This is a genomic window from Amycolatopsis sp. WAC 01416, from assembly GCF_003947485.1.
In the GTDB taxonomy this organism is placed as follows: Bacteria; Actinomycetota; Actinomycetes; order Mycobacteriales; family Pseudonocardiaceae; genus Amycolatopsis.
On record NZ_QHHX01000003.1, the window covers coordinates 682,121 to 739,791 of the forward strand.

General features: G+C 71.3%; 28 protein-coding genes and 1 pseudogene (2 of these 29 running past the window's edge). 13 read left to right on the forward strand and 16 right to left on the reverse strand.

Translation table 11 applies throughout. The annotated features are described in order from the left end of the window. From DL990_RS13065 to DL990_RS13100, 7 genes are all read left to right on the forward strand, one after another. On the forward strand, positions 1-3,980 hold the 3' portion of the coding sequence (locus DL990_RS13065) for a type I polyketide synthase (protein ID WP_125798801.1). It extends 1,354 nt beyond the left edge of the window; the window shows 3,980 of its 5,334 coding nt (coding positions 1,355-5,334); its start codon lies beyond the left edge, outside the window; it ends in the stop codon at positions 3,978-3,980. A 110-nt stretch (positions 3,981-4,090) separates the two neighbouring features. Further along, positions 4,091-7,123, forward strand: coding sequence for a non-ribosomal peptide synthetase (locus DL990_RS13070; RefSeq protein ID WP_125798802.1), 3,033 nt, complete (start codon positions 4,091-4,093; stop codon positions 7,121-7,123). Beyond that, complete coding sequence (locus DL990_RS13075) at positions 7,120-12,552, forward strand: non-ribosomal peptide synthetase/MFS transporter (protein ID WP_125798803.1); 5,433 nt, start codon at positions 7,120-7,122, stop codon at positions 12,550-12,552. The genes DL990_RS13070 and DL990_RS13075 overlap by 4 nt, the downstream gene beginning before the upstream one ends. Further along, positions 12,549-13,820, forward strand: a complete 1,272-nt coding sequence (locus DL990_RS13080) for an ATP-grasp domain-containing protein (protein ID WP_125798804.1) — start codon at positions 12,549-12,551, stop codon at positions 13,818-13,820. The genes DL990_RS13075 and DL990_RS13080 overlap by 4 nt, the downstream gene beginning before the upstream one ends. Next, positions 13,817-15,094 carry an ATP-grasp domain-containing protein gene (locus tag DL990_RS13085; protein ID WP_125798805.1) on the forward strand — a complete coding sequence of 426 codons (1,278 nt, stop codon included), beginning with the start codon at positions 13,817-13,819 and terminating at the stop codon, positions 15,092-15,094. The genes DL990_RS13080 and DL990_RS13085 overlap by 4 nt, the downstream gene beginning before the upstream one ends. Continuing rightward, a complete protein-coding gene (locus DL990_RS13090) occupies positions 15,091-16,026 on the forward strand; it encodes a TauD/TfdA family dioxygenase (RefSeq protein ID WP_125798806.1) in 936 nt (311 codons plus the stop codon). Before DL990_RS13085 ends, DL990_RS13090 begins: the two co-directional genes overlap by 4 nt. An 813-nt stretch (positions 16,027-16,839) precedes the next feature. Continuing rightward, a complete protein-coding gene (locus DL990_RS13100) occupies positions 16,840-18,057 on the forward strand; it encodes a hypothetical protein (RefSeq protein WP_125798808.1) in 1,218 nt (405 codons plus the stop codon). A gap of 354 nt (positions 18,058-18,411) precedes the next feature. Here the strand turns inward: DL990_RS13100 and DL990_RS41750 are convergent. Continuing rightward, a pseudogene (locus tag DL990_RS41750) lies at positions 18,412-18,534 on the reverse strand (transcriptional regulator); the annotation flags it as partial. Positions 18,535-18,614: 80 nt separating this feature from the next. Here DL990_RS41750 and DL990_RS13110 point away from each other — a divergent pair. Together DL990_RS13110 and DL990_RS13115 are read left to right on the forward strand one after the other, a co-directional pair. Then, complete coding sequence (locus DL990_RS13110; RefSeq protein ID WP_125798809.1) at positions 18,615-19,010, forward strand: hypothetical protein; 396 nt, start codon at positions 18,615-18,617, stop codon at positions 19,008-19,010. A gap of 185 nt (positions 19,011-19,195) precedes the next feature. After that, complete coding sequence (locus DL990_RS13115) at positions 19,196-19,783, forward strand: suppressor of fused domain protein (protein WP_125798810.1); 588 nt, start codon at positions 19,196-19,198, stop codon at positions 19,781-19,783. A 158-nt stretch (positions 19,784-19,941) separates the two neighbouring features. Here DL990_RS13115 and DL990_RS13120 read toward each other — a convergent pair whose 3' ends face one another. Further along, positions 19,942-21,183: a GNAT family N-acetyltransferase gene (locus DL990_RS13120; RefSeq protein ID WP_199746328.1), complete on the reverse strand. Its 1,242-nt coding sequence runs from the start codon at positions 21,181-21,183 to the stop codon at positions 19,942-19,944. 257 nt (positions 21,184-21,440) lie between these two features. Between DL990_RS13120 and DL990_RS13125 the strand changes: the two genes are divergently transcribed. Genes DL990_RS13125 through DL990_RS13135 form a run of 3 tightly spaced genes read left to right on the forward strand, consistent with a single transcriptional unit; the run spans position 21,441 to position 22,688 of the window. Then, a complete protein-coding gene (locus tag DL990_RS13125) occupies positions 21,441-22,016 on the forward strand; it encodes a hypothetical protein (RefSeq protein WP_125798811.1) in 576 nt (191 codons plus the stop codon). Positions 22,017-22,021: 5 nt separating this feature from the next. Further along, entirely contained in the window at positions 22,022-22,327 is a 306-nt protein-coding gene (locus tag DL990_RS13130; RefSeq protein WP_125798812.1) for a hypothetical protein, read from the forward strand. 55 nt (positions 22,328-22,382) lie between these two features. Next, positions 22,383-22,688: a hypothetical protein gene (locus tag DL990_RS13135; protein ID WP_125781298.1), complete on the forward strand. Its 306-nt coding sequence runs from the start codon at positions 22,383-22,385 to the stop codon at positions 22,686-22,688. Between the two features lie 22 nt (positions 22,689-22,710). On the opposite strand, the gene DL990_RS13140 is transcribed toward DL990_RS13135, so the two are convergent. After that, positions 22,711-25,245, reverse strand: coding sequence for a tetratricopeptide repeat protein (locus tag DL990_RS13140; protein WP_125798813.1), 2,535 nt, complete (start codon positions 25,243-25,245; stop codon positions 22,711-22,713). 302 nt (positions 25,246-25,547) lie between these two features. Here DL990_RS13140 and DL990_RS13145 point away from each other — a divergent pair, with 302 nt between their 5' ends. Further along, positions 25,548-28,034, forward strand: a complete 2,487-nt coding sequence (locus DL990_RS13145) for a tetratricopeptide repeat protein (RefSeq protein ID WP_158632606.1) — start codon at positions 25,548-25,550, stop codon at positions 28,032-28,034. Positions 28,035-28,125: 91 nt separating this feature from the next. Here the strand turns inward: DL990_RS13145 and DL990_RS13150 are convergent, their stop codons facing one another. The 13 genes from DL990_RS13150 to DL990_RS13210 all read right to left on the reverse strand — a co-directional run. Beyond that, positions 28,126-28,647, reverse strand: a complete 522-nt coding sequence (locus tag DL990_RS13150) for a hypothetical protein (RefSeq protein WP_125781293.1) — start codon at positions 28,645-28,647, stop codon at positions 28,126-28,128. 250 nt (positions 28,648-28,897) lie between these two features. Beyond that, positions 28,898-29,944: an ornithine cyclodeaminase family protein gene (locus DL990_RS13155; protein ID WP_125798815.1), complete on the reverse strand. Its 1,047-nt coding sequence runs from the start codon at positions 29,942-29,944 to the stop codon at positions 28,898-28,900. Continuing rightward, entirely contained in the window at positions 29,941-30,864 is a 924-nt protein-coding gene (locus tag DL990_RS13160; RefSeq protein ID WP_125781289.1) for an ornithine carbamoyltransferase, read from the reverse strand. The genes DL990_RS13155 and DL990_RS13160 overlap by 4 nt, the downstream gene beginning before the upstream one ends. 9 nt (positions 30,865-30,873) lie before the next feature. Next, positions 30,874-31,878, reverse strand: coding sequence for a 2,3-diaminopropionate biosynthesis protein SbnA (gene sbnA, locus DL990_RS13165; RefSeq protein ID WP_233598665.1), 1,005 nt, complete (start codon positions 31,876-31,878; stop codon positions 30,874-30,876). After that, positions 31,865-32,803, reverse strand: coding sequence for a threonine/serine dehydratase (locus tag DL990_RS13170; RefSeq protein ID WP_125781287.1), 939 nt, complete (start codon positions 32,801-32,803; stop codon positions 31,865-31,867). Before DL990_RS13170 ends, sbnA begins: the two co-directional genes overlap by 14 nt. Before the next feature lie 5 nt (positions 32,804-32,808). Continuing rightward, positions 32,809-39,723: a non-ribosomal peptide synthetase/MFS transporter gene (locus tag DL990_RS13175; protein ID WP_125798816.1), complete on the reverse strand. Its 6,915-nt coding sequence runs from the start codon at positions 39,721-39,723 to the stop codon at positions 32,809-32,811. Continuing rightward, positions 39,720-47,672, reverse strand: a complete 7,953-nt coding sequence (locus DL990_RS13180) for a non-ribosomal peptide synthetase (protein ID WP_158632607.1) — start codon at positions 47,670-47,672, stop codon at positions 39,720-39,722. The genes DL990_RS13175 and DL990_RS13180 overlap by 4 nt, the downstream gene beginning before the upstream one ends. A gap of 115 nt (positions 47,673-47,787) precedes the next feature. Continuing rightward, the gene (locus DL990_RS13185; protein ID WP_125798818.1) at positions 47,788-50,235 is read right to left on the reverse strand and encodes a tetratricopeptide repeat protein; all 2,448 of its coding nucleotides are present in this window, start codon (positions 50,233-50,235) and stop codon (positions 47,788-47,790) included. 133 nt (positions 50,236-50,368) lie between these two features. Beyond that, a complete protein-coding gene (locus DL990_RS13190; RefSeq protein ID WP_125798819.1) occupies positions 50,369-53,761 on the reverse strand; it encodes an ALF repeat-containing protein in 3,393 nt (1,130 codons plus the stop codon). A 49-nt stretch (positions 53,762-53,810) separates the two neighbouring features. Beyond that, positions 53,811-55,670: a S1 family peptidase gene (locus DL990_RS13195; protein WP_125798820.1), complete on the reverse strand. Its 1,860-nt coding sequence runs from the start codon at positions 55,668-55,670 to the stop codon at positions 53,811-53,813. A gap of 38 nt (positions 55,671-55,708) precedes the next feature. Beyond that, positions 55,709-56,221 (reverse strand): hypothetical protein, encoded by a 513-nt coding sequence (locus DL990_RS13200; RefSeq protein ID WP_125781273.1) that lies wholly within the window; start codon positions 56,219-56,221, stop codon positions 55,709-55,711. Further along, on the reverse strand, positions 56,218-56,676 hold the full coding sequence (locus tag DL990_RS13205) for a helix-turn-helix transcriptional regulator (RefSeq protein ID WP_233598664.1): 459 nt from the start codon (positions 56,674-56,676) through the stop codon (positions 56,218-56,220). The genes DL990_RS13200 and DL990_RS13205 overlap by 4 nt, the downstream gene beginning before the upstream one ends. Positions 56,677-56,841: 165 nt before the next feature. Next, positions 56,842-57,671, reverse strand: the 3' portion of a protein-coding gene (locus DL990_RS13210) for a peptidoglycan DD-metalloendopeptidase family protein (protein ID WP_233598663.1). Its footprint extends 43 nt past the window's final position; 830 of the gene's 873 nt are visible here — the last part of the coding sequence; its start codon lies beyond the right edge, outside the window; its stop codon occupies positions 56,842-56,844.

Consider the following 57,671-nt stretch of genomic DNA (forward strand, 5'->3'; position numbering starts at 1 on the left):
ATCCGGCGCACCTGCTGCGGGTGTCGGCCAATACCGCCGAAGCGCTCTCGGCCGCTGTCGACCGGCTGGCTGAGCGGCTGGCCGGAGACGTCGACCTCGACCTCGCCGACGTGGCCCACACCCTGGCCGCCGGGCGCACCGAGTACCCGCACCGCGCGGTCGTCGTCGCCCGTGACTCCGAGGACGCGGTCGACGGGCTGCGGGACTCCCGGCGGCTCGTGTCCGCACTGGCCGGGGAGACGAACGTGGCGTTCTTGTTCCCTGGCCAGGGTTCCCAGTACGCCGGGATGGGCGCAGAGCTGTACGAGGCCGAGCCGGTGTTCGCCGCGGCCGTCGACGAGTGCCTGCGGCTGCTCGAATCCGAGCTGCCGGAGTTGCGCGACCTGATCTTCGGGCGCGGTGGCGAGCAGGCGCTGCGGGAAACCCGCGTGACCCAGCCCGCGCTGTTCGTCGTCGAGTACGCGCTGGCGAAGCTGTGGCAGAGCTGGGGCGTGCGGCCCTCGGCGATGATCGGTCACTCGGTCGGCGAGTACGTCGCCGCCACCGTCGCCGGGGTCTTCACCCTGCCGGACGCGCTGAACCTGGTCGCCACGCGCGGCCGCCTGATGCAGTCGATGCCCGCCGGGGCGATGCTGGCCGTCCAGCTCGACGAGGAGAGCGTCAGCACGCGGCTGCCGGGCGCCCTCGCGGTCGCCGGGCTGAACGGTCCCGGCACGTGTGTCGTGGCCGGGCCATCCGACGCGATCGCGGACTTCGCGGCGACACTCAAGGCCAGCGGCGTCCAGTGCCGCGAGCTGGTGACCTCGCATGCCTTCCACTCGCCGATGATGGACCCGATCCTCGCCGAGTTCACCGCCGCCGGCGCCGGCGTCGCCCGCACCGCGCCCGCGCTGCCGTTCCTGTCGAACGTCACCGGCGACTGGATCACCGACGCCCAGGCCACCGACCCCGCCTACTGGGCCTCCCACCTGCGTCAGGCCGTCCGGTTCGGCGACTGCGTCAAGAATCTGTTCGCGCGCGGCGGGCGCTGGGCGCTCGTCGAATGCGGCCCGGGTCATCAGCTGTCCGGGCTGGCCCGCGGCCAAGTGCCGAAGGGGATGCCCGCACCGCAGCCGAGCCTGCCGGGCCGCACCGAGCGGATCGGTGACGTCGAAACCCTGTATGGCGCGGCCGGTCTCTTGTGGACGAACGGGGTTTCCCTCGAACCGCGCATGTTCGGCGCGCCCGGCCACCGGGTACCGCTGCCCGGCTACCCGTACGCGCGCAAGCGGTACTGGGTCGATCCGGACCCGGCCACGGCCACCCAGCCCGTGCGGCGAAGCGGTCCGCTGCCCCTGTCCGAGTGGTTCGCGGTCCCGGCGTGGCGGCAGGCGGAACCGGACCTGAGACGCGAGCCCTTCGCGAACGCGCTCGTCTTCGCCGCCGACGACGTCCTGCCCGGTCTGCTGCGCGACGAGGGTGTGACGGTCACCGAGGTGCGACCCGGCGACGGTTTCGCCGCGACGGAGACCGGTTTCACCGTCCGGCCCGGGGTGCGCGAGGACTACGACGCGCTCGTGGCCGCGCTGCCCGCCCGGCCCGAGCGGATCGTGCACGCCTGGACGCTGGCCGGGGACGAGCGCGGCATGGCCGCACAGGACCACGGGTTCTTCAGCCTGCTCAACCTCGTCCAGGCTTGGGGCGAGCCGGTGCGGATCGACGTGCTGAGCACCGGAACCGCCGACGTCACCGGCACCGACCTGACCCGCCCCGAGCACGCGACCCTCGCCGGCATCGCCCGGGTGGTGCCGCTGGAGGTCGCGGGCACGGTGGTGCGCCGGATCGACGTCATCGACGTGGTCGATGCCGTCGCCGAGCTGTTCCGCCCGGCTGACGCGGCGGCCGAGGTCGCGCTGCGCTCCGGCCGCCGCTGGGTCCTGGACTACACCCAGCTCGAACTGCCCGCGACCGCCGAGCCGGTGTTGCGGGACGGTGGCCGGTACCTGATCACGGGCGGGACCGGCGGTATCGGCATCACGCTCGCCGAGGACCTCGCCCGCCGGGTGCGGGCGAAGCTCGTGCTCCTCTCCCGCGCCGGGCTGCCGCCGCGGGCGGAGTGGGACGCGCACCTCGCCGCGCACGGCGGCTCCGACCGTGCCGGGCGCACGATGCTCGCCGTCCGGCGGATGGAGGCCGCGGGCGCGGTGGTGCACGTCGCCGCCGTCGACGTCACCGACGCGGCGCGCCTGCGCGAGGTCCGTGAGCTGGCCGAGCGCGAGTTCGGCGGCCTCGACGGGATCGTGCACGCCGCCGGGTTGCCCGGCGGCGGCGTCGCCGAGGTGAAGGAGCGAGCCGCGGCCGAGGCCGTGCTGGCCCCGAAGATCGCCGGGACGCTGGCTCTGGCCGAGGCGTTCGCCGACCTGCCGATGGACTTCGTCGCGCTGTGCTCGTCGATCACCGCGGTGGCGGGCGGCATCGGGCAGGTCGATTACTGCGCCGCCAACAACTTCCTCGACGCCTACGCGCGGGGAAATCACGGCTGGCGCGCGCGGCTCGTGTCGCACGCCTGGGGTGGCTGGGACGAGGTCGGCATGGCCGCGGAAGTGGCCGCTCCGACCACGATCCGCACCGCCCGGTCGCGGTCGCTCGGCCCGGTCGAGCACCCCGTGCTCACCACGCGCACCGAGGACGGCGCGCACGGGCTCGTCTCGGCGGCCACGCACTGGCTGCTCGACGAGCACCGGATCGCCGGGGTGCCGGTGGTACCGGGCACGGGACACCTGGAGACCGTCCGCGCGGCGGTGGCCGCGGCGCTGCCGAAGCCCGGTGACGGGCACGTCGTCGAGCTGCGAGATGTCGCGTTCCTGGAGCCGTTCGGCGTCCCGGACGGTGCCACCGCGGAGTACCGCGTGGAGTTCGACGGCGACGACTTCACCGTGACCAGCCACGTCGCCGGCGCGAGCCGGACCCACGTGCGCGGTTCCGCCGGATGGGTCGCGGCCGAGACGACGTCCACTGTGGACATCGAAGCGGTGACCGCGCGGACCGAGCCGATCGACGACGGGCACGGTTTCGGCACCGGCCGCACCAGCATGGTGACCTTCGGCTCGCGCTGGGCGGCGCTGCGCGAACACCGCATCGGCGCACAGGAGGAGCTGGCCACGATCACGGCTCCCGACGCGGCGGCGGGCGACACCGGCGCGTGGGGGCTGCACCCGGCGCTGCTCGACGTCGCAACCGCGTTCGGCCGAGGCCGGGGGAGCGGCACCTATCTGCCGATGAGCTACGGCCGGATCGTCGTGCACGACGCGCTCCCGGCGAGTTTCCGCAGCCACCTGCGCTACCGCGACTCCGGCGGCGACCAGGTGGTGGCGGCCGACCTCTCGCTGTGCGACGAGACCGGCCGCGTGCTCGTCACGATCGAGGACTTCGTGCTGCGGCAGGTGGATCAGGAGGCCGTCGGCGGCGGCCTGACTTCGGCGGCGCCAGAGTCCGCAGTGTCCACCGTGTCCACTGTGGACAAGGCGTCGACCGGGATCCGGCCGGTGGACGGCGCCGAGGCGTTCGTCCGGGCGCTGGCCCCCGGCCTCGGCGGGCAGGTGGTGATCACCACCCTCCCGGTGCGGGAGCTGATCGAGCACCAGGTCGGTGTCGAGGAGCTTGACGAACCCGACGAAGCATCGGTGAAGGTGTCGGAGGACGACTACGTCGCCCCGCGCACCGACCTGGAGGCCGAGATCGCCCGCCAGTGGACCGAGCTGCTCGGCGTGGAGAAGATCGGCGTCCACGACGACTTCTTCGCCCTCGGCGGCAACTCGCTGGTCGCCATCCAGCTCATCGCCCAGGTGCGCAAGGCCACCGGCACGCGGCTGGCGATGAAGACGCTGTTCGAAGCGTCCACAGTGGCCACTCTGGTCGAGCGGATCGAGGAACTGCGCGCCGACAAGGCCGAGGCGCCGGCCGAATCCACTCGGACCACCATCCCCAAGCTCGAGCGCTGAAGCGGTGACGGGGTCGTGAGTGGCGTTTCGGGTTAGAACCCGAAACGCCACTCACGACCACCTGGACCCACGACGCCACTTTCGCTTGACCTCTCACTGAACAGGAAATCATGAGCGACACGAAGGAATGGACGTTCCCGGCCTCGTTCGGGCAGGAGCGGATCTGGCTGTCCGGCCAGCTCGACCCGGCGTCCCCGGTGTACAACCTGCACTGCCAGGCCCGGCTGGACCGCCCGCTGACCGCGGAGCAGTGGCGCGCCGCGCTCGGTGTCATCGTCGGGCGGCACGAGGCGCTGCGCACGTCGTTCCGGATGGACGGCGGCGCGCTCGTGCAGGTGGTGCACGCCGAGGTGCCGATCGAGCCCGAGGTGCACGACCTGCGGGACCTGCCCGCCGACGCCCGCGGTGTCCGGCTCGCCGAACTCGTCGGTGATGTTTCGCGCGAGGCCATCCCGCTCGACTCGCCGCCGCCGTGGCGGGCCCAGGTGTGCCGTACGGCCGACGACGAGTGGGTGCTCACGTTCGTCGTGCACCACACCGTGTTCGACGCCGCCTCGGTGCTGGTGCTGGGATCCGAGCTCGGCGAGGCGTGCGACGCCGTGTTCGAGGGCCGCGAGCCGAAGCTGCCCGAGCTGTCCATCCAGTACCCGGACTACTCGGCCTGGCAGCGCGGGCAGCTCGAAACCTCCAGCGAACAGCTGGACTACTGGCGGAGGCAGCTCGCCGGGCTGCCGCCGGTGCACGGCCTGCCCACCGACCGGCCGCGACCGGCGGAGCTGACGTTCGCCGGGGACCAGGTGTACTTCGACCTTCCGGACGGACTGATCGACCGGGTCGGCGAGCTGGGCCGGGAGCTCTCGGCGTCGCCGTTCATGGTGCTGCTGGCGGGGTACGCGGCACTCTTGTCGCGACTGTCCAGAGTGGACGACGTCGTCGTCGGCGTGCCGGTCGCCGGCCGCGACCTGCCCGAGCTGGCCGACCTGATCGGCATGTTCGTCAATCAGATGGCCGTGCGGGTGGACTGCTCTGGCGCGCCCGCGTTCACCGAGCTGGTCGGCCGGGTCCGGACCACGCTGCTGGAGGCGATCGACCACAGCCAGGTGCCGTTCCAGGCGGTCGCCGAGGCGGCCGTGGCCGAGCGCGATCCCGGTGTGCAGCCGGTGTATCAGCTCGGGTTCAACTTCCTGCCCGACTCGGGGCTGGAGCCGATCCGCTCGGCCACCGCGAAGGACGACATCGCGATCGACCTGACCTCCGTGGACGGCAGGCTCGTCTATCGCACCGACCTGTTCGACCGCGAGACCGCCGAAGCCGTGGCCGAGCGCTACGTGCGGCTGCTGACCGCGGCGGTCGCCGATCCGGCACAGTCGGTCGCGGATCTGCCGCTGCTGTCGGACGCCGAGCGTGAACTGGTCCTGAACAGCTGGAACCCAGTGTCCACTTCAGACACCGAGACGGTGCACGCCAGGTTCGAGGACCAGGCCCGGCGGACCCCGGACGCGCCCGCCGTCGATTTCGGCGGAGTTCGCCTGACGTACGCCGAGCTGAACGTGCGAGCCAACCGCGTCGCACACCGGCTGCGTGAGCTGGGCGCCGGTCCCGGCACCGCCGTCGGCGTATGCGTGCCGAACTCGGCGGACCTGCTGACCGGCGTGCTCGGGGTACTGAAGAGCGGCGCGGCCTACGTCCCGCTCGACCCGGACAACCCGGCCCCGCGACAAGCACTGATCCTCGCCGACGCGGGTGTCCCGTTCGCGCTGGTCACCGGAGAGTCCACTTTGGACACCAAGACGCTGGCCCTCGACGACCCGGGCGAGTGGTCCGCCGCGGCCACCGAGGACCCGGAACCGGCGGCCGGGCCGGGCGACGTCGCCTATGTGATCTACACGTCGGGTTCGACCGGGCGGCCCAAGGGCGTCGAGGTCGAGCACCGGGCGGTGGACACGTACCTGGCGTGGGCGCGTGAGGCATATCCCGGCCTGGCCGGACGGGCGTTGCTGCACACGTCGCCGTCGTTCGACCTCACCGTGACGACGCTGCTCGGCACGCTCACCGCCGGGGGTGCGGTGGTCGACGGCGGCCGCCCGACGTTCGTCAAGGCGACCCCGACGCACCTCGCCGTCCTCGCCGAGGAGCTGTTCCCGACGGGTGAACTGGTGCTCGGTGGCGAAGCGCTGACCGCCGAGACCGTCCAGCCGTGGCGGGACCGCCACCCCGGCACGCTCGTCGTCAACGAGTACGGCCCGACCGAGGCCACGGTCGGCTGCGTCGTGCACCGGATCGAACCCGGGGGCGCGCTGCCGTCCGGACCCGTCTCGATCGGCCGCCCGGTGCCCGGCACCCGGGTGTACGTCCTCGACGAGCGGCGGCAGCCGGTACCGCCGGGCGTCCCGGGAGAGCTGTACGTCGCCGGGCCGCAGCTCGCCCGCGGCTACCTCGGGCTACCGGAGCTGACCACCGAAAAGTTCTCCGAAGGTCCCTACGGCCGGATGTACGCCACCGGCGACCTCGCCCGCTGGCGCCGTGACGGCACGCTCGATTACCTCGGCCGCGTCGACGAGCAGGTGAAGCTGCGTGGCTACCGCATCGAGCCCGGCGAGGTCGAAGCGGCGCTGCGCGAGCTGCCGGAGGTGCGGGACGCGGCCGTGGCGGTCCGCGGCGACACGCTCGTCGGCTATGTCGTCGGCAGCACCGAGGGGGCGGCCGACGCCCTGCGGAAGACGTTGCCGGACTACCTGGTGCCGACCCGGTTCGTGACGCTCGAGGCGCTGCCGATGGCGGCCAGCGGCAAGCTCGACCGGGCCGCGCTGCCGGATCCCGAACCCGGCGAGGCGCCGGCGTACGTCGCACCACGGACCGCGGCCGAAGAACTCGTCGCCGAGGTGCTCGTCGAGCTGCTCGGCGTCGACGACCTCGGCGCGCACGACGACTTCTTCGCCCGCGGCGGCAACTCGCTGCTGGCGATCCGCGCGATGTCCCGGATCCGCAAGCAGGTCGAAGTCGACATCCCGGTGCGGGGGCTGTTCACCCTCACCACCGTCGCCGGGCTCGCCGCCGAGATCGAGCGGCGCCTCGCCGAAGACCTCGACCAGCTCAGCGACGAAGAGGTCCAGCGTCAGCTGGCCGAAGGCGAGATCTCATGACCGCGATCGACGAAACCAGTAGCGCGGCCGCGCGCCGAGCCCTGCTCGAACAGCGGCTGCGACGGCGCACGGAGCGGGCCGCGACCATCACGCCGCGCCCCGCCGATGCCGTCGTCCCGCTGTCCTATCAGCAGGAACGTGTCTGGTTCATGGAGCAGTTCGCGCCGGGCACCGGGTCGTACCACATCCCGGTGCCGATCCGGCTGACCGGCAGGCTTGACGTCGCCGCGCTCCAGTCCGCTTTGGACACTCTGCCGACGCGGCACGAGGCGCTGCGGATGCGGTTCCCGGCAGGGGACGACGGGCAGCCGACCGTCCACATCGAACCAGCGGTCACCGTCACCGTGTCCATTGTGGACGCTGGAACCGAGGAAGCGGCCCGTGCCGCCGTCGACGCCGCCGCGGCCGAGACGTTCGACCTGGCCACGGGCCCGCTGCTGCGCGCGACCCTGGCCAAGGTGTCCGACGAGGAGCACCTGCTCGTCCTGTGCACGCACCACATCGTGGGCGACGGCTGGTCGGTCGACCTGCTGCTGCGTGACCTCGCCGCGCAGTACCACGCCCTGAGCACCGGCGGCGCGGCCGAGCTGCCCGCGCTGAGCATCGGGTACGGCGACTTCGCGCACTGGCAGCGCCGCACGCTCACCGGTGGCGAACTCGACCGGCAACTGGAGCACTGGAAGGCACAGCTCACCGGGGTCGAGCCCTTGGAGCTGCCCACCGACCGGCCCCGGCCAGCCAAGCAGAGCTTCGACGGCGCGATCCATGAGTTCTTCGTCGAGCGCGACCTCGCCCGTGCCCTCGGCGAGCTGAGCCGCGGGCACGGAGTCACGCTCTTCATGACTCTGCTGGCCGCCTACCAGGTGCTGCTGGCGCGGTACTCGGGCCAGGAGGACTTCGCGATCGGCTCGTCGTCGGCCGGGCGCGGCCTGCCCGAGCTGGAGGGCGTGGCGGGCATGTTCATCAACATGCTGCCCCTGCGTGCCCAGCTCGCGGACGACCCGACGTTCGCCGAGCTGCTCGAACGCACCCGGCGGCACGTGCTGGACGCGTTCGACCACTCCGACGTCCCGTTCGAGCGGCTGGTGAACGCGCTCGGCGTGCCCCGCGACGTCAGCCGCTCGCCGGTGTTCCAGGCGATGTTCGTACTGCAGAACTACGAGATGGGCCGGATGGGCGCGGCCGGGGAGTCCGCTGTGGACTTTCGCTGGTTGCCGATGGACCTGCCCGCGACCCGGTTCGACTTCGAGTTCCACGCGATCGAGGTCGAACGCGGGCTGATCGGCAAGTTCGTGCACAACACCGCGCTGTTCACCGCGGACACGGTCGCCGGGATGGCCGGGCGGCTGGTCACGCTGTTGCGCTCGATCGTCGCCGACCCGGACCGGCGACTGTCCGAACTGGACATCCTCGACGGCGGGCAGCGCGAACTCGTCCTGGAGCGCTGGAACGCCACGACGGCCGACTTCCCGCAGACCACGCTGCACACGCTCGTCGAGGAGCAGGCCGCCCGGACGCCGGACGCGCCCGCGGTGACCTTCCGCGGCGCGTCGCTGACCTACCGCGAGCTGGACGAGCGGGCCAACCGGCTCGCACACCGGCTGCGTGGGCTCGGTGTCGGGCCGGGCGTGCTCACGGGTGTATTCGCGGAGCGGTCGTTCGAGCTGGTCGTCGCGCTCCTCGGCGTGCTGAAAGCCGGTGGCGCGTACGTCCCGCTCGACCCGGAGTATCCGGCCGAACGGCTGGCGTTCATGCTGCGGGACGCGGCCGCGCCCGTCGTGCTGACACAGGCGGCGTTGCGCGAAACGCTGCCGCCGGGTGATGCGACCGTCGTTGTCCTGGACGACCTTGCCGAAACGGCCGGGCAGCCGGACACCCCGCCCGAGCCGCTCGCCGGACCGGAAGACCCGGCGTACGTCATCTACACCTCGGGCTCCACGGGCCAGCCGAAGGGCGTGCCCAACGGTCACCGCGGCATCGTCAACCGGCTCGACTGGATGCAGCGCGCGTACCGCCTCGACGGCACCGATTCGGTGCTGCAGAAGACCCCGGCCGGTTTCGACGTGTCGGTCTGGGAGTTCTTCTGGCCGCTGATCACCGGCGCGCGGCTCGTGCTCGCCGAACCCGGCGGCCACAAGGACGCCGCGTACCTGCGTGAGCTGCTCGCGTCCGAAGGCATCACCACCGCGCACTTCGTGCCGTCGATGCTCACGCTTTTCCTTGCCGAGCAAGGCGTCGAGACCTGCACGGCGCTGCGGCGGGTCGTGTGCAGCGGCGAGGAACTGCCGCTCGACGCCGCCCGCGAGTTCGTCCGGCGGCTGCCGGACTGCGAGCTGCACAACCTCTACGGCCCGACCGAAGCCGCCATCGACGTCACCGCCTGGCACTGCACGCCCGCCGCGCTCGCCGAGGTCGCGTCGGTGCCGATCGGGGCGCCGATCCAGAACATCCGGATCTACGTTCTCGATCCCGCCGGGCGGCCATGCCCGGTCGGTGTACCCGGGGAACTGCACATCGCCGGTGTCGGCCTCGCCCTCGGGTACCACAACCGCCCGGAACTGACGGCCGAGCGGTTCGTGCCCGATCCGTTCCACAGTGGACGGATGTACCGCACCGGCGACCTGGCCCATTGGCGCCCGGACGGGACGATCGCGTTCCTCGGCCGGATCGACCACCAGGTCAAGCTGCGCGGCCTCCGCATCGAACTGGGGGAGATCGAGACGACCTTGCGCGCCCAGCCGGGTGTGCGCGACGCCGCCGTGATCGTCCGCGAGGACACGCCGGGGGACAAGCGGCTGGTCGGGTACGTCGTCGGCGACGCCGAGCCCGGCGAGTTGCGGACGGCGCTCAAGCAGAGCCTCCCGGACTACATGGTCCCGCCGTCGTTCGTCGCGCTCGACGAGCTGCCGCTCACCCCGAACGGCAAGCTCGACCGCAAGGCGCTGCCCGCTCCGGTCGCCTCCCGGGACGCGACCAAGGAACTGGTCGCGCCGTCGACCCCGGTCGAGATCCTGCTGGCCGAAATCTGGCGAGACGTGCTCAAGGTGGACGAACTGGGCGTCGACGACGACTTCTTCGACCTCGGCGGCCACTCGATGCTGGCCACCCAGGTGGTGGCGCGGATCGGCAAGGCGGGCGCCGGGCAGGTCGGCGTCATGGACCTGTTCCAGCACCGCACGATCCGCGAACTGGCGTCCTTCATGGACGGTGACGCCACCGACCGGCCGCGGCACCTGCTGTACGAGCTGACCAAACCGACGACGCAGCGGACGCTGACCTACGTCTGCTTCCCTTACGGCGGCGGCAGCGCGATCGTCTACCAGCCGCTGGCCGACGCGCTCCCGGAGGGCTACTCGCTCTACTCGGTCGCCATCCCCGGCCACGACGTCGGACTGTCCGAAGAGGCCCTGCCCTTCGACGACCTGGTCGAGCGGCTGGCCGACGAGATCCTCGACCGCGTCGACGGCCCCCTGGCGATCTACGGCCACTGCGGTGTCGGCAACGCACTCGCCGTCGCCGTCGCCCGGCTGCTCGAAGAGCGCGGCCGGGAGCTGGAAGTCGTCTACATCGGCGCGATCTTCCCGTTCGCCCGCATGAAGGGTCCGGTGGGCACGCTGCGTGCCAGGCTGGAGAAGCTGCGCAGCAACCGGTACTACTCGAACTGGCTCAAGGGCATGGGCGTCGACACCGACGACCTCGACCCGGCGCAGGCCGACCGGATCATCACGAACATGCGCGCCGACAGCCGTGCCGCCGAGGAGTACTTCAGCGGCCTGCTCGACGCCCGTGTGGCCAAGCTGCGCGCGCCGATCGTGTCGGTGGTCGGCTCAGAGGACCCGGTCACCGACTACTACGCCGAGCGGTACCGGGAATGGGAGTTCCTCACCGACACCACCGGGCTCGTGGTGCTCGACCAGGCCGGGCACTTCTTCCTGCGCTACCGGGCCGAAGAACTCGCGGAGATCGTCACGCGCGTGCACCCGGCGCTGGACGATCCCGGCGAACTCGACGTCCGGGTCCGCGGCGAAGACGCGGCCTGGGCGGTGCACGAGACCCACCGGGCAGAAGTGGACGAGAAACCCGCGGTGCGGCCGAGCATGGCCCGGTTCGTCACGATCACGATCGGGCAATTGGTGTCCTCGACCGGCTCGGCGCTGACGTCGTTCGCGGTGCCGATCTGGCTCTACACCCGCACGGGCTCGGTCGCCGACCTCGGCCTGCTGTGGGCGCTCGCGCTGCTGTTCGGCGTGCTCGTCCTGCCGGTGGCGGGCGCACTGGTCGACCGCGGCGACCGGCGGCGGATCATGATCGCGGCCAGCAGCGTCGCCGGCGGGATCCAGCTGATACTGGCGTTGCTGTTGATCACCGGGCACGTCCAGCTGTGGTTGTTCTACGTGCTGATCCCGCTCGGGTCGGTGGCGGCTTCGTTCCAGCGCATCGCCTATCAGTCGTCGGTGGCGCAGCTGGTGCCGAAGCAGTACCTCGGGCACGCGATGGGTCTCGCGCAGCTGTCCACCGGTTTCGCCCAGCTGCTGATGCCGGTGCTCGCGGCCGGGTTGCTGGCGACGATCCAGCTGTCCGGCATCCTCATCCTGGACATGGCGAGTTACGCGTTCGCGATCGTGGGCCTGCTGCTGGTGCGGTTCCCGGACATGATGGGCTGGCGTCCGCGCGAACCGCTGCTGACGGCGATCGCGGGCGGGCTGCGGTATTCGTGGAACCACCGCGGCTTCCGCACGATGCTGCTGTACTTCGCGCTGGCGAACGTCTTCCTCGCACCCGCGCTGGTGCTGCTCTCGCCGCTCGTGCTGTCGTTCGGTTCGGTCACCGACGTCGCGCAGGTGGCGCTCGCCGAGGCCGTCGGCGCGGTCGTGGGCGGGATCGGGATGGCGCTGTGGGGCGGCCCGCGGCACCGGCGGATGGTCGGCGTGCTCGTCGGCAACGTCGGGATCGCGCTCGGCTGCCTGGTGATGGGCCTCCGGCCGTCGCTGATCGTCGTCGCGGCGGGCGTGTTCCTCCTGGCCGCCGCGATGTCCGTGTCACAGGGCATCTACGCGACGCTGGTGCAGGTCAAGGTGCCGCAGCGGTTCCACGGCCGGGTGTTCGCGATCAACCAGACGATCACGTGGTCGACGCTGCCGATCGGGTTCGCCGTGCTGGCGCCGCTGGCCGTCGGCTGGTTCTCGCCGCTGCTCGCGCCCGGCGGCGCGCTGACCGGGTCGGTCGGCGCCGTGCTCGGCACCGGCGAGACCCGGGGCATCGGGCTCGCCTACGTCGTCTTCGCGCTGCTCCTGCTGCTGATCAACGTCGGCGGGTTCTCGATGCGGCGGCTGCGCCGCTTCGACACCGAGGTGCCCGATTCGCTGCCCGACGATCTGGTGGGGGCGCAGGAACGGGAGCGCAAGCTCGCGGGGAAGGAAGCCGCATGAGTACGGCAGTGCTGGTCAGGGAGGCCCGCGGGCACTGGGTCGGCGAAGTCGCGCCTGCCATGCGGGCGGCCGGGCACCGCGTGGTGCTGCTGGCCCCGCCGATGGACGCGGCCGAACGGGCGGCGCTGGACGGTGTGGTGGACGACGTCGTCGCACTCGAAGACATCCACGATCCGGAAGCCGTCTCGGCGAAGGTCCGGGAGATCGCAGGCGACGCGTTGGCCGGCATCTTCACCGGCTCGGACGGCGCCATCGCGAGCACCGCCCGCGCCGCGGAGCTGCTCGGGGTGGCACGCTGCCCGGCGTCGGTGTTCGCCTTGTGCGCGAACAAGTTCGCCGTCCGGGAGGCCCTCGCCGCGGCCGGGCTGCCCGGACCCGCCCACGCCCTGATCTCGTCGGCCGCCGAGGCCGCGTCGGTCGCTTCGGCGGTCGGGCTCCCGGCGATCGTCAAACCGGTCAACGGGGCGGGCAGTAATCTTGTCCGCACCGTGTCCACTGTGGACGAACTGGCGGCCGCGTACGAGCTGCTGGCCGCGCGACTGCCCGAGTCCGCGGATCCGCGCTACCACCGTCCATTGGGGACAGTGGACCCGTCGGCGACGTTCCTGGTCGAAGGGTTGCTGTCCGGCCCGGAGTACGCGGTGGACGTACTGATCCGCGACGGCGCGGCCGAGCCGGTCGAGATCCTCGACAAGCCGCTGATCGACGAGCGGAAGTTCGAGCTGGCGCTGTCGTGCCCGCCCGCCGGGCTCACCGCCGACCGGGCCGAGCTGGTCACCGCGGCGGCGGTCGCCGCCGTCCGCGCGCTGGGTCTCGACAACACCTGCGCTCACGTCGAGCTGATCGACGACGTCGACCGCGGCCCGACGATCGTCGAGGTCAACGCGGGCAGGCCCGCCGGGTCGATCATGCCGCTGCTGGCGAAACTGCGCACCGGCATCGACGTGTTCGCCGAGCTCGCGGCACTCGCGGTGGGCGCTCCGCCGCCGGTGCGGGAACCCGCGAAACTGCCGATCCCGCTGGGCATGCTGATCCTCTACGCGGCCGGTTCGGGCCGGTTGACCGGCATCGGCGGGCTCGACGAGATCGCCGAGCTGCCCGAGGTGATCGACGTCGTCACCACCGTCTCGCCGGGGGAGGTGCTCACCGACGAACAGGAGACCTACGCGGTCAACCTCGTCGTGGCCGGGTTCGCCGATCACGACGACCTCGCCGCCCTGCACGCGGAGGCGAGCAAGCTCGTCCGGCTCGAACTGGAGGTAGTGTGAGCACCGCGTTCGTGGTCTGCGAGACCACAGGACAGTGGATCGCCGACTTCGTGGCCGCCGTGCGCGCGACCGGGCTGGGGGCCGAGCTGGTCACCCAGCCCCTGGAACCGGCCGAGCAGGCACAACTGGCGGAACTGGTGGACGGCTTCGTTTTCGTCGACGACGTTCGTGACGCCGAAGCCGTCGCCGAGCGCATCCGGGCGCGGACCGCGCGTCCGGCCGGGGTGGTGACGGCCGCCGAGGGGATCATCGCGAGCGTCGCCCGCGCGGCCGAGCTGCTCGGCGTCGCGCGGTGCCCGGCGTCGGTGTTCACCGTGACGCACAACAAGTTCGCGGTTCGGCAGGTGCTGGCCGCGGCCGGATTGCCGGGGCCGCGCTGCGCGTTGATCTCGTCGGCTGCCGAGGCGGCGTCGGTGGCATCGGCGGTCGGGCTCCCGGCGATCATCAAGCCGGTGAACGGCGCCGCGAGCAATCTCGTGCGCATGGTGTCCACTATGGACGAACTGGCCGCGGCGTATCGGCTGCTGGCCGAGCGGTTGCCGCTGTCGGAGGACGCCCGGTACCACCGGCTCGTCGGTGGCGGGCCGTCGCCGATCGATCCGCTGCGGGTGTTCCTCGTGGAAGGCCTGCTGCGCGGCCCGGAGTACGCGGTCGACGTCCTGGTGCGTGACGGCGTCGCGGAACCGGTGGCCGTGGTGGAGAAGCCGCTGATCGACGAGCGCAAGTTCGAGCTGGGCATGGTCTGCCCGCCACTCGAACTGTCCGAAGAGGACACCGAACGGCTGTTCGCGGCGGCGACGGCCGCCGCGCTCGCGCTGGGCCTGGACAACACCTGCGCTCACCTGGAGCTGATCGACGACGCCGAGCTGGGCCCGACGATCGTCGAGGTGAACGCGGGCCGCCCGGCAGGCGGCGCCCAGCCGGTGCTGCTGAAGCTCGCGACCGGCATCGACGTCATCGCCGAAGCCGTGTCGCTGGCACTCGGCACACCACCGCCCGCGCGAGGTGCGGGCTTGCCAGTGCCGGTGGGCTACCTGATCTTCTACGCCGAGGGCACCGGGAGGCTGGTCCGCGTCGAGGGCACCGACGAGGTCGCCGACCTGCCCGAGGTCCTGGAGGTCGTCACGATCGTGCGCCCCGGCCAGCTGCTCACCGACGACCAGGAGATCTACGCGGTGAACGTGCTCGCCGCGGGATTCGCCGACACCGAAGACCTCGCCGCGCTGCACGCCGAGGCCGCCAAGCTGATCCGATTCGAACTGGAGGAGTCATGACCGCCGAACTCGCGGCGAACCTCGGTCACATCGAGGGCAACGAACACACGAAACTCACCGTGTACGCGGCCACGGGCCTGGACTGGGTGCGCGCGCATCGCGAAGCGCTGCAAGACCGGTTGCGCGAGCACGGCGCGATCCTGCTGCGCGGGATGCCCGCCGACCTGGCGGTGTTCAACCAGGTCACCGAGGAGATCGGTGGCTCGCTGCTGACGTACACGGAACGCTCGACGCCCCGGTCGGCGGTCTCGGGCAACATCTACACCTCGACCGAGTACCCGGCGGCCGAGTCGATCCCGATGCACAACGAGAACTCGTACTCGGCGCACTGGCCGGACCGCCTGTTCTTCCTGTGCGACACGGCGGCCGAAACCGGCGGCGCGACGCCGATCGCCGACAGCCGCGCGATGTACCGCCTGCTGCCGTCGGACCTGCGCGAGCGGTTCGCGGGCGGCGTCACCTACGCACGGGCGTTCCGTGAAGGCCTCGGGCTGACCTGGCAGGAGGCGTTCCAGACCGACGACCGCCAGGCGGTGGAGGACTACTGCGCCGGCAACGGGCAGACGTACGAGTGGACCGACGAGGGCCTGCGCACGCGGCACGTGCGTCCGTCCTTTGTCGAGGAACCGCACACCGGCGCGACGGTGTGGTTCAACCAGGCCAACCTGTTCCACGTCTCGAGCCTGGGGGAGGAGGTCAGCGAGGCGCTGCTGGAGCTGTACCCCGAAGAGGACCTGCCCCGCCACGCGTTCTTCGCCGACGGCTCGCCGATCCCGCAAGCGGACCTGGACACGATCAAGACGGCGTACGACGAGGTCAGCTACGCGTTCCCGTGGCAGCCGGGCGACATCATGGTGATCAACAACATGCTGATGGCGCACGGACGCGAGCCGTTCACGGGCAAGCGGCGGACCCTGGTCGCGATGACCTGACCCGGCTGTTCCGCGGACGCACCCCCGGACTGTCTGCAAGGGACGTTTCGGTCGGGGTCGTGAGTGGCGATTCGTGTTCTAACCCGAATCGCCACTCACGACCACCCCGTAGCGCGTGCGCCGGAAGCCGCGAGCCGGGAAAGCTCGCGAAGGCCTCCTTTCCTGCCCTGAGAACAGGAAAGGAGGCCTTCACGGACGCGCCACATTTGCCTCGCCTCTCAATAGCCGCCTTTGTCACTCCGTCGGTGTCCGTTGACCCCGAAGAAGGCGGCTCCGCCAACGACTACGACTACGTCGCCGACGACCCCACCAACAGTGTCGACCTCGACGGCCACGGGTTTTGGGGCTCGCTCTGGAATGAGGTCAAGGCGGTTGCCCGGGTGGTGACTCCCGGTCGCCGAATGGGTCTCCTGGGTGCACGGTCCGATCGGGACTGTTGCCGTGTGGACCGATCATGGCGACGGCAAGCGAACGTCCTGTCATGCCGATGTGGTACCGGATGTGGGCTGTTGGCACTGGTTGCGCGCCGAACGGGATAGTGGGATCGTGCCGAATCTCGGCTTCTGGCTGTTGGCGATGATTGGCCCGACTCGCCATGTCCCGTGTCTTCGTGTCCGGCTCAGAGCCGGACCGCGCGCGAGTTCACGCGCCCACGGAGATCCCCGACGGTCGACTGGGAAGGCACCTGAGTTAGGTGGCAACGTGTTCTGACAAACGCTCGGGCAGGATGTGGATGTGGATGAGAGACTGAAGAAGGCACTGGAAGGCATAGGGCGGAACCCGGCGGCTCCACTGGAGGTTCTGCTTCGCCTGGTGCCCGTGGCGGCTCATGAGATCGTGTCGCGGCGGGAGGACAAGTCGCCGGAGCTGGTCGAGAAGCTGCTCGCGACCGGCAACTCGCTCGGGTTGGACGACCCGGACGTACTGCTGAAGCACATCCAGCACTCGATCGACAGGCACATCCAGGTCTCAGCATCCGACCTCGCGATATACGCGGGGGACGATCTGTCCAGACTGGCCACGCATGCGGATCCGAAGATCCGCGCCGCTCTTGGCCGCGCCTGGGATTACGACATGCCGGAGGATATCCGCCGCGCGTTGCTCGCCGATCCGGATCCCGCGGTGCGCGAAAGCGTCGCAGGCTATCCGCACGGCGACGCACCCAAGGATCTCCATCAGAGGCTGCTGGCTGACGAGGCCACCAGAGCGAGCGTCGCATCGTACGCCACTTTGAGCAGGGAGATCGCCGAAGAACTCGTGGCCACCGACAACGAAGAGTTGCGCGCCGAAGTCGCCAAGAATCCGACCCTGCCCACCGACCTGCTGGATCGCCTGGCCGAGGACCCGAGCGGGTACGTGCAGGCGCACGTGATCCTCCGTCAGGACCTGCCCGAGGACCGGCGCCGCGAGCTGCACCGAGCCCTGTGCTCCGCCGCCACGGGGCCGTGGAGCGCGGAATCGTTCGCGCTGACCGTGCTGAACGCGAACGACGTGCCGTGGGTTCGCAAGCTGCCATTGGCAGAACGGCTGGCCTATCTGGACTCGCCGATTCACTGTTTCCGTGCGGCAGTCGCGGCGAGCCCCGATCTGCCGCCGGAGGTTGTGGCCGCCCTGCACGACGACAAGGACGTCGGGATCCGCCGATTGGTCGCGCGCCGCCCGGACACCCCCGGCGAAGTCCTCGAGCGACTGGTAGCCCAGCACGGCGAGCACCCGAAGCACCGGCCGCTGATCGTCGAACACTCGAACTTCCCGCCGGAGGCCTTCATCCGCTTCGCCTCGCATTCCGACCCGCGACGGCGGTCGATCGCACTGAAAGGTCCCGACCTGCCGCTCGAGATCCTGGCCGAACTGGCCACCGACCCCGACGGCCATGTCCGCGAGGGCGTGGCCGGCCACCTCAAGACCCCGCCGGAGATCCTGCGGGCCCTGATCGAGGACAGAGACCTGGGCGTCTGCGCGGCCGCGGGCGCCAACCCCAGCCTGCCGCGGCAAGTCATGCTGGACTTGCTGGGCAAGGCCGGGTTGTGAGCGACCGACCGATAACAATAGGAACATCTCACTCGTGGCCTTTCGACATCGCCTTCCACCGTGCAGCAGAAGACCACGAACGCGCGGTCATCACAGCGACAAGGCGCCTCTTCCGCTGCACCCGCGACGCCAAAAGTAGAAACCGCCGGATACACCGGATACAGCTGTCCTCTCCCGCCGAATAGCGGACGTGTCGCGCAAGCGGGCGGCGAGTTAGCCGGCTCCAGCCGCGTCGGCCTTCTCCGGGAGCATGTGGGGGCCACCCGAAGGCCAGAGCGTGGTTTCGATCGGGCTGCGCTGAGGCCGCAGACGTACATCTGGTTCCGGGTGGCTCTTTGAGGTCGTTTTCGCGAGTCAGGTGTCGACCGAACGCGCGTGGTGTGTGCCGGCGTGGAGGCTGCTCAGCAGTGCGAGGGCGTGGGCGCTGGGTGTGGCGGGTTCGGCGTGGTAGATGATCAGTTGTCGGCCGGGGGTGCTGGTCGGTATGACGAGCGATCTCGACGTTGTCGGCATGTGGGTCACCGCGGACGGGCGACGTGGTCACGACGCTCCTCGAGATGGCTGACGTGGTCGTCGCCGGCCGGGACCAGCCGGCGCGGCAACGACTTCGTCTCTTCCTCGCCCACTTCGCTTCACGGTTGGACGTCAGCGGCGAAGCGATGTGCGCTGCGGCGGAACGGCTGTCCATGACGCTGACAGACAGCGCAGAGTACCGGACGGACGCGCTACTGCTCGCGGTCAGCGCCCTGCCCCGCCGCGGCGACCTGCTGCCGGCTCTCCGCCGGCTCTCCGCCCTCGCCGATCGTCCCGCACAGGCTTGGCAAGTGGCGGAGCGGCTCGCGGCTTGGCTGGCCAGCCACGATCCGGGCCGCCCCGAGCTGTTCGGCGCTGCCCGAGCGCATACGGCAAACCCGATGGAGGCGTTGCTCGCAGCGAGTATCGCGAGCTGGTAACGGCGTTGCGCGACCACACCGACGCCGACGTCCGCGAACGTGCGTCGCACATCGTCTTTTCTCCTGAGTGATGAGTGAGGCGCGGAAGCAGTGAGCGAAGCGCGAGCCGGCCCTTCCAACCCGCATCCACTGACGTTCCCGCTCGCATCGCAGCGACAGAATGTCGTCTTCCCTAGGATCAGGCGATGAGCTTTCCGCACGCCGACCCGAAGCGATACGAAGGGTTGCGCTCCCACGTCGAACGCCATCTTGGCCCGGTGACTCACGGGCAGAGCTCGCAGCGGCCAGACGGGCGCAACCGGGGATTCGCCCTCGGCTTTCACACGCACCCGCGGCAGCGGATGGTCTCCGCGGTGACCACCGGGGTGCGGTTCCAGCAGGTCGACGCCTCGTTGCCTCAAGAGTTCGTCGTATCTGCCGTGCCCGAGCACGAGGACGAAGCCGGATATCTCGCGCACGTCATCGCCAGCGAAGCGATCGAGCGCCAACGCGGCTACGCCTACGGCGGCGGCTACGTCAACGCCGAACCCCTCATCCCTGGCACCGGCATCGCGTTCCTGCTCGCCGCCCCGCACCCGTTCGCCGACGAGGAGTTCGACCTCTACCACGACGATCGAAGCGAGCCCGCGCTGCGCTTCGTAACCCTGCTCCCGTGCACCCTCGGCGAGTTCGAGTTCGTGCGCGAACACGATGACGAACCCGCAGCGCTCTACGACGTCTGGGAGTCCCGCGAGACCGACATCCTCGACCTATACCGGGCATCGGCCGTTTGACACTGGTCAGACCCGCAAGGCGTGTCACTGTGCGTCAACGCACTCTCATGCCGATGTGCGTGTGTTTTCGATGTCATCGGGCCATCCCGAGGGTGAGATCGGGATGGGCGTCAGGAGCGGATCGCAGGTTCGGTTCACCGACGGCAACGCTCCCCACGTCAGCTGCTCAACCGCCGGCACCCCACTTCCGTCCCTCGGTACCAGCGCCAGCGCATCATGTAGGTAGGTCCGTTAGCGTCGTGGCGCGCATCGCGTTCGTCGAAACGCCAGTGCGCGAACATCGTTCGTGCACTGGCGGGCGGCGTGGTACGGCGAGCCTCCAGCAGCGATTCGAGCTCAGTGAGGCGCGCGGGTTTATGGTCCCCCGCATCCCACGCTTTCACGTAGAGACGCCAGGCTTCCTGTTCGAGGGCGAGACTCTCGTCGTCGATCGGCCAGACGGAGAACTCGTCGCCGTCCTCGAACAAGCTGTTCAGCCTGACGAAGTAGTGGGGAACGCCGGAGATGTCGGCGACACCGGTTTGCGGGCCGTTGTAGCGATCGTTTTCCACGTGGACGTGTTCGAAGCCGACGGAGATCAGCTGCTCCCGTGTGGTGTAGCCGCGGTCTTCCAACGGGACAATCGGGACGGGGTACTCAGTGAACCAGCCATCGGCACGGAAACCGAGCCTGCGGTACACCGGCTCGCTCTCGGTGGACGCTCGGATCGCCACGGTGTCGTATCCGGCGGCACGAGCACTGTCCACCGCGGCCAAGATCATGACGCCGCCGAATCCCCGGCGCTGGAAGGCGGCCAGAGTGGAGATGTTGTAGATACCGGCGACCTCGGCGTGCAGAAAGATCTCGCCTGTGCTCACCGGCTCGCCATGGTGGTAACCGATCAGATACTGCGCCGGGCAGTCCTCGGCGAGGGCGGACGGGGCCACACGATCGTAGAACTCCACAACGGTGGCGACTGGTGGATTCCAGTCGGAGGCCAGGATTCCGGCGTAGTCGGCGAGTTCCTCGGGGGTGCGGACGCGGCGGATTTCCAAATCCGGGTGCGGGTCTGCGGCGGGGATGTCCGCGGTGTGGGCCCACATCGAGGCTTTTCTCTTCCCTGCCCTCAGTTGGACGGAGTCGAACGGCAGGTCCGCGGAATTCGGACCGGCCCACCAGGAGAAGGCGCGGCCGGTCAAACGCAGCGTGAACGCTGTGAGGGAGAGACGGTTCTTCACCTCATCCGGCGCGAAACGAGCGTTCGCGACGATGTTGAAGGTGCCGGCATCGCCTTCGATACCACTGTCGGCGATCACCAGATCGCCGGTTTCCGTAACAGTCATCCCGTCGGTACGGCGATGTAGATGACAGGCATGTTCGGCGACGTTCGCCTCGATGCGCTCCGTGAGCCCGGCATACATGGGCTCACCGTACGGTCGTGATCGGCCCCTGACCACACAATTCGTCAGTGGCAGTGTCGTTTCCAGACTCCTGCTTCGTGCACCAGATCGGAACAACGACGATGAGGGGCAAGCGAGCCGACGGCCACGCTGTCGAAGATTGCGGTCGGCACGCACCCGGCACTCCGTAGTGTCGCGCCGCGCTGTCGAACCTTCGTACGTCCGCTCATGCCGCTGGTCGCGCTCTGCCAGGCCGAGGGTCGCGTCCTGTCGTGCCGATGAGCGTGCTCTGGCCAGGCGGCGCGGTAGCATCTGGTGTGTCTCCGGTATTCGATGTCTATGTGTGGGTGGAGCCCGGCGACCGGGACGGCTCGTTGTCGCGCTTCATCGATCGCTACGTCGACGTCGAGCGGCCGGGTGACCCGAGATTCCCGGCGTTCGTTCGGACTTTTGTCTCGTATGACCCCGCTCATGGTGACGCTGACGCGCTGGCGGAGCTACGTCGGGATGACGCAGCCGAACGTGCCTTCTCTCTGTACCTACGAGCAATCGGGTATTACGGTGCCATCGTCACCGTTACGGAAGAAGGGGCCTTCGTACTCGGGCTCAGTCTCGATGGTCCCTTGAACGCGTCCGAGACGACGCGGGAGGCAGCTGATCTGATGGCCGCCCTCATGGCGGAGTTCGCTGCAACCGGCGGGATAGCCGGAGTCGAACTCGCGCCACCACAATCCGCATCCGAGTGGAGAGACGCATACGTCCTCCTGCGTACGGTGCGGGCTGGAAAGCTCGACCCGGTCTCGTACGATGCGATCATCGATGGCGCTGCCCCCATCGGGGCATCCGAGGAGTGATCACGATGTCCTGGCCGAAGAAGGACACTCGTCGAGTCTCGCTTCGCGACGGCCAGTCGTTCCTCTGGCACCTCGATGCCGACTGGGAAAGAACAACGCGCGTGATCCGCGTCAAGGAGGACGGCACCGACGGCCAGGTTCTGGTTCTCGACCCCTACCATCATGCTTTCCTGCCTACGCAGACGCAGGTCCGCCGCGCCATTCGTGACGCCTTTCGCGCCGGCTGGCGGCCCGCCACGCGATGTCCGCCACTCGAGATGGTCTTCGACGGCGAGCGCTTCGTTCCCGGGTGTCGCCACCCCGAGGGCTGAGCGGCCGGCCAGCCGTAATCGGCTTCACCGGGCGGCCCCTGATATCTTGCGGGCCATGTCGGAGTCCAACGCCACTGACCACGGCCGACAGGCCGATCCGCCGCGCCGTAGCGCCGGGCGCGTCATCCGCGGAATCATCCTGATCCTTGGCGCGGCAGCTCTGTTCGTCACAGGGATCGATGCGATCGCCGATCCAGATTCTGTCATCGCCGGTTCCTCGAACTCGGCGCGCAGCCCGGACACGGACACCGAGGCGAAGATCGGCGGCCTGCTGCTCTGCTTCTTCGGGATCACGGTGCTGGGCTTCGGGATCGGGCTGATCGTTTCGAAGGGGCCCCTTTTCGCGAAGAAGGCCGAGTGATCTTCGGATACCCGGCACAGTCCTACGATGCCTTCGTCGCGCCCGACACGAGACGCTCGTGGACCTCGAAGGCCTCCGGCACATCCATCTCGGTGTACGCGGCGTGCGCGGTCTGCCAGTGTTTCCGCGCGGTGACCGGATCACCGGCGGCGAACAGTGCGTCGCCGAGTCCACTTTGGGCTCTGGCCAGTTCGTAGCGGCTGTCCGCCGCGGTCGCCGACTCGATCGACTCCCGCAGGCAACGCACGGCGTCGGCCGCCCGCCCGGTGGCGAGCAGGGTCGCCGCCATGTCATTGCTCGCGGCCAGGAGTCCTTCCCTGCTGCCGATCTCCTTGGCCAGATCGATGGCCTGCCGGTGATGCGCCAACGCCTCGTCGAACCGTCCTGCCGCGACGAGCAGGACACCGAGATGGTTGAGCACCTTGCCCTCGTCGGCCCGGTTGTGGGTCTGCCTCGCCACGGCGAGCGCCTGTTCGTACCAGGCCCCTGCGTCGGTGTCCTTTCCCATCCGCCAGAACGTGGTGCCGAGACCGTCGAGCGTCCGGCATTCGCAGAGGTGGTCACCGCTCGCCCTGGTCACGTCGAGGGCCTGGGACAAAGCTTCGACGGCGGCGGGATAATTCCCCAGCCGCATCTCGGCGAGGCCGATATTGCACAACTGCCGTGCCCGGAACGACTCGTTGTTCCTCGCGACGGCGAACTCCATGGCCTGCCGGAAACAAGGCAACGCGGCGCGATAGTCACCGAGGCTGGTCAGCAACAGGCCTACGTTCCCCGACAGGTTGACGACGTAATCGGATTCACCGGCGGCGGAGAACTCTCTGATCGCATCCTCCAGGACGACGAGTGCCTCGGCGGTGTTCCCCCGCTGCCAATGGGTCATGGCCAGCCCGTTCAGAACGTGCCCTCGGGTGACACCGGACGCGACCCGGGCGGCGTTGCCGAACAAGGCGAGTGCGTCACTCACGTGAACACGGGCCTCGAAGTAGCTCGTCATCACGCACGCGAGCCGAGTCACGTGCTCGTCACGCCCTTCGCTCAGCGCCCAGCCGGATGCGACGACGAGGTTGACCCGCTCGGCGTCCAGCCATGCCATCGCCTCGTCCGCCCCGTCGAACCCGAGAGCCCGCGCCGCGGGGGTAGGCAGGTCCTCCCACCGTTCAGCCTCATGGGGGAAGCAGGTGACGAGCGCGGCACGGGCGGTGGCCAGCTGGAAGTCGAGCAGCCGGACCGCCGCGGCCCGGCGCACCCGGGCTTGGACGTTCTCCCGGACGCGTTTCTCGGCGAACACCCGGACCAGGTCGTGCAGTTCGAACCGGGACGCGCGGGACGTGATCATATTGGCCGCCACCAGATCGTCGAGTTGTCGACGCACGACGTCGATCTCGACGCCCGCCAACGCCGCGGCCGCGTGGTCGTCGACATCTCGACCTGGATAGGCGGCGAGCAAGCCGAGCACTACCCGGTCCGGTTCGGCCAGCTCGTCGTACGACGTGCGCAACGCGACTTCGACCCCGTCGTCCAGCCGCAGCATGGTCCGCAGATCGGCGAGGCGGTCCCGGTGGTCGGCCATCGTCCACTCGTCCGAGGCGGCCAACCGGCGGGTCACCAGTGCGAGGGCCAGCGGTAACCGGCCGACCAGTTCGATGATGTCGGCCGCTTCGCCCTGCTCCGCGTCGACGCGTTCGTCGCCGATCCCGTCGCGGAGCAACTCGACCGACTCTTCCGGCGTGAACACGTCGAGCGCCACATGCCGCGCCTCCTCCAGCCCGACGAGGCGGCGCCTGCTGGTGACCAGCACCAGGCAGGTCGGAACGGCGGGCAGCAACGGCAGTACCTGGTCGACGGACGCCGCGTTGTCCAGCAGGATCAGCGCGCGCCGTCCGTCCAGCAGCCGGCGGAACAGCGCGCTCCGGTCGGCGAGGGTGAGGCAGCCGATCTCGCTACCGGACGCCCCGAGCCGCCGCAGAAAACCTTCGAGCACCGCGGCCGGGTCCGCGGCGGGCCGATCCGCGTCGAAGCCGCGGAGATTCACCACCAGCCGCACGTCGGCGAACCGGCCCCGCTCGGCCAGCAGCCGCGCGACCTCGCTCGCGAACCGGGTCTTGCCGACCCCGGCCATTCCGGAGATCGCCCACACACCGGCGTCGTCCGGCTCGACTTCCAGCACCTGGCGCAGGTGCGCCTGCCTGCCGACGAACCCGCCGACCCCGGCGGGCAGGTGATCGGCCACGCTGATCACGGCCGCCTCGGTGGCGTGTCCGGTGATCACCCGGTGCGCCTGCCGCCATTCCGCCGCGACGTCCATGCCGAGCAGCACGGCCGCGATGTCGACGACCAGTTCGACGTCCAGTCGCTTGCGTCCCGGCAGCAGGCAGCGGTACACGGTGTTGTAGGCGGGCAGGTCGACCGTCCCCCGAGCCGTGCGCAAGCGCCGCACCCGCCGGTGCAGTTCCCGGTGGGTCAACCCCGCCCAGGCCAACGCCTGCCGCAGCCGCTGGGAGAGCTCGTCATACGACCGAGCTCCGACCGGGCTCGGCGGCTGTTCCTCCGTCACGGGAACCCCCTGGACACGTCGAACCGATCCGCCCGGCGGTGACTCCCGGACCGAATGCTGACCGACCTTAGACGAGATCCGGCGACTGGTGGGCCGAAGGGGCTCTAGCCCTGCCGAGGTACATGAAGGGGGCCTTCATGTACCTCGGTGGGGGATCAACCGCGGCGAAGTCACGTGATCGAACGGACGACACGCGTGATCCGGCGGACGACACGCGTGACTGGATGGACGACACGACCGTGGCCGGCGATTTCTCCTGTCCGGACCTTTTCGATCGGCCGAACGGACTACTCTTTTCGATCATGGATCCCGACCGGACGCCGGAGCCGATGGGCGCCGGGTCGTTCGACGAACTGGCGGCCCGGCTGAACACGCTGCGCGGCTGGAGCGGCGTGTCCTACCGGGAGCTGCACCGGCGGGTCGTGCGGGGGCGGCGGACGGCGGGGAACCCCGATCTGCCGGTGTTCAACACGGTCTACCGCTGCCTGCAGCCGGGCAGACGGCGAATGGACGCGGATCTTGTCGCGGACATCGTGCGTGCGCTCACCGCCGACGAAGCGGTGGTGGTGCGGTGGCGGCAGGTGTGCCAGGTGATCGCCGGGCTCACCGCCGACTCGTCGTGGGTGACCGTGGCGGGTGAGCTGCCCGCCGACAGCACGGAGTTCGTCGGCAGGCACGCCGAGCTGGCCGCGATCACCGAGGACGGCGAGCGGTGGTCGCCGGTGGTGGTGATCGACGGTATGGCCGGTGTCGGCAAGACCAGTCTCGCCGTCCGTGCCGCGCACCGGCTGGCGCACCGGGACGGCGCCGCGGTCCGGTTGTGGGCGGACCTGCGTGGCTACGACGCCGACCGCGCGCCCGCCGACCCACTCGCGGTGCTGGACGAGTTCCTCCGGCGGCTCGGGGTGCCGGGCGGGGAGATCCACCGCCTCGGTCCCGCGGGCAGGCTGACGACGTACCGGCAGCTGCTCGCGGACCGGCGTCCGGTCGTGGTGCTGGACAACGCGGCGGACGCCGACCAGGTGCGCCCGCTGCTGCCGGACTCGCCGGGCGGCGTCGTGCTGATCACCAGCAGACGGCGCCTGACCGGCTTGGCCGGTGCGCGGATCGTGCACCTGGAGGCGTTTCAGGGGACCGAGTCACTCGATGTGCTGCGCAGGCTGGTCGGCGCGGCCGAGATCGCCGAGGACACCGAGGCCGCTACGAGGATCGCCGAGCTGGTCGGTCATCTGCCGCTCGCGTTGACGGTGGTGGCCGGCCGCATCCGGAACCGGCGCGACTGGACGTTGCGCGACCACGCCGCCCGGCTCGCGGAACGCCGGGGCAGCCTGCGGGTCGAGGACGAGCTGGAGAACGCCATCAGCCTCTCCTATGCGGACCTGCCTGCCGAGGCCGCGCTGCTGCTGCGCCTCCTCGCGATCCATCCCGGCCGCGACGTCGACACGCGCGCGGCGGCCGCGCTCGCCGGGGTGGACCTGCGCACGGCGGAGGCACTTCTGGGTGAACTGGTCGCCGGGAGCCTGGTGCAGCGGTCCGTCCGGGATCGATTCGGCCTGCACGACGTGGTCCGCCTCTACGCGGCGGGGCTGGCGCGGGACGTGGACGCCGCCTCCGCGCGGCAGACCGCACTCGGCCGGTTGTTCGACTACTACCGGCACACCGCCTCCCGCGCCATGGACCGCTATGCCCCGCACGAACGCGACCGCCGGCCCGAAGTGTCCACTTCGGACGTTCCGCCGCCGGACTTCGGCGACGTCGCGGCGGCGACGGAGTGGCTCGATGCCGAGCGGCACAACCTGGTAGGCATCACCGCGCTGGCCGAAGAGCAGGGCAGACGCGAGGACGCGGCCACGATGTCGCCGATCCTGAACCGGTATCTGTACAACGCGCTGCACTTCGCCGACGCGGAGATCGTGCACGGCATCGCGGTCCTCGCCGCCGACCCGCTGGTCCAGGCGAGTGCGCGGATGAGCCTCGGTGCGGTCTATCTGCGTTCCAACCGCTATCAGGAGAGCATCGACCAGTTCAAGCAGGCGCTCACGCGGTACGACGCCGGTGGTGACCGGGCGAGCTGGGCGCGGGCACTGAACAACCTCGGCAACGCGTTCGACCGGCTCAGCGACTTCGCGGCGGCCGAGGACTGTTACCGGCAGGCGTTGCTCGTGCACCGGGCGACCGGCAACCGCACCAGCGAGAGCCGCGCGCTGGGCAACCTCGGGAACAGCGCGATGCGCGTCGGCGACTGGGACAAGGCGGCGACGTATCTGGACGAGGCACTGGCGATCATGCTGGAGGTCGGGGACCGGGTCGGGGAATGCCTGACCTACGGCAACCTCGGCACGGTGCACGAGCAGCAGGGGCACTTCGCCGAGGCACTCGACCACTTCCGGCGGGCGCTCGTCACCGCACGCGAGTTCGGTTACCCGTTCCCGGAGACCGAGGCGTTGCTCCACATCGGAGTGCTGCTCGCGCGGCTGGGTGAGCACGACGACGCTCTGGCGCACCTGACCGAGGCACTGGACCTCGCGCGCCGGAACAGCTTGGGCGAGTTCGAGATCAAAGCGCTCAACGGCATCGGGGTCGCACTCGGCGACCGGGGTGACGCCGACGGCTCGATCGCCAGGCACCGGGACGCGCTTGTGGTGGCCGAAAAACTGGGCGACCGCTACGAACAAGCGCGGGCGCACAAGGGGATCGAACGCGGCGCGGCCGTCACCGGCGACACCGGAACGGCCGACGATCACGGCCGGAAGGCGCGGGCCCTGCTCACCGAGATCGGCCTGCGCTAGGCCGCCGCACCACGGATCCGGGGCGCCATCGAGGGGGAGTGGCGGTGTCCCGGATCCGTGGTGTTCGCCGGTCAGGCCGGCGCGAGCCGGCTCACTTCCAGCTGTACGCGGCGCCGCCGAAGCCCGGCTGGATCTTCGCCCGCACCCTGGGGGTCGAAGCGAGGCCGAGGTAGCCGCCGCCCTTCTTAGGCGGGCCCGACCAGCGCACGACAACGGTGCCGCCGGTTCCGCAGCCTGCCGTCTTCCAGGTCTTGACGCTCTTGTTCTTCTTGGTGCTCCAGTAGTGGCCCTCCGCCTGAACACAGATCCTGCTGTTGCTGCCAGGCGGGAGCTTCCACGTGTAGCGGCGGTGCTGCGGGTTCTTCTTCGAAGCCGGGCTGATGTAGCCGCAGCCCGCCTTGTCCACCTTCCAGCCGCCGTAGCCGGCCAAACCGCCCCGCCATCCGCCGCAGTCGGCGGAAGCGTCGATGCCCTCCGTGGTCACGTCGGTCAGTGCGACCTCGGTCGTGGTGGAGTCCGCCTCTTCCTCGGCCATCGCCGGCGCGCTCTGCACGGCGAGTGCCATTCCCGCGACCAGCAGGCCGGTCGTGACCCGTGTCGTCCATTTCTTCACTGGTGATCTCTTCTCGTCGTTCGGCTCGAACGCCGCGGCGAATCGCGCCGGGCCTTCTTTCGAGTTCGATAGGGCAGCCGGCCTTCTGGGTTACTTCCGCGCCAGAAGAGCACGACCTTGCCCCGCGTGAGTGATTTTCCGTCAGCCAATCAACTGGCCACGGCAAACATTATCGGCAAGGCGCGGAGCCGCCTAGTGATCTTGTGCGGTGATCTTGATCGAGGTTGTTCGAAAACGCCGGACCGGGGCATCAGCCGAGATCGACGAGCGATCCGAAGCCCAAGTGACGGGCTTGCGAGGCGATAGCGCCGTAGAGCGCCACGTCCAGCACGCCCATGCCGAACGGGTTGAGCACGACGTGCGGCCGGGTGGTGCCACGGCTGGGGTACCGGCCGGTGAGCAGCCCGCCCAAGGTGGCGTCGATGGGTTTCGCCGTGCCGTCCGACGGGCGGGTGACCAGTCCGTCGCGCATCAGGCGGCCGAGGGGGCGGCGGGGGTTGTCCGCCACCAGGTCGAGGTCGTCCACGTACAGCGCCGCGGCGTCGAGGAACGTCTCGTCCGCGAGATCGCCCAGTGACACGTTGACCAGCAGCGCGCCGGGGCGCGCCCAGTCGGGGGTCACGTAACCCTCGTCGGCGGTGGTGGTGAAGACCGCGATCTCGCCGGCGGCGACCGCGTCGCGGGCCTTGTCGTACACGGTCACTTCGAGGCCGTCGCGGGAGAGCAGGTCCGCGAGGCGGTGTGCGACGGCCGGATCGCGGTCGTGCAGCGACACGGCGCGCAGGGAAGGCAACCTGCGGGTCAACAGCGCCGCGTGCATCCGCCCCTGCGCTCCGCACCCCACGATCGCGAGCGAACCGGCGTCGGCGAAACCCGTGACGTCGACACCGACCGCGCTCACCGCCGCCGTGCGCACGGCGCTCAGCAGGCCCGCTTCCATGATCGACGTGACCCGGGCGGTCTCGGCGTCGAAGCACAGGCCCAGCCCGCCCGCGCGCTCCAGGCCCGCCGCCGGATTGGACACGCTGGCGTTGATGATCTTCATCCCGTGGTGCGGCCCCACCGCGCCGGGCATGCCGATCGACCGGGTGTACGCGCCCTGCGAGTTCTCCCACCGCAGGTACGCCTCCGCGGGAAGCAGGCTCTCACCGCGGTCGTGGTCGGCCAGCGTCCGCCGCACGATCTCGACCGGGTCGATGGTCGCGAGGCATCGCCGGACGTCCGCGCGCGACAGCACGGTCACCCGGCCCGCGCCCGCCAGTCCCGTGTCCGCCTGGTCGTACCACTGCTCGCTCATGCCGATTCCTTGCCGCGGCACCATTCCAGTGCCGCCATCGCGCTGTACATCTTGTTCTCCGCCTGGGCGAACGCGATGCTGTCCCGGCCGTCCAGCACTTCCGCGGTGACCTCCTCGCCGCGGTGCGCGGGCAGGTCGTGCATGAACACCGCGTCCGGGCTGCCCCGCCACAACGCCCGGGTCACCTGGAACGGCGCGAAAACCTCGCGCCAGTCAGGGTCCGGTTTGGTCGTCCCCGTCGTCTCCCACCGCGTGGTGTACACGACGTCGGACACGGGCAGGTCGTCCATGTCGTGACGCTCCACAATGGACGACCGGTGGCGCGCGGCGTGTGACCGCGCACGCGCCAGCACTTCGGGATCGAGGCCGTAGCCGGGCGGGGTGCGCAGCTGCAGTTCGGTGCCGGGGAACCGGGTGAGCGCCAACGCGAGCGCGGCCGCGGAGTTGTTGCCCTCGCCGAGGTACAGCACCCGCAGCCCGTCGACGCGCCCGAACCGGCGGGCCATCGTGGTGAGATCCGCGAGCGCCTGGGTGGGGTGTTCGTCCGCGGTCATGGCGTTGACCACCGACATCCGCTTCTGGTCGGCCATGGCCCGCAGTTCCGCCGGATCGCCCGCGGTGCGCACCACGAGCGCGTCGAGCATGGTGGACAGCACCCGGCCCGTGTCCGCGATGGTCTCCCCGGTGTTGATCTGCAGATCGCCCGGCCCGTAGGAGACGATGCGCGCGCCGAGCCGCAGCGCGCCCGACGAGAACGCCGTGCGGGTGCGCGTGGAGGTCTTGCTGAAGTAGATGCCGACGACTTCACCGGACAGCGGCGCGCCCGCTTGCCGCGGGTCGCCGGCCAGGGTCGTCGCCCGCGCGACGATGGAACGCAGTTCCTCGTCGGTGAGATCGTCGAGGGAAATGAGGTGGCGCAAGGTTTCTCCTTACCGGGCGGCGGTCAACGGCCGGGTCGTGACCTCGGGAACTTCGCCGAAGTGCTCGAGCACCCAGGAATCCGAGTAGATGGTGTCGAGGTAGCGGTTGCCGTCGTCGGGGAAGACGAGCACACACCGCGAACCGGCCGGGATGCGGTGGCGCAGCTTGCCGAGCGCGGCCACGGTCGCGCCGGACGACCCGCCGGCCAGGATCGCTTCACGCGCCACCAGCAGACGGCAGGCACGTACGCATTCCAGGTCGGTCACGTGGACGATTTCGCTGATCGCACCGGCGGCCTCGACCGAGCCGACCAGGGGCGGCCGCCACCCGGCACCGTGCCCAGGGATCAGCCGATCCTCGGTCGGGGTGTGGAAGATGGCGCTGCCCGCCGCGTCGACCGCGACCAGTTTCGTGGCCAGGCCGTGGTCGCGGATGTGGTCGGCGCAGCCGCGCAGCGTGCCGCCGGTGCCGACCGAGCAGAACAGGTAGTCGACTCGCCCGTCCAGCGCGGTGACGATCTCGGCCATCGTCTGCTCGTGCGCTGCCGCGTTGAGCGGGTTCTCGTATTGGTTGGGCCAGAACGCGTCCGGCAGCTCCGCCACCAGTTCCCGCACCCGCGCGATCCGCGCACCGAGCAGGTCGCCGCCCGGCGCGGACACGACTTCCACCGCCGCGCCGTAGGCCCGCAACAGCGCGACGGACTGCGTGGTCGTACGGGTGTCGACCACGCAGATCAGCTCGAGCCCGAAGTAGGCGCACAGCTGGGCGAGGCCGACACCGAGGTTGCCGGAGGTCGACTCCACCACCACCGACCGGCCGGGTACCAGCTCCCCGGCCTGGATCTTGCCGCGCAGCATGTGCAGCGCGGTGCGGTCCTTGACACTGCCGCCCGGATTGAACTTCTCCATCTTCGCGAACACCTGGACGTCCGCGATCGGCACGACCCGCTCCAGCGCGACCAGCGGGGTGTCGCCGATCGTCGCGAGCACTCCGCTCAAGTCACCCGTGCTCAACGGACACCCGCTCTCCCCGGGCCACCGGAGCCGGTGCCGCGACATTGCCGCCGGACACGATCGCCACGGTCGTGCCCTGCCACTGCCCGGTCAGGTGGGCGGCGGTCGCCACCGCACCGCTCGGCTCGGCGAGCACACCGAACCGGCCGGACAGGTACTCCTGCGCGGCGACGATGGTGTCCTCGTCGACGGTGACGATGTCGTCCACGAGCACCCTGATGTGGCGCCACGCGAGCTCGCCGAGCACCGGTGCGCGCAGCCCGTCCGCGATCGTGCGGTAGGTCCGCTCCACCGGCCACCGCACCAGTTTCCGCAGCCGCAGCGACTCCGCCGCGTCCCCGGCCAGCGCCGGCTCGACGCCGACGACCCGGGTGCCGGGGGAGACCGCCTTCACCGCCGCGGCGACCCCGGCGAGCAGGCCGCCGTTGCACACCGGCACCAGGACGGTGCGCACCTCGGGCAGATCCGCCACGATCTCGGCGCCGACCGTGCCGTGCCCGGCGATCACGTCGAAGTCGGCGGAACCGACGACGGTGGCGCCGGTCCGCGCCGCCAGCTCGGCCGTGGCCCGCTCGCGCAGCGCGGGCGGCACGATCACGACATGCGCGCCGAGCGCGCGGACCGCGTCCACCTTCAACGCGGGCGCGGTGGCGGGCAGGACGACCGTGGCCCGCAGCCCGTGCCGTGCCGCCGCGTAGGCCACGGCCCGCCCGTGGTTGCCGGACGACTGGGCGAGGACGTGGCTCGTGGTGAGCCGGGCGACCGCGTTGAGCGCGCCGCGTACCTTGAACGAACCGGTCCGCTGCAGGTGCTCCGGCTTGAGCCACAGGTCGCCGAACGGGCCGAGCAAGGGCGTGCGGTGCACGGAGTGCCGGATCCGCTTGGCGGCGGAGTGCAGGTCTGCGGGGGTGACGAGGGAGGACATCGGCGTCACCGCGCCAGGTTCCGGTCGGCGACCGCCTGCAGGCGGCCGAGGTCGGCGTCGATCTCCGCCGGTGGCGCCGCGTCCGGCAGCAGGTCCTCGATGTCGCGCAGCGGCCGGTATCGCAGGCCGAGCACACCCCACACCACCAGCACGGCACCGGAGACCACCATCAGCGTGGCGAAGCCGCCGAGCCGGTCGGCGAGCGGTCCCGCGGTCAGGAATCCGAGGGGTTGCATGGCCGTCGCCAGCATGACGTTGATCGCCAGCACCCGGCCCTGCAGCTGCTGGCCGACCTTCGTCTGGATGATCGACAGCCAATGCGCGTTGCCGATGCTCATGCACGCCAGCCGCACGAACAGGCCTGCCGCGACCACGAACACCGACGGCCACGCCCCCATCAGCGCCACTCCGAGCCCGGAGCCGATGACGAACGCGATCATGCCGGTGGCACGGCGTGTGGTGCCGCCCCAGGTGACCACGACGAGTGCGCCGACCGCGGCGCCGATCCCGCCGACGGCACTGACCACGCCCAGTTCACCCGTCGAGCCGATCGACAGGACCAGCGGGGTGAGCCCCACCCACATCACGGCGGTGAAGTAGTTGACCACCGCGAAGTAGCCGATCATCACCAGCAGCGGTTTGCGGCGCAGCACGAACTTCCACCCACCGGTGACCGCCTTCGCGAACGGTTCGGCCCGGGTGAAGAACATCCGGTTCGGGAACCGCACCAGCACCAGGGTGAGCACCCCGATCGCGAACGTGGCGACGTCGACCACGACGACCGCGGTCAGCCCGGACAGTCCCATGAGGACACCGCCGAGGACGGGCCCGAGCACGGTGCCGAGACCGGCGCCCATGTCGGCGAGCGCGTTGGCCTGCGGCAGGTACGGCTTCGGCACCAGCTGGGCGATCGCCGCCAGGTAGGCGGGCCGGTGGAACGCCGACGCCACCGACATGACCCCGACGATCGCGCACACCGCCACGAGATCCAGCCGTCCCAAGGCGAACAGCACGGCGAGCACGGCCATCGCCGCGCCGCTCGTCAGGTCGCAGCACAGCATGATCCGCCTGCGGTCGACCCGGTCGGCGAGCGCGCCGCCGATCGGTGTCAGCAGCATGCTCGGCACGCGGGCGAGCAACATGACCAAGGCGAGGTCGACGACGCGGCCGCTGAGCTGGTAGGCCCAGACGCCGAGGGCGAACGCGCTCAGTTCGTTGCCGATCATCGACACGGCCTGGCCACCCGCCACGGTGTAGAACGCACGCAGCCCGCGCCGGGCCGCGGTCGCGGCGACCGGGACGTCGTGGACTTCGGGCGGCAGGTCTCCGGCGGCCCACCGGGACAGCCGGTCATGCAGCAGTGCGGCGACCTCGGTGGCCTGGTGGCGCAGGAAGTAGTGCCCGGCCTTGGGCAGCACGGCCAGTTCGACGCGATCGGCGAACACGCCCCACTCGCGGTACCGCTCCTGGTACAGCTCGGTCGCCGGGTCGCTCGACCCGACCACGCACAGGACCGGAGCCGTGAGGCGGGGTTTTCCACCGGCGTCCGGGTCGAGTGCGCGGCCGAACCACGCCTGTGCCTGTCCGGCGTCGTGCCGCAACGCCCGCAGCATCGCCGCGCTCGCGGCCTCGTCCATGTCGTCCAGCAGTCCGCCGGTGGCCCGCAGGGTGTCCCGGTAGAGCCGGTCCGCCACCCAGCGTTCGCGCGGGAATCGGCGTTGCAGCCAGGCAGAAAGCTTGCCCGGCAGGCGTGCGGAGGGGAAGCTGCCCGCCACGACCACTCCGGCCACGGTGCGGCCGTCGGCTTCGAGCCGGGCGGCGAGCGCGGTGGCCACCGCGGAGCCGACGCAGTGCCCGTACAGCGCGACCGGGCCGGTGACGGTCCGGGCGATCTCGTCGGCCAGCAGGTCCACGATCTCGTCGACGGTGCGGAACGCCTCGTCGGGCCGGGCCACGTCGTGACCGGGCAGTTCGACGGCGAGCAGGTCGATGTCCGGTGTGGCGGCGGCGAGTTCGGTGGCCAGTGGCTGGAACACCGCGGCCGAGCCGCCGCCGTAGGGCACGCAGACGAGCGTCACGTCCGGTGTGCCCGCGCGGGCGGGGGAGAGGCGGTGCAGCAGGCGCCCGTCGGCGGTCTCCTGACCGGCGTCGAGGTGGGCGGCCAGTTCGCGGACGGTCGGGTGCAGGAACAGGTCGATGACCCGAAGCCGCTCGTCGATCAGCCGGACCGCGCGGACCGCGGTGAACGAATGGCCGCCGAGGGCGAAGAAGTCGTCGTCCGCGTGGACTTCGGGCACATCGAGCACCTGTGCCCACACCTGGGCGACGCGGTGCTCGGTCGGCGTTTCCGGCGCACGTGAACCCTTCACCGGCACGGGAATGGGCTCGGTGACCGGGCGGGACCCGGAGCGGGCCGGCCCCACCGCGGCGACCGGCTGGTCCACATCGGACAGTAAACCGGTCAGGAGTGCCTGGAAGTCGGCGACGATCCCGTCGGCGGTGCCGGCATCGAACAGGTCGGCCCGGTAGGCGAGGCCGCCGAGGTAGGTGTCGCCGTCGTTGACCAGCACCATGCTGAGGTCGAACTTCACCTGCTCGCCCGCGTCGCGGACGGCCGTCACCTCGACGCCCGGGATGGCCGGCGGCGTCGCCGGCTGGTCGAGGACGTTCAGCAATACCTGGAAGATCGGCGTCGCGCCCACGGACCGCTCCGGCCGCAGCCGCTCGATGATCCCTTCGAGGGGAGTCTCGGCGTGCGCGAACGCGCCGAGCACGGTCTCGCGGGACCGGCCGAGCAACTCCCGCACGGTCGGGTCGCCGCCGAGGTCGGTGCGCAACACGAGCGTGTTCACGAAACAGCCCACCGTCGACTCGGCGTCCGGGTGGTGCCGCCCGGATTCCGGCACGCCGACCGCGACGTCGTCGGTCCCGGCGCGGCGGCCGAGCAATTCCTGCCAGCAGGCCAGCAGCACCATGAACGGCGTCACGCCCGCCTCGGCCGCGACCTGCCGGACGCGTGCGGTGAGCGCGGCGGGGAGGGCGAACCGGACGTGCCCGCCGGACCAGTCGGCCACCGCCGGGCGGGGCCGGTCGGTCGGCAACGTGAGCAGCGGCGGCAGCCCGGACAGGCGGTCGCACCACCAGTCCAGGTCCTCGTCGCGCCCGCGGGCGGCCAGCCAGGCGGCGTAGTCCGCGTACTGGACGGGCAGGGCCGCGGCCGGTGCCGATCCCGCGAGCCGCGCGGCGTACGCGTCGGCGAGGTCCGCGCCGATGACGCCGCGCGACCAGTTGTCGGTCGCGATGTGGTGCACGGTGAGCGCGAGCACGTGCTCACCGGCGGCGATCCGGAACAGCGAGGCCCGCAGCGGCGGCTCCCGGTCGAGCGCGAACGGCCGCGCCAGCTCCGCCCGGCACGCCGCGTCCACCCGGTCGGCGGCCATGTCCACAATGGACACCGGAACGCGGTCGGCGGGAACCGGAACGGCCACCGGGGTACCGTCCCGCTCCTCGATGACGCTGCGCAGGACGGTGTGCCGAGCGGCGACGTCCCGCACCGCGAGCGCCATCGCCGCCGCGTCCAGCGGTCCACGCAGCCGCAGCACGAGATCGGCGTGATAGGCCGACCCCGGACCGAGCAGTTCGAGAAACCACAGCCGCGCCTGCGCGGACGACAACGGCGCGGGCGCTTCGGGGTCCGGCCGCACGGGGATGGGCGCGCCGCCGAACACCCCGCCCGGGTCGGCGGACAGTACGGCGGCGAGATCGGCCAGCACCGGATGCTCGAACACCGTGCGCACGGCGACGTCGCGGCGCAGCGTCTCGCCCAGCCGCCCCGCCACGCGCACCGCGGCGAAGGAATGACCGCCCACGGCGAAGAAGTCGTCGTCAGCGGAGATGTCGGCGTTCCCGAGCACATCGCCCCAGACCCGCGCCACGAGCCGCTCGGCCGGGGTCGCCACCGGCCTCCGCGCGGCGGGCTCCCGCTCGGCGACGTCCGGCAGCGCGGCCCGGTCGATCTTGCCGTTCGCGTTGAGAGGCAAGCGATCCAGCACGGTCAACGAGGCGGGCACCATGTAGTCCGGGAGGCGCTCTCGCAGCGTCCGGCGCACGGTCGCCACATCGAGCCCCGGTCCGACCAGCCAGGCGGCGAGCCTGCGGTCCAGGCCGGTGCCGACCGGCAGCACCACGGCCTCGGCCACCCCGTCGACGTCGCGGAGGGCGGCGGTGACCTCGCCCAGTTCCACCCGGTGGCCGCGCACCTTGACCTGGTCGTCGGCTCGGCCGAGGAACTGCACGGCGCCGTCGGCCCGCACCCGTAACAGATCGCCGCTGCGGAAGCACCGCACGCCGGTGCCCAGCGGGTCGGGCACGAACCGGGCCGCGGTCTGCGTGTCGTCGCCGAGATAGCCGCGGGTGATCTGCGGCCCGCCGATCACCAGTTCACCGGTCATGCCTTCGGGGACGACCGCGCCGCGCGCGTCGGCGAGATGACCGACGACCCCGGGCAGCGGCGTGCCGAGCGGCACGTATCCGGTGCGTTCGTGCGGCGGGACGGCCGCCACGTCGCACGTCATCGAGATCATCGTGCTCTCGGTGTGCCCGTAATGGCTCTGCACCCGAAGGCCGGGACGGGCCGCCTCGACCCGCTCGACGAGCGACCACGGGCACGCCTCACCGGCGAGGATCAGCAGCCGCCTCGGCAGCACGGTGGCCAGATCCCCGTGCCGGGCAAGGAGTTCCAGGTGACTGGGCACGCACTTGAGCACGTCGACCGGGTGCTCGGCCAGGTACCCGGCGAAGGACTCCGGGTCCATCGCGGTGTCCCGCTCGACCAGGTGGACGGTGCCGCCGGTGGTCAGCGCGCCGTACACGCAGGTGAGGCCGAAGTCGGCCGCCGGGGTGGAGACGACCGCGAACGACGCGCCCGCCACGTCGCCGAGCCGGGGCAGCATGCCCGACAGGTAGTGCGCGACGTTGCGGTGCTCGACCGCGACTCCCTTCGGCGCACCGGTCGAACCGGACGTGAAGATCACGTGGATCAGGTCGTGGCCCGCGACCGGGACGTCCGGCCGGGTGCCTGGCCGGGCAGCGACCGCGTCGTCGACCGTCAGGACGGTGACGCCGGGAACGGTGATGTCGAGGCCGGGTTCGGCGAGCAGGATCCGCGCGCCCGCGGTGGCGAGGATGGCGGCCACCCGCGCCTGCGGGTAGGTGGTGTCCATCGGCAGGTACGCGCCGCCGGACTTCATGATGCCCAGTACCGCGCACGCCACGTCCGTGCCCTGTTCGAGCAGCAGTCCGACCGGCTCGTCGGCGCGCACGCCGAGCGCCCGCAGCCGGTGCGCGATCCGGTTGGCGCGTTCGTCGAGCTGCCGGTAGGTGAGCGTGCCGGTCGCGCCGACCACGGCGACCCGGTCCGGGCAGCGGTCGACGGTGTCTTCGATCAGCATGTGCACCGGGCGGAGCTCCGTCCGCTCCGGGGCCGGTCCCGCCAGCACCGGGGCGGTGACGACTTCGATCGGCACCTCGGACACCGGCCGGTCGAGGTCCGCGGTGATCCCGTCGACGAGCGTGACGAACCAGCGGGCGATCCGGTCCGCGGTGCCCCGGTCGAACAGGTCGGTGCGGTAGGCGAGCCCGCCCGAATAGCCGTCGCCGGACCGGGACAGCGCGAGGTTCAGGTCGAACTTGACGCCGCGCACCGGCGGTTCGGTGACGCGGGTCGCCAGTCCGGGCAGTTCGGGTGCCCGCGACGGTTCGTCGAGCACGTTGAGCATGACCTGGAAGACCGGCGACGCGTCGAGCCCGCGTCGGGGCGCGACCCGCTCCACGATCCGCTCGAACGGCACGTCCGTATGCGCGAACGCGTCGAGCACCGTGTCCCGGGCGGCTGCCAGCAGCTCGCGGCCGGTGGCCGCCCCGGCCAGGTCGGTGCGCAGCACCAGCGTGTCGACGAAGCAGCCGACGACCCGTTCGGCGTCCGGGTGGCGCCGTCCGGACTCCGGCACACCCACCGGCACGTCGGTCGTCCCGGCCAGCCTGGAGAGCAGGGTCTGCCAGCACGCCAGGAACACCATGAACGGGGTGGCACCGGTGGTGCGGCCGATCTCCCGAAGCCGCGCGGTGAGCGCGGCGGGCACCTCGACACGGACCTCAGCGCCCTCGTCCCCGGCCACGGCCGGACGAGGCCGGTCGGTCGGCAGCTCCAGCACCGGTGGGAGCCCGGCGAGCCGTTCGTGCCACCAATCCAGGTCGGCCTCGGCGGTGTCCGGCGTGGAACCGTTCCACGCCACCAGGTCCGCGTACTGAAGAGCCGGTGGCGGCGGCACGTCGCGGACGCCGAGGCGGGCCGCGTAACAGGCGGCGAGGTCGTCGAGCACGACGGCGACCGACGGGGCGTCCATCGCGATGTGGTGGAACGTCAAGGACAGCACCCGCCGCTCGGCGGTGACCCGGAACACCACGGCCCGCATCGGTGGCCCGTCCTCGAGCGCGAACGGACGGATGGCCTCGGCGGCCACCGCGGCGTCCAGCTCCTCCGCCGTGACGTCCACAGTGGACACCGGGACGGCGAGCCCGGCGCACCGCATCGGCTCGCCGTCGATCTCCCGGTACACGCCGCGGAGCACGTCGTGGCGGTCGGCGACGTCACGGACCGCGGCGAGCAGCGCGGATTCGTCGGCCGGGCCCGTCAGTTCGAGCACGAGCGGCAGGTTGTAGGCGTGGCCGCCGGGTTCGAAGCGGGCCAGGAACCACAGCCTGGCCTGCGCGGGCGACAGCGGCACCGGCGACCCGTCACGGGGGAGCCGGGGGATGACGGGCTCCGCGGTGGGGGCGCCGCCACGCAGTGCGGCGGTGGCGCGGTCGGCGAGCAATTCGCGCAGGCGTCGCTGCGCGGGAGTGACCAGTGAATCCGTCATGCCGTGCTCCCTGCCGGGACATCGGCGCTGCCGTCCGCCAGCGCGGTCATCGCGATCCGTTCCAGTTCCTCGGCGAACTCCCGCAGCACCGGCCGGTCGAACAGGCACCGCACCGGGACGGGGAAACCGAGCGCCTCGCCGAGGCGGCCGACGACCTTGGTCGCGGCGAGCGAATGTCCGCCAAGACCGAAGAAGTCGTCCAGCGCGCCGACCCGGTCCCGGCCGAGAACGTCGGCCCAGGTCATCGCGATGAGTTCCTCGACCGCCGACGCGGGCGGGCTGTTCGGCCTCGACGACGCCGAGGGTGCGGGCAGTGCGGCGCGGTCCACCTTGCCGGTCGCGGTGACCGGGAACGCGTCGAGCGAAACCCACCGGTGCGGCACCGCGTAGTCGGGCAATCGGCCGCGCAGCAAGGCCGCCACCGTCTCGGTGTCCACAGTGGACGGGGTGAGGTAGCCGACGAGATGCGGTTCGCCTTCCCCGGCGCGCACGACGACCACCGCGTCGGTCACTCCGGGGACCGTGCGCAGCACGTGTTCCACCTCGCCGAGTTCCACCCGGTTGCCGCGGATCTTCACCTGGTGGTCGGCGCGGCCGTGGAACTCCAGCACGCCGTCGGCGCGCCAGCGGACCAGGTCGCCGGTGCGGTAGGAACGGGCCCCGTGCACCGGGTCGATGCCGAAGGCGGCCGCGGTCAGCTCGGGGCGGTCCCGGTAGCCCGGTGTCACGCCGGCGCCGCCGATGCGCAACTCGCCGACCGCGCCGGGAAGCGCGGCCTGGCCGAACGGGTCGGCCACCGTGAGCAGCGTGCCGCCGATCGGTCCGCCGATCGGGATCGGCCGGTCGGCGGCCAGGTCTGCGGTGGTCACGAGATGGGTGGTCGCGGTGATGGTGGTCTCCGTGGGGCCGTAGCAGTTGCGCAGGCTCGCGACCCGGGCGGTGAGCTGCCGCGCCAGTGCGGCGTCGAGGGCTTCACCGCCGGAGAACACGTGCAGTCCCGGCAGATCGGGAAGTCCGGCGGCGATGAGCATCCGCAAGGTGGTCGGTGTCGGGTTGAACCGGGTCGCGCCGGTCGCGACGAGCCGCTGCACCAGGGCGTGACCGTCGACGGCGCAGTCCCGGTCGGCGATCGCGCAGTGCGCGCCCGCGGTCAGCGTCGTCCAGATCTCGCCGGTGGCCGTGTCGAACACGAGCGGCGCCACCGCGAGCCACGTGTCGGCAGCCCGCACGTCGGTGACTTCGCGGAAGGCGTGGACCAGCGCGGCGAGGTTCCCGTGCGTGACCGCGACGCCCTTCGGCTTGCCGGTCGAGCCGGATGTGTAGAGGACGTAGGCGAGATCGTCCTGGCTTGGCTCACGCAGCGCGCGGGTGTCCGTGCCGGGGGCGTCGAGGTCCACGACGGTCAGGTGCGGCAGCGCGGCGCCCGCGCCGTCCAGCGCGTGGCCGCGGGCGGCGACGACCCGGACCCCGGCGTCGGCGGCGAGCGCCGCGATCCGGTCGGCGGGATGGCCGGGATCCAGCGGCAGGTACGCGCCACCCGCCCGCCACACCGCGAGCAGCCCGGCGGGCAGGTATTCGTCGCGGGGCAGGCAAACGCCGACCACATCACCGGTGGTGACATCCGCGGCGAGCAGACCGCGGGCGCCCTGTGCCGACCAGGTGGCCAGTTCCGCATAGGACAGTCGCCCGGCAGGCGACGACGTCGCCACCGCGTCCGGCCGTTGCGCGAGCACATCGGTGACCACGGTTCGCGTGGCGGGCAACGGTTTTCCGGTGCCCCAGGCGAGCAGCGCGGCACGGTCCGCGTCGTCCAGGATGTCCAGTGTGGACAGTGTGGCGCCCGGATCGGCGGTGAGCCGGTCCAGGAGGGTGCCGTACCAGCGGGCCCAGCGTTCGATCGTGGTCCGGTCGAACAGGTCGCTGCGGAACACGAGCCTGCCTGTGTAGCCGTCCCCGGTGCCGGCGAGGTCCAGGTTCAGGTCGTACAGCGCGGTGGCGACCGGTTGCGGCAGCACCGTCACGGCCAGGTCGCCGAGCGCCGCGGTCGCCTGCTCGTCGAGGACGTTCATCATCACCTGGCACACCGGGGTGCTCGCCGCGTCCCGCTCCGGTGCGAGCCGCCGCACGACCTCGTCGAACGGCACGTCGGCGTGCGCGAACGCGTCGAGTACCGCGTCGCGCGCCCTGGCCACGAGGTCGAGGCCCGACCGGACGCCGGCCCCGAGGTCGGCACGGACGGCCACGGTGTTGACGAAGAAGCCGACCATCCCGGCCAGTTCGGCGGAGCGGCGACCACTGTGCGGCACCGCGACCGCGAGGTCCCGTACCCCGGCCAGCCGTGCGAGCAGCAGCTGCCAGGTCGCGAGCAGGATCGTGAACGGCGTGGTCCCGGCGTCGTTCGCCAGTGCGCGGATCCGGTCCGCGATCGCCGATGGCAGTCGCACCGGGACCTCGTCCGCGGTCCAGTCGGCGATGGCGGGGCGGGGCCGGTCGGCAGGCAGCCGCAGCGCGGGCAGGTCCGCGAGCCGCCGTTCCCACCAGTCGAGCCCCTCGGATCGGTCCCGTTCGCGTTCCCACGTGGCGTGGTCGGCGTACTGGAGTGCCGGTGGTGTCGGCCAGTCGTCGGGTTCGGTGCGGTAGAACCAGTCCACTTCGGACAACAGGAGCCGTTGGGAGACCGCGTCGGTGGCGATGTGGTGGCAGGTGACGGTCAGCACGTGGTGGTCCGGTGCGAGCCGGAACAGGACCACGCGCAGCGGTGGCGCGGCGTCCAGCGTGAACGGCCGCCGGATCTCGGCCGCCACCGCCGCGTCCGTCTCCGGCTCTCCGATGTCTACAGTGGACACCGGAACGGTATCGACCGGGCCGAGGAGCGCGACCGGCTCCCCGTCGATCTCGGTGAACCGGCTGCGCAGCACGTGGTGGCGCGCCGTGAGCGCACGGACCGCGCGGTACAGCCGCGACTCGTCCAGTGCGCCATGGATCCGCAGCACGGTGGGGGAGTTGTAGGCGGCGCTGCCCGGGTCGAGCTTCGCCGCGAACCACAGCATGCGCTGCGCCGGCGACAACGGTGCGGGCGCGGCCGGGTCCGCGCGGGCGACGAGCGGGCGTTCGTCGAAGGTGACTTCCTTCTCGAGCCGTGCGGTGAAGTCGGTGAGCACCGGGTGGTCGAACACCATGCGGACGGTGATCCGGCGTCTCAGCCGGGTGTGCAGGAGACCGACCACCCGGGTCGCCGCCAGCGATCGGCCGCCGAGCGCGAAGAAGTCGCTGTCCGGGCCGATCGCCTCGTCGAGTTCGAGGCATTCGCGCCACACCTGCGCGACCACCGCCTCGGCATCGGACAACGGCGCGGCCGCGGCCGGTGGGGCGACGGGCACCGGCGGTAGCGCGCGCCGGTCGAGCTTTCCGTTGGGCAGCAAGGGGAGCGCGTCCAGGGTGCACCACGAACTCGGCACCATGTAGACGGGTAGCAGCCGCCGCAGCTGTCGCTCGACGGCCGCCGCGTCGACGGTCGCGGGGGTGAGGTAGCCGATCACGTGCGCGTCCACGCCGTCCGCGGCCACCGCCACCGCCGCGTCGTCCACATCGGACAGTCCGCGCAGCACCGACTCGATCTCGCCGAGCTCGAACCGGTTGCCGCGCACCTTCACCTGATCGTCGGCGCGGCCGAGGAATTCCAGCGTCGCGTCTGGCCGCCACCGGACCAGGTCACCGGTGCGGTAGCAGCGCTCGCTCGGCCGCACCGGGTCGGCGACGAACGCGGACGCGGTCAGCTCGGGCCGTTCCCGGTAGCCGGTCGCGACACCGGCGCCACCGATCCACAGCTCACCGATCGCGCCGGGCGGCGCGAGCCTGCCCGCCTCGTCCATGACGTACAGCCGGGCTCCTGGCGTCGGCGAACCGATCGGGACCCGGTCCCGGTCGTGGCCGGTGACCCGGTGCGCGGTCGCCGCGACCGTGGTCTCCGTCGGGCCGTAGCCGTTCCACAGCTCGCCGACCAGCGGCAGGGCCCGCGCGGCGAGGTCGGGGTCGAGCACCTCGCCGCCGAGCAGCAGCCGCAGCCCGGGGTCACCCGGCCAGCCCGCGGCGAGCAGCATCCGCAGGCTCGTGGGGGTCAGGTCGACGACCGTGACGCCGCTCTCGGCGATCCGCCGCGCGAGCCGGTGACCATCGACGGCGGTGTCGCGGTCGGCGACGACGCAGCGCGCGCCGGTGGTGAGCGGCCACCACAGTTCCTCGGCGGACACGTCGAAGGCGAGCGGTGCGAGCGCGAGCATCGCGTCGTCCCGCGTCATGCCGGGGCGGAGTCCGCGGGACCGGACGAACGCGTGCAGGTTCGCGTGGCTGATCTCGACACCCTTGGGCCGCCCCGTCGACCCCGAGGTGTACAGCACGTAGGCGAGCGCGTCGCCGTCCGGCAGCACCGGCTCGAAGGGTGCTCCGTCGGTTCGGTCGGCATCGACCACGCGCAGGTCCTGTACGGCGTCGGCGACCTCTGACGCCATCGGCTGGACGCTGCCCCGCGTGAGCACGACGCGCAGCCCCGCCTCACTCGCGAGCTGGGCCAGTCTGGCGACGGGTTGCTCGGTGTCGAGTGGCAGATATCCCGCACCCGCCCGCCACACGGCGAGCAACGCGGCGGGCAGGAACTCGTCGCGCGGCAGGCACACTCCGACCGTGTCCCCGGCCGCCACCCCGGACGCGGCGAGTACGCGCGCGATCCGATCGGCGTGGCCCACCAGTTCCGCGTACGTCAGCTGCCCACCCGCAGCCGACACCGCGACCGCGTCCGGTGTCCTCGAAGCGTTGCGCCACACCGCTTCCGGCACGCCACCCGCGTCGTCGGCGGGCAGGGCGGGGCCGGTTCCCCACGTCGTCAGCTCGGCGAGTTCCCCGTCCGCCGCCGGTGCCGTCGCGGACAGGGCGATGTCCGGTGCGGACACCGCGGCGTGCAGAAGGTGCAGCAGGGAACGGGTGAACCAGCGGGCGCGCGCGGGGGCGAGCCACGACGGGTCGTGCTCGACGATCAGCTCGGCGCCACCGGCGTGGGCGTTCACGAACACCGTCAGCGGAGTGTGGCTACCGCCGGTCGGCAGCTCGCCGAGCAGGTCCAGTCGCGTGTCCGGCCCGTGCGCCGACAGCGGGATGCCGTCCGGCTGCACCGCGATCGACACCGGCGTGAGCGGTACCCCGGCGGGCCGGTCGCCGCCCCACGACTCGGCGAGTTCACCGCTGGGCAGGCCCCGATGGTCGATGGCGTGCGCCGCCGTGGTCATGGCCGCGCGCAGCAGGTCGCGGAACGACGTGTCCGCCTCGAGCCGTAACCGGACCGGCAGGACGTCGACCAGCGGCCCGACGGTGTGTTCGAGCTCGGGCAGGTCCCGGTGCGCGGCCGCCATTCCCAGCAGCACGTCCTTGCCCCGCACCAGTTCGCCGACCAGCACCCCCACCGCCGACAGGTACACCGCGAACGGTGTCACCCCGGTCGATTCGGCGAGCGCACGCACGGCCGACCCCAGCGACTCGGGCAGTGGCGTGCTGATCCGCTCCCCTTCGAAACGCCGCCCACCGTGCACGACGCGGTCGAACAGGGCGTCCGGCGGGATCGCTCCCGCCAGCTCTCCCGACCAGTACGCCGCCAGCCGGTCTCGTTCACCGGGCACCTCGGCGAGCGCGCGTTCCCGCAACGCCACCGCACCGACCTGCGCGAAGGGGGCCGCGGGCGCACCGGCCAGTTCCGCCATGAGCACGCCGATGGACGCGCCGTCGGTGGCGATGTGGTCGGACACGACGACCAGGTCGGCCACGTCGTCGGCGAAGCGGAGCAGCGTGATCCGCAGGAGCGGCGTGTCCTGGGTGAGGTCGAACGCGTGCCGGGCGGCGGCCGCGGCCAGTTCCCCGGCACGGCGGTCCGCGTCGGCGAGCCCACGCAGGTCGTGCACGTCGATCGGGACCCGCACCGGCGGGCCCACCACCATGACCGGTTCGCCGTCGTGGTCACCGATCGTGCCGCGCAGCACCTCGTGCCGCGCCACGACCCCGTCCGCGGCGGCCCGCAGTGCGGGCACCGAAACCCGGCCGCGCAGCCGCAGCCGCCACGCGACCGTCGTCGCGGTGCCGGTCGAGCCGAGCTGGGCGAGCGTCCACAGATCTCGTTGCGTGCTGGTCAGCGGGTAGACCTCCCGGCCCGGATGTGCCTCCAGCGCCACCGAGGGCGCCGCGGCCGGGGCGTCGGCAAGCCGCCGGGCGACCGCCGCCACCGTGCCGTCGGAGAGGAATTCCGCCAGCGTCACCACCCGGCCGGTGCTCTCCCGTAGCCGCGTGACCGCGCGCGCCGCGGCGAGGGAGTGCCCGCCCGACTCGGAGAACCGGTCGTGCACGCCGATTCCCGGCAGCCCGAACGCGGCCGCGACCACCTCGGCGACCAGCCGCTCGGTCTCGGTGCGCGGGGCGGCGTACTCGGTGTCGCCGCGGTCGAACACCCACGCCGCCAGCGCGGTCCGGTCCGCCTTCCCGGTCGTGCCGAGCGGGATCGCGTCGAGCACGGCGATCCGTGACGGCACCAGGTGCGCGGGCAGCCGAGATCGCAGCCAGCGCAGCAGTTCCGGCTCGGACAGCTCGTCACCGGCCGGTTCGACGAACCCGACGAGCCTGCGCTCCCCGTGTTCGTCGGCAGGCGCGAGCACCACGGCGTTGCCGACGGCCGGATGGGTGAGGAGCGCCGCTTGGACCTGTCCCGGCTCGATCCGGAAGCCGCGCACCTTCACCTGGTCGTCGGCGCGGCCGACGAAGTGGTGCACGCCGTCGCGGCACCGAACCAGGTCACCGGTGCGGTAGTGCCGGACGCCGCGGGAGTCGACCACGAACTTCTCGGCGGTCAGCTCCGGCTGCCCCAGGTACCCGCGGGTCACGAGCGCTCCGCTGACCCACAGCTCACCGACCTCGTCGTCGCCGAGCGCGCGACCGTCGGTGTCCCGCACCGAGAACGCGGCGCCGGGCAGCGGTGTGCCGATCGGCGGGTCGTCCCGCTCGTCCCGGCCGACCTCGTGGCACGAGCAGTTCACCGTCGCCTCGGTCGGGCCGTAGCAGTTCACGATCCGCCGCACGCCCTTGTTGGCGTAAAGGCGGTCGACGAGCGACCGGTGCAGTGCCTCGCCCGCGATCGCGACGGTCCGCACCGAACGCGGCAGCGGTGTGCGCGCCAGCACCGCCAGCACGGACGGCACGCCCTGTACGAACGTCACCTCGTCCCGCGCGGCCAGCCCGGGCAGCGCGAGCAGGTTCTCGGCGAGCACCAGGCTCCCGCCGGTCACCAGCGGCGGGAAGACCTCGGCGACGGACGCGTCGAAGCAGACCGACGCGGCGCCGAGTACGCCACGCAGTTCGTCGTCGCTGTAGGTCGCGGCCGCCCAGGCCAGCAACGCGAGCACGTTGCGATGCTCGACCTGGACACCCTTCGGCCTGCCGGTGGAACCGGACGTGTAGATCACGTACGCGAGGTCCGCGCCGGAACCGGGGATACCGGGGGAGGTCGTGGGTGATGCGGCGACGTCTGCGACGGCCAGCACCGGCACGTCGGCGTCCGCGAGCGCGGCCGGACCCGGTTCGTCCGCCACCACCAGCGACAGCCCGGAATCCGCGACGACCGACGCGCCGTGCGCCGGGGGAGCGGACGGGTCCAGCGGGACGTATGCACACCCCGCCTTCAGCACCCCCAGCAGCGCGGGCACCAGCCACCGCCCGCGGCGCAGGCACACACCGACCAGGTCGCCGCGTGCCACCCCGCGGCGGAGCAGGGCGTGCGCGACCGTGTTCGCGGCTTCGTCCAGCCGGGCGTAGCTCAGCCGCTCGTCACCCGCGACGAGCGCACAGCGGTGGGGTGTCCTTCTCGCCTGCTCCTCGAACGCCTCGTGTACCCGGTCGAACACACCCAGATCTACCCGCAACCCGCTGAACCCCCTCATGACCCGGCCGGACTTCGCCGGCCTCGGCAGATTGAACTTCCGGTTCGGCCCTTGGTCCAGGAACTCCGACCGGAACAATGCGGACGGCAAGTTCCGGTCACGAAGACACCATCGCGATGCCCATCGCGTCGTACAGCGACCGCGCGCGTTCGCGGTACGGCCTGGCCTTGTCCGGAGCACCGACGTCGTCGTGGGTCGCGGCGATTCCGGTCAGCGCGCGGGCCTCCTCATGCGGTTCGCGGGTGAGCCGGGCGAGTTCGGCGGCCCGCGTGTAGTGCGCCAGCGCGGCCGGCCGGTCGCCGCACGCCAGCGCGCTGTCCGCGAGCCCGTTGTGCACGAGGGTCTCCAGCGGCCGGATGCCGGTCGTCACCGCGATGTCGAGTGCCGCCTCCTGATGCAGGCGGGCCGCTGCCGCGTCGCCCTGCCGGAGGTGCACCAGCCCGAGATAGGCCAGTGCGTACCCTTCGGCCTCCCGGTGGCCCTCGGCCCTGCTGACCGTCAACGACCGCTGGAGGTGGTCGTGGGCTTCCGTCCACCGGCCCAGTGCGCGGTACACGTCCCCGAGATTGTGCAGCGAGATCGCCTCGCTCAACCGGTCACCGATGCGCTGGGAGATGGTCAGGCACTGCCGATAGCAGTCGAGAGCGGCGTCCAGTTCGCCCCGGCGTTCGTGGATGAAGCCGAGGTTGGACAACGAGCGTCCCTCGTTGAGGCGGTCACCGGTCTCTTGGGAAACCGTGACCGCCCTGCTCAAGTGGTCGGCCGCGGCGGCGTAGCGGCCCAGCTGCGCGTACACGGTGCCGAGGGTGTTCAGCGCGCGGCCGGCGACGACCGGGCTCCCGTCGACGTCGAGGCAGCGGGTCAAGTGCGTCACCGCCTCGTCGAAATGGCCGAGCCTGGCGCAGATCGCGGCCAGATCGACGAGCGCCTGCTGGGTACCGATGGCGTCGCGCGCCTGCTGCGCCTCGGTGAGCGCGAGACGGTGCAGTGTGCGCAGGGCGCCGTAGTGACCGTGCATCCGCAATGCCTGCCACAGCACGGTCGAGAGGTCGCGGGCGTAGGTGTCGCCGGTGGCCGACGACTGTTCCGCGATGGCGATCAAGGTGGGCAGCTCCGCCGCCAGCCAGGTCGCCGCGTCCTCGGCGCCGGTGAACACGACGTTCTCGGTGATCGGGGTGAGCAGGGGTCTTCGGTTGGGATCGCCCGCCGTCATCGACCCGGCCGCGTCGACCGCCCTGGCCACACAGTGTTCGGCGAGGCGGCGCAGGGCCGCCGATCGCCGCTCCACCGGTTCCTCGTCGGCACGGCTGCGCGCGTAGTCGCGGACCAGGTCGTGGAATTCGAACCTGCCGTCCGCGCGGTGCGCCAGCAGCAGGTGGCTGTCGACGAGCGCGTCGAGGAGCCGGTGGGTCTCCGGCGGATCCGTGCCCAGCAGCGCCGCCGCGGCGGCGGTATCCCAGTGCGGCCCGGGATGGAGTCCGAGCAGACGCAGGCCAGAGGCCACATCGCCGGGCAGCGCGTCGTAGGACCAGGACAGCACGGAGGGCAGTGAGGTGGTCTTCTCTTCGGTGGTCAGTGCGGCGAGCCGGTTCCCGGCCGGGCGCATCGAGGACGCCACGTTCGCCAGGTTCCGGTTGTGCGCGAGCCGCTCACCGACGATGCGCAGGGCGAGAGGCAGGCCGCCGCATCCCGACACCATGTCGGCGAGCGTGCCGCGGTCGGCGAATCTTCGTCCGGGACCCGCCAGCCGGTCGAGCAGGGAGAACGACTCCTGCTCGGTCAGCAGCGGCACCGGCACCCGGTGCGCGTCGGCGCTGATCGTCAGCCCGTGCAGTGCCGAGCGGCTCGTCACCACCACCGCGCAGCCCGCGTGGCCGGGCAGGAGCGGCCGGACCTGGTCCGCCGAGCGGGCGTTGTCCAGCACGATGAGGACCGAGCGGCCCGCCAGCTCACTGCGCAGCAACGCGGCCCGGTCGTCGAGGTCGGCGGGCACGTCCGCCACGGGCACGCCGAGCGCCCGCAGGAACGACCGCAGCACCTCGCCAGGGTCGGCGGGCGCGCCCGGCCCGTACCCACGCAGGTTCGCGAACAACTGCCCGTCGGGGAAGTCCTGTTTGACCCGCTGCGCCCACTGCACGGCCAAGGAGGTCTTGCCGACCCCGGCCATGCCTTCCAGTACCGCCACGACAACGCCCCTGCCGTCCCCTTCGCCTAGGAGGGCGTCGAGCGCGTCGATCTCCCGCTGCCGCCCGATGAACGACGTGATGCCCGAGGGCAGCTGCGCGGGCACAGAAGCGACCGGCGTTCTCGGGGACGACACCGCGTCCGGGCAATAGTGCCGAACGAACCGGCTCGCTTGCTCGCCCTGGAGACCCAGCCCCAGCGCCAGTGCCTCCACCGAATGGCGCCGTGGCCGGGCGACCCGGCCGCGCTCGATGTTGCTGATGCTGCGCACCGTGAGCCCGGTGCGTTCCGCCAACTCCTCCTGGGTGAGCCCGGCGTTCCGCCGCGCCTCACTCAGTAGCGAACTCGGACGAGGGTCCATTTCGCGGATGATAGAGCGGGTTCGACGCCGAAATCCGTGGTTCGCCGACGATTTTGATCGAAATTGGTCGAAAACGCCCGGCGGGCCGGGTCCTTCGATGAGTGAGGGACCCGGCCCGTCCGGTCACCGGAGATCAGGGGTTGAAGAGGCGGTGCAGCCAGCCGAAGGTGCCTTCGAACGCGTCCCACGTCACTGAGCCGATTTTTTCGTAATGGCGCTCGATCAATTGCTTCGGGACGCCCGACCAGCCTGGCGGCAGGACGCCGCTGATGATCTTGATCGCGCCGACTCCGGTGAGGACGGTGTTCACCATCGCCTTGCCGAGAGCCGTGTGGAACTCCGTGCTTTCCCAGCCATAACGCATGCCGGACGAGCCTGCCGCGAGGAATCCGGAAGCGACGGACACGACCTTGGCGGCGGTGCCGATGACGGCGAGAGTGCCGGCGAGTGGCAGGTTCAACGCGAAGACCATCGCGCCGAGACTGGCGCCTGTGGAGATCAGGCCGGCCCAGTCCGAGAGGTTGTCGAAGAACTTCGCCGATTCTTCCAGGAGCCGATCAGGGTTGTTCTGCCACATCCCGATGATCGACGAGTCGCCGTGCGCGTTGGGATCCTCGCTGTCGTCCCTCGCCGCTCTCTGCGCCGCGAGCGCGGCCTCGGCTTCCGCGGCCAGGATGACGATGTGCCGGGCGCGGCTCGCCTCCTCCGCCGCCGCCGCGGCGTCTCGACCGGCCTGGATGGCGGACGCGCGGGCGCTGTTCGCGGAGGCCTGGGCTTTGTAGGCGAAGCTGACCGCTCGGTCGGCACAGTCGAACGCGCGCAGCATCGAGGAGTTCGCCGACCGCCGCGCCTTGTTCGCGACGGCGGCCGCGGCCGCCGCCTGGTCGGCGGAGCGCCGGGCGTCCGCGGCGGACTGCTCGGCGGCGGCGGCGTTGTTCGCGGCTTCGGTGGCCGAGCGCTGGGCGTCCGCCGCGTACCCGGCTGCCCGGTTGGCCCAGGTGACCGCTTCGGCGGCGGCCTTCCTGGCCTCGGCGGCGGCTTTGGAAGCGAGGGCGGCGTTCGCCAGCGCATCCGACGCGATCCTGGCCGCGTGGGCGATGGCCGCCCGGATCGCGGCGACGTGCGTAGCCCAGTCGTGGTCGAGCTGGGTGGTGTCGAACTGGGTACCGGCGACGAAACCGCGGCGCATGTTCGTGGTGCCCGCGAGCGCGATCTTCGCCGCCGCTTTCGTGTACGGGCCGCCCTCGTTGAGCAGCCGGTACGCCTCGACCTGGTCGTCCTCGGCGGCCGCGTCGACGATGGTCACCTTGAGGAACCGGTGCGACGCCGCGGCCGATCCGTCGTTCAGCGCCGCCTCCGCGGCGGTACGCACCGCTGTCCCGGGATTGTCGGCGAGAATGGCGAAGATCGTCCGTCTGTTGTCCTCCGCCGCGGCGTTGATCGCGCCGGTCGTGAGGAATTCGGTGACCGCCCCGGGATTGTCGGCCTCCAGCGCCTGGGCGGCGGCGGTGGCCACCGGCATCGTCGACACACCGGCCACGGCGGCGACGGATTCGGCGTCGTCCTGCCGCTGTGACAGCAGCCGGTCGGCGCTCAGCCAGACCAGCACGTCCTCGTCACCGCCCGCGACGGCGAACTCCGCCGCCGACCTGGTCCAGCTTCTGGTGAGCCCGTTCGTGATCAACTGGAGCGCGGCCTGCCGTCCCAGCGTGGCCGCGCGGCCGGTGTCGCCGGCGCGCATCACGGTTTCGGCGTCGGCGATCAAGGTGCGGATCGCCTCGTCGGTCAGTGCGTTCTGCGTCTGCTGCCGGGCGATCCTGGCCCGTTCGTCCGCCTCCTCCCGCGCGTCCCGCTGGGCGAGTTCGACGCCGAGTTCGGTCTCCTCGGCCAGCGAGGCGGTCTCGGCGTCCCTGGCCGCCTTCTCGACGGCCCGCGCCTGGTTGACCGTGTCCATGGCCAGGTTGGCCGCGGTGACGGCACGCTGGGCGGCCGCCGTGGACCTGTTGGCGTAGTCGATCGCTTGACCGGCGTGGTTGGCGGCCTCCTCGGCGGCGGCCGCCGCGGCGTCCGCGTGGTCGGCCGCGCTGTTCGCGGCGTCGCGTGCGGCAGCGGCCGCCGATGAGGCCTGCTGGGCGAATGACCGTGCGGCGGTCGCCGCACGGTTGGCGCGCGCCGCCGCGGCCGTGGCCTCGGCCGCGGCCTGACGGGCTTCCGCGGCTTCGGCCTGTGCCACCCCGGCGGCCGACGCGGCATCGGCCGACGCGTTCGCCGCCGAAGCCGCGTCGGTGGCGGCGGCCGCGGCCGAGGTCCCTGCCGAGACCGCGCTCCAGCTGGCGATCCGTGCCTGCTCGGCGGCCCGCGCGGCGTTCCGCGCCTGCCCGGCGGCGTTGCGGGCGGTGGCGGCGGCCTGTCGTGCGGCGGCCGCCGCGCTCGCGTTCTTGGACGCGGAAATAGCGGCGTTGTACGCGCGAGCGGCCGCCTGGCCCGCCGCGGCGGTGGCGTGCGCGGCGGCCTGGGAGGCGTACGCGGCGCGGCGCGCGGCCTGCTGGGCGGCACGGGAGGCGCTGATCGCGGTGGCCGCGCAGGAGGCCGCGTTCTTCGCCGCGCGGGCGGCGGCGTTGGCCGCCTTCGCCGAGCGGCGCACGTCGTTCTGCGCGGCGCGGGCTTCGTCCAGCGCGGCGAGCGCGGCCTGTTTCGCCTTGGCCGCGGCCTCCTTCGCGGCGTTGGACAGGGCAACGGCCTGATCCGTGCACCGCTGCGCGATACGGCCTTCCCGTTCGACGATCCCGACCAGCTGCTGGATGGTGGCGGACTCTTCGTCGCGGGCGCGGGCGATGTACTGGCCGGTGCGCAGGAACCAGTCGACGGCTTCGGGGGTACCGGCGTCGAGCGCCCGCTGGGCGTAGAGCTTCACCTGCGGTGACCCGGTGTTGAGCATGGTGAAGACGAGGAGCCTGGCGTCCTCGTCGTGGGCCGGGTACTGGCCGGTCTCGATGAACGCGGTGAAGGCGGCCAGGGTGTTGGTGTTCAGTGCGCTGGTCGCCGCCCGCTGCACCGCGGTCCCACCCGTGTTCTTGATGGTCAGTACCTCGACCCGTTTGTCCTCGGTGACCGCGGCGCCGTAGCCGTCCCGCAGAAAGGCCGACATCGCGGCGCTGCCGCCGGACAGGGCGGTGCCGATCCCGGTGGTGGCCGCGCGGCCCGCGAAAGGCAGCGCGGCGAAGAGGGCGAACCGGTTGTCCTCGTCGATGGCGTACTGGAGCCGGTTGTTCAGGAAATCCGTGATGTCCGCGTCCGAACCGAGCAGCGCGGTCTTCCCCTCACGGCGGACCGCCTTGCCGCCGATCTTGTACTGCCATACCGCCCGCCCCCTGGCGGTGTCCGGCAGTCCCGTTTCCGGCGGGCCGGTCTCGGCGAAGGCCGGGCCCGCGTTGGCGAGCACGAACCCGGCAGGCAGTGCGGTCAGCGCGGCGGCCCCTCCGAGCACACGGAGCGCTTGGCGTCTGGACCATTCGTTCGAGGACATCACGGATTCCTTTCCAGAGCGGAGCTTGCTTCAGGGTGAAGGCGGGGCCTTACCAGCCGAAATTGCTCAGGCCGGTGCCGTACTGGATCTGGTTGAACCCGGCCGTGTTGACCGTCTTGGTGTGGGTCAGCGTGATCGCACCGACCGGATCGACGGCCACGGCGGGCTCGACGTCGGGGCCGGAGTTGGCCACGGGGGTGGTTCGCAGCGTCGGCAGCCTGCCGGTGGTGGTGCCGTCCGCGTTGACGCCTCGCACGTACACCTCGCCGCCGTACCGCCAGGCGACGACGGCGCGCCGCTGGCCGTCGATGCCGACCGTCGGTTCCGCCCCGTTCGGGCCGTAGCTGATGGCGCCCCCGGCACCCGCCGCGGTGTACGACCGGACCGCGACCTGCCTGTTGCCCGCGCTGTCGTTCTGCCAGCCGACGACGAAGTTGCCCGCGAAGTCGGCGGCGATGCTCGGGTCCCGCTGATCCCCGGTGCCGCCGGGGGCGCGGTATCCCAGTGACTCCGAGCCGCCCGGGGCGAACCCGCGAATGCGGATGGCGAACACCCCGCTGCCGGTGTCCATTTCCCAGACCACGACCGCGTTCCCGTTCGCGCCCATCGCCACGTCGGGGCTCTGGCTGGGACCCGCGCCGGGGCTGATGATCTTTTCCCACTTCTTGAGCGTGATGGCGGAATAGAAGGCCAGGTGCACCTGTTTCGGGGCGCCGTTCCAGGTTTCGAAGGCGATGGCGAAGCCCGTGCCGTCCGGGTCGGCGGCGATCCGGGGGTTCTGCTGCTGTCCGGCCGTGTTCGCGTTGACCGTGGTCGCGCCGGTCTCGCGTGCGATGGAGTCGAACGTCTTCACCTTGACGTCGTAGTACCCGTTACCGTCGCGGTCGTCCGCGTAGGTGACGATGGTCGTGCCGTCGTCGCGGACCTCGACGTCCGGCTGGATGTGCTTCCAGTTCGCCGCTCCGGCCGAGGTGACCGCGCGGGTGAACTTGGGCTGCCCGTTCTGGTACAGCCGAAGGTAGACGTTCGTGCCGACGGTGTCGGCGGGATTGGTGCCCAGCCGGTCGTCCTCCCACACCACCGCGGTCATCGCGCCGTTGCGCGAGGTCGCGACCGCCGAATCGGTCTGGTTGTCGCCGGTGACCGGGGCCGCGTCGGTCCAGTGGACGCCCAGTGCGACGTTCGCGATCCACGGCCGGACGTCGTCGACGCGGGTGTCGACGGCCCCGGTCCGGGTCTCGGTCGACGGCGTGCCGAAACAGCCGCCTTGCCAGGAGCGGCTGTTCACCGCGGCCACCTCGACGCCGGAGCCGGTGGTGCGCAGCGCGGGACCGCCGGTGTCACCGGCGCATACGGCGGCGCCGTTCTGCCCGGTGAGCGCGAGGTTCCCACCGGTGACCGCGTCGACCGTGAAGGTGCCCACGTGCTGGCGCAGCGGCGCCCACTCGGTGGCGGTACGGCCGTAGGCGGGGAGCGTCAGTTGCTCGCCTGCCGTCGGTGCGGTCGAGCTGACCGCGACCGGGGTGACACCCGGGACGGAAAGGTTGAGCTGGGCCATCATCAGGTCCCGCGACTCGTGTGGCACCAGGCGGAGCACGTTCCGCACCACGCCGGCGGTGGTCGTGAGGTCGGGGCGGCCGATGGTCGCGGTGACGGGCTGGGGAGGTGTGCCCGACGGCGGGAGGCTCGTGCCGGGAGTGGCCGCGAAACAGCTCGCGGCGGTGAGCACCCAGCCAGGCGCGACCAGCGCGCCCGTGCAGGCGCGGGCGCCGTTGCCGATGTCCAGCCGCACGACGAACGCGTGGTCGGCGTTGCCTCCGACGACGGCCGCCGCTGGTGCGGTCGTCACCGCGGTGGCGGCCAGGGCCAGGCCGGACACCAGGGCCAGCCTTCTGGTGGGTCTTGTCATGACTGAGTTCCTCACACGGTGCTGGAAGCGGGGGCCGGTCAACGGGAGACCTTGATTTCCAGGAGCATGTACTCGCCGCCGGTGCCCTCCGGGTCGGTCTCGCCGACGCCCGCGTAGCTGTTCGGCGGCACCTTGTACGTCTTCGTCGCCCCGTCGTCGGGGGTCAGTACGACGTCGCTGGTGAAGTTCCCGGTGCTCACGCCGTAAACGGACGGCATCTCGACGGTCAGGTGCCCGGTCTTCCCGGAGACGCGGAAGCACACGTAACCGGAGCCGGGCTGGCCCCGCTCGGCGATCCGCAGCAGATCCGGATCCGTCGTGTCGGCAGGACAGGTGGCGAGCAGCACGATGTGGCCGTCGCCGCGTTTGAGCAGAAACCCGCGCTCCGCCTGGATTTGCGCGGCCTGCGGGTAGTTGAAGTCCTCGATCGCGAGTGGTGGCGGATCGTCGGCCTGCGGGGTCACGTCGGCCCCGGCGGGCACGGCGCCGAGGGCGAAGGCGGCGAGAGCGGCGAGCGTGGCGGCCATCGCCGCTCTCCACGGATGCTTCATTCGGGTCTCCTCTTGCGGTGGGTTCCCGGCGCTGACGTGCCGGTGGTCGGTCGATACGAAACCGCTGCTCGTTCGAAGTCGGCGCGAGCCTGGCCGGACAGGCCGAGCCCGGCCGCGATGAGCCGGACCGTGTCGCGGCGGGGCCTGCCGACCCGGCCGTGCTCGAGGTCTCTGATCGCTCGGACGCTGACGGTGGAGCGGGCGGCGAGAACCCGCTGGGTCGTGCCGAGACTGTGCCGGTGGCTCCGCAGCAATTCGCCGAAGCGGGTCGGACCCTCATCCGCCGGGATCACCGCCTCCAGCGTCGACACGCAGATCCGCATCTGGGTGCGCGCGGTGGCAGGCGGCTCGGTGTCCCAGAGGTCGACGCCGACCACCCGGTTCGCGTCGAGCAGCGATACGTACAGCACGGTCGCTTGCCTGTCAGGCAGGATGGTGTGAACACCTTGAGTCACTGGCGTCCTCCGCGTTCGCTCAGCGACTCGCGTCACCGATGCCGCATCATGGTCGGAAAGCGGCAGGGCACGGACAACCGGAAACTTCCACGAAGAAGTACCGGTTCACCGTCAGGACGTCGGGTACGTGACCGCGGAAGCCCGCTCGGCTCGGGCTCGGCGACGTTATCCGCAGCAGATGTTGTAGCCGTGGTTCCGCCAGAACAGCGACGGGCTCGGGTTGTCGAGAACCGGATCGCCGGTGCTGTCCGACGCGCTCTCGTGCCTGCCCGGCCGGTACTCGACGTGCGTGTGCGTGGAGCTGGCGCCGCGGTACTCCTCGGTGCCGATCTGCTGGCCACGGTTGACGAACTCACCGACCGCGAGCCCGTTCGACGGGTTGAGATGCAGGTAGATGATGGTGAAATCCTGATCCCGGTTGTAGATCGCCAACGTGGACAGGCCGCCGCTGCCGTTGCTGCCCTCGGTCTTCCTGATCACGGAGCCCTGAGTCATCGAGTACACGGGAACGCCGAAGCCGCGCGCGAAGTCGATCCCCTCGTGCCTGCCCGACGTATTCACGTAGCCGTCGAAATAGGAGGTGATGCGGCCGGAGTCGCTGTGGTACAGCCCGGTTTCGAGCCAGTCGTTCCCCACCAGACCGAGCAGGTGCCCGACGTTTTCGTTGTACGTCGAGGTCAAATTGCCTTTGGCGCCGTGCGTGAACGAGTCGATCGGCCCCGTCCAGCCGCCCTTGAAGAACACGGTGACCACCGCGTCCCTCCGGTTCCACACCGAGGCCGCGTTGCCCTTCACGCACAGGCCCTTCCCCGCACCCGCGCCGAGGAAGTGATAGCAGTCGGAGCCCGTGCCGTAGTTACCGACCGACGCGTCGAAATCGCTGACCGATCCCTGCTGATTGCTGTTGTAGTACAAGCAGAACTCGCCGTCCTCGCAGACGCCGTTCCGTGCCGTCGCGGCCAGCGCCGACGGGGTTACCAGGAGAGTGCTTCCCA

Bases quoted from the DNA above. Each gene is read 5' to 3' on its own strand.
- DL990_RS13175 (WP_125798816.1), bottom strand. From the start codon at position 39,723: ATGACGGATTCACTGGTCACTCCCGCGCAGCGACGCCTGCGCGAATTG.
- DL990_RS13070 (WP_125798802.1), top strand. From the start codon at position 4,091: ATGAGCGACACGAAGGAATGGACGTTCCCGGCCTCGTTCGGGCAGGAG.
- DL990_RS13185 (WP_125798818.1), bottom strand. From the start codon at position 50,235: ATGGACCCTCGTCCGAGTTCGCTACTGAGTGAGGCGCGGCGGAACGCC.
- DL990_RS13115 (WP_125798810.1), top strand. From the start codon at position 19,196: ATGAGCTTTCCGCACGCCGACCCGAAGCGATACGAAGGGTTGCGCTCC.
- DL990_RS13200 (WP_125781273.1), bottom strand. From the start codon at position 56,221: ATGAAGCATCCGTGGAGAGCGGCGATGGCCGCCACGCTCGCCGCTCTC.
- DL990_RS13080 (WP_125798804.1), top strand. From the start codon at position 12,549: ATGAGTACGGCAGTGCTGGTCAGGGAGGCCCGCGGGCACTGGGTCGGC.
- DL990_RS13130 (WP_125798812.1), top strand. From the start codon at position 22,022: ATGTCCTGGCCGAAGAAGGACACTCGTCGAGTCTCGCTTCGCGACGGC.
- DL990_RS13155 (WP_125798815.1), bottom strand. From the start codon at position 29,944: ATGAGCGAGCAGTGGTACGACCAGGCGGACACGGGACTGGCGGGCGCG.
- DL990_RS13135 (WP_125781298.1), top strand. From the start codon at position 22,383: ATGTCGGAGTCCAACGCCACTGACCACGGCCGACAGGCCGATCCGCCG.
- DL990_RS13125 (WP_125798811.1), top strand. From the start codon at position 21,441: ATGAGCGTGCTCTGGCCAGGCGGCGCGGTAGCATCTGGTGTGTCTCCG.
- DL990_RS13120 (WP_199746328.1), bottom strand. From the start codon at position 21,183: ATGTATGCCGGGCTCACGGAGCGCATCGAGGCGAACGTCGCCGAACAT.
- DL990_RS13090 (WP_125798806.1), top strand. From the start codon at position 15,091: ATGACCGCCGAACTCGCGGCGAACCTCGGTCACATCGAGGGCAACGAA.
- DL990_RS13195 (WP_125798820.1), bottom strand. From the start codon at position 55,670: ATGACAAGACCCACCAGAAGGCTGGCCCTGGTGTCCGGCCTGGCCCTG.
- DL990_RS13110 (WP_125798809.1), top strand. From the start codon at position 18,615: ATGGCTGACGTGGTCGTCGCCGGCCGGGACCAGCCGGCGCGGCAACGA.
- DL990_RS13170 (WP_125781287.1), bottom strand. From the start codon at position 32,803: ATGTCCTCCCTCGTCACCCCCGCAGACCTGCACTCCGCCGCCAAGCGG.
- DL990_RS13190 (WP_125798819.1), bottom strand. From the start codon at position 53,761: ATGTCCTCGAACGAATGGTCCAGACGCCAAGCGCTCCGTGTGCTCGGA.
- DL990_RS13145 (WP_158632606.1), top strand. From the start codon at position 25,548: ATGGATCCCGACCGGACGCCGGAGCCGATGGGCGCCGGGTCGTTCGAC.
- DL990_RS13075 (WP_125798803.1), top strand. From the start codon at position 7,120: ATGACCGCGATCGACGAAACCAGTAGCGCGGCCGCGCGCCGAGCCCTG.